Consider the following 52906-nt stretch of genomic DNA (forward strand, 5'->3'; position numbering starts at 1 on the left):
CGGTGAAGGGATGCCCGTCCGACCACTTGAGGCCCGGATGCAGCTTGAACGTGTACTCCTTGCCGTCCGCCCCGATCTCCCAGCTGTCGGCAACATTCCCAATGATCTTCTTGAACGTCGGATCCCAACGCACGAGGTTTTCGTAGCCGCAGAGCTGGTACTGGGTGGCGCCCGTGCCGTAGCCGCTCGCCTGGGTCGTCAACCGCCACTGGCCGCCGTACGTGCCCAAGCGGTCCAGCGGCTGGACGACCACCGGATCCGGCGGCAGCCGTTTCGACAGCTCCGGAAGCTTGCCTTGCTTGACCAGCTCGGCAAGCATCGGTGCCTCCTTCGGTTTCGGCCCACCGCTGCTACCGCCACCGTCGCCCGAGTTCTTGGGCTGGGTAGAGAGCACGTCACAGCCGGCGCTCACGGCCGCCGCCACCACCGCACCACCGGCACGGAGTACATCGCGCCTACTCAGATCGAAGGACACACCTGGCTCCTCTCTGCGGTAGTGCGATGAGTACTACGTTCCCACTCGACCGTCAATGCTGGTTCGGAGTTCTCCCAGCGCCACGATCATGGTTGCCACGGCCAATAGTTGCCGTCACCACGAACCGCTGTCTCGTCGCTCCGACGGTGTAGCCGCAGTTCGCACGGTCGTCGAGGTCGCGGAAGCTAGCCCGTCGCCCCACGTGAGGAAGTGAGGGTCGGAAAGTCGTCGCGAAGGGTGATACCCAGACCGGGTGCGGTGGGGGCGTTCAGGTGGCCGTCCGTGAGGATCGACGGCCCGTCGACCACCTTGTGGAAGTAGCCGATGGTCGGATCGTGCTGGACGCGTACGGTCTCGGCCATGTACGCGTTGGGGATCGAGGTGAGCAGGTGCGCGGCCGACCACAGGTTGACCGGCCCGGAGTTGCCGTGCGTGGCCAGCGGCACCCCGTGCAGTTCTGCCAGGTCGGCGACACGCTTCGTCTCGGTGATCCCGCCGCACCAGGTGATATCGCTGATCACGACGTCGACACCGCCGTGCTCGATCAGCCGGCGAAGCTGGTGCCGGGTCTGCAGCCGCTCTCCACCGGCGATCGGCACGGTGCTCTTCTCACGCAGCCGGACCCATTCCTCGGTGTTGTCCTGTGCGATCGGATCCTCGATCCACCGCACCGGCAGCCCATCCAGCGCCACGACCACCTGCGCCGCGACGTTCGGGCTCAACAGGCCGTGTGCCTCGACCATCACCTCCATGCGGTCACCGAGTGCCGCGGCGATCTTCTCGATACCGGCGACGCCCTCCGCCAACTGCTCCTTGGTGATCAAGGCTCCGCGGGACGGCACGATGAAGCGCTCGAACGGCGCTACCTTCATGCAGGTGATCCCCGCAGCCAACAGTTCCTCGGCCAACCCCACCGGGTCGCGCCGCGCTCGCTCACCATCGGAGTTGCCCGCGTACGCACCACACGTGTTGTAGATGGGTACGGATTCGCGCACCGGGCCACCGAGCAATGAGCCGATCGGTTGGCCTGCGAGCTGGCCGCGAATGTCCCACAGCGCGATGTCGAGTGCCGAGATCGCCCGCGACTCCGCGCCGGCATAGCCGTGGTACGCCGACCAGTCGAACATCTCGTGCCAGTGCAGCGTCGACCGGCGAGGGTCGGCACCGATGAGAAACCGCTCCGCGAGGTCGCGCAACACCCCGATCGTGCGCACGTCGGCGGTCTGACCGAGCCCGGTCACTCCCTCATCCGTACGCACCAGCACGAAGACGAACGGGCGGGAAAGATTCAGGTCCGGCACGACCGTCTCCACCGCGGTGATCTTCATATCCCTCTTCCTTTTGAAGCACTGGCCCGGACACTTGAAGCACTGGTCCGGACACGCTAGCCAAGCCGCTCACAGTCATGGAGCTTCCCGCCGGATCGGGCCAGCGGCGGTCGCCAACCGCCGGAACTTCTGGCCATCGAGACCTCACTCGGCCTCGTCGCCTTGCCCGGGGATCGGCCACGTCTCGAGCTGTGGCTGCTCCGCCACATGAGTGGTGTCCGTGGCCGGTTCCAGTCCTGGACAACCTGCCGGGCAGTCCTTGACCGGGTCCTTTTTTCAATGTGACGATCTTCGTTTCCGTTGGCACTCACGGACCTAACGGAGTTAGAGAAGGTGCCATCGCTGTCGGCACAGGCATGACCACCATGGTGGGTGGACTCTTTGGATGGGGTGCTAGCTACATGGGACTAGCGAACCGGCGACCGGCGAGGCGAGACGTACTGCGATTCGGCACGGCGGCGACGGCGATGCTAGCCGTTCCCGGGTGCGACCTGTTGTCCACCGATCCGGAGGGCGGAGGCGGCGGCGCGTCAAGCAAGAGCGGCGCCAAGGAGGCACCTGACCTTGCCGCGTTGGTGAAGGACGGGAAGCTGCCCCCACTCAAGCAACGGCTCCCGAAGGAACCGCTGGAGGTGCAGCCCACCGACCGGATCGGGCGGTACGGCGGGCAGTGGGACACGTTCCTCACCAGTGTCGCCGCCGACCCGCACCTGGTCGGGTGTCTGTCGTACGAGCCGTTGGTGCGATGGAATATCGAGAGCACCGGTGTTGTCCCCGGGATCGCAAAGGAATGGGACGTAAGCGAGGACACGCGCGAGTACACCTTCCATCTTCGTGCGGACATGAAGTGGTCGGATGGCGAGCCGTTCGGCGTCGACGACATCGTCTTCGCCTACGAGGATGTCCAGAAGAACAAGGACTTGTTTCCGGTATTCACGACGTGGCTCACGACCGCCAGGCAGCCGGCGACGCTGGAGAAGATCGATGACGTGACGTTCAAGTTCGTCTTCGCCGAGCCCAACGGAATCTTCCTGGAGAACATCGCCGCCAGCGGCACGGTTCTGACCTCCCTACCTCGTCACTACCTGGAGAAGTTCCACCCGAAGTACAACCCCGATGCGGAGAGTCTCGCGAAGGACGAAGGTTTCGCCAACTGGATGGAACTGTTCGGCGCACGTGGCGGCCTGGGTCCCGGCAACCTCGGCTCATGGCAGAACCCCGAGCTGCCAACCGTCTACCCCTGGAGAATCGTCCAAGGGATCGGCGAAGGCAACCGCCTCGTCGCCGAACGCAATCCGTTCTACTGGAAGACCGACCCCAACGGTGCCCAGCTGCCCTACCTCGACAAGGTCGTCATGGAGATCGTCGAGGAGCCCAACGTCTCCACCCTGCAGATCACCGAAGGGCGCTACAGCGTCATCACGCCCGGAATCGCCACCCTGCAGAGCAAGCCGGTGTTCGCACGAGGGCGGCAGGCGGGTGGATATCACTTCGTCGACATGGTCGAGGACCGAATGAACTTCGGTACCTTCGTCTTGAACCACAACCACAAAGACCCGGCGATGCGGGCAGTGTTCCAGAACAAGGACTTCAAGATCGGCCTGTCGTACGCCCTGAACCGCAAGGAGATCGTCAGCCTCATCATGAAGGGCCAGGGTGAGCCCTGGAACACCTCGCCGCGGCCGGAATCGAAATACTTCTACGAGCCGCTCGGTACGCAATACACCGAGTACGACCTGGACAAGGCCAACGAGCACCTTGACCTGGCTGGGTACAGCCAGCGAGACGACGAGGGGTTCCGGCTTCGCGACGACGGTAAGCGCTTGGGCTTCAACCTCCAGGTCCGAGTCAACTTCAACCCCGCATGGGCCGATATCGCCGAACTGGCCGGGCGTTACTGGCGCGAGGTCGGTGTCGACGCGCGCGTCGAGGTGGTGGCGGCCGAGTTGATCTTCGCCCGCATCGACGCCAACGATCACGAGGCCATCATGGATGACGGTGACGGTGGCCTGATTCCGTACCTGAATCCCGGTTGGTACCTACCCGCCGCCGGATCGTCGATGGCCATAAGGTGGGCTCAGTGGTACGACTCCGGCGGCGCGGAGGGCGAGGAGCCGCCGGCACCGCAGAAGCGCCAGATGGAGCTGTTCGACCAGGTGAAAGCCACCCTCGACGAGGCCGAGCGGGTCGAGCTGTTCACCGAGATCCTCAAGATCGCCGCCGAGGAGTTCTACGTCATCGGGACCGCACGGACGACCCAGCAGTACAACATCGTCCAGAACGACTTTCACAACGTCCCGGACCCATTCCTCGACGGGAGCAGTTATCCCGAGCCAGGGCCGACCAACCCCGAGCAATACTTCCGCGAATAGGCCAGCGCGCCGAAACCCGTGGTGGTGCACGACGCGATCCAGGCTTGACCGTTCGCCCACTCCTCGGCGTGCAAGCTGCGTGCCCGTCGTGCATCGATCAGGCAGGCGTTGACGCATCGGGGACGTCATGCTTGTATACGGGCAACGTGTCGAGGGGCGCGTCGAGACTCGCCGGAAGGCTAGAAGCCACCCCACCAGACGTTGGATCAGCGTGGGTACCTCACCGCCGCTCTGAACCACCCGTGCGAGTCCGGGTACGAGAGCGAGTAGCAGTGAGAGTCCTGCCCGACACTCCGAATCTCGACTTCCTCCGTCAGGAAGCCAAAGACCTCCTCGTCGCGCTGCGCGAGACCGATCCGACGGCCGCCCTTTCCGACGCGCAACGCGCCGTCGCCGACCAGTACGGCTTTCGGACTTGGCCGGACCTGAAGGCCGAGGTCGAGCGCCGGCGCTCGATGCCGCCGACGGCCGACCCGGGACTCGCCCGCGACCTTGCTGACGCGTTCGATCTTGGTGACGTCAAGGCGCCCATGACACCGATCTCGTACGCATTCATGGGCCGGCGGTGGCGGCTGGAGACGGAGCGGGGCGTGTGGCTGGTCGGACCCGTCTTCGACTGGATCGGGAACGACCAGGCCTCTCGCGCGACGGAGCTGCGCGAGCGAGCACGTGCTGCGGGTGTCCTCGCCCCCAAGCCCGTCCGCGCCGCTGACGGTGCGCTGGTCCGGCGCGTCGGCGGGAAGAGCTGGCGAGTCGATGAGTGGATGGAACTCGGCCCTGAGGTTCTGCAGCCAGTGCGTTCATCGGTCGCGCGGCAGGTCGGCCGGACTCTGGCGACGGTGCACGAGGTGGCGATGCCCAGCGACCAGGTGTTCACACCGTTCGCACCGGGGCATCTCACGTACCGCCACTCAGACGCGGAGTGGGATCAGCTCATCACCGGAACGTCCGCGGCGGGCAAGCCCTGGACAGACGACTTGGTTCGCCTTCGAGAAGGCACGCTGAGCGCGCTCGAGTCCGTCCCTTTCCGACCGGCCGTCGAGCCGCTGGTGGTCAGCATCGCCGACCTCAACATCGGATCGGTGCGGATGGCACCCAACGACGAGCTGGCCCTGGTCCACTGGGACTTCGCAGGCCCGCACCGACCAGAGTGGGAGCTCGCTTACGTCCTCGTGCATTGGACGGTGTCCGGTCCGGCTAATCCGGGCACCGCGCGAGCGCTCGTTGCCGGCTACCGCGACCGGGCCGGTGCTGTCCCGCCGCTCGACCTCTCCTCGTTCTGGCTCACGATCACAGCGCACCTCAACTGGACGTACGACCAGTTCTGCACGGCGCGGGGCGCCATCGGCGACGAGAAGCGAGCCTACGTTGAGGCCGAGGTACAGCAGCTGATCGCCGACCAGCTCACCGTCACCAAGATCGAGCAACTCCTCGAGGAGCTACAGCCCCTGACGTAGACGCGCCGCGATCACCGTGTGCGGGAGGAGCCCAGCGGCCGGTCGGGGCGGGGGCCGCTGGGTGCGCGCGGTCGGTATGTTGCGTGTGTGGCTTGGTCGGGCGCTGAGGCGGTTGTGGAGACGTGCGGGTGAGCGGCGTCGGATTGCTGGTTGCCGGTACGACTTCTGATGCCGGTAAGTCTGTGGTGACCACGGCGCTGTGCCGGGCGTTCGCGCGGCGCGGTCTACGGGTGGCGCCGTACAAAGCGCAGAACATGTCGAACAACTCGATGGTCACCGCGGAGGGCGCCGAGATCGGCCGGGCTCAGTGGGTGCAGGCGGTGGCGGCGGGCGCGGAGCCCGAGGCGGCGATGAACCCGGTACTCCTCAAGCCGGGCAGCGACAGAAGCAGTCACGTGGTGGTGATGGGCCGCTCGGCGGGCCGGTTGGAGGCGGGGGAGTTCGCGGTCGGGCGTCAGCACCTTGCTCGCGCGGCGTTCGATGCGTTCGATGACCTTCGCGGTCGGTACGACGTTGTGGTGTGTGAGGGCGCGGGAAGTCCTGCGGAGATCAACCTGCGCGTGGGCGATTACGTCAACCTGGGGTTGGCTCGGCATGCCGGTATGCCTGCGGTGGTGGTCGGGGACATCGATCGCGGAGGCGTGTTCGCGTCCTTCTTCGGCACGGTCGCGTTGCTGGAGGCCGCCGACCAGGCGCTGGTGGCAGGCTTCGTGGTGAACAAGTTCCGCGGTGACGTCGGTCTGCTGCGACCTGGCCTTGTCGACCTGGAGCGGATGACCGGCCGTCGGGTCTACGGCGTGCTGCCGTGGATCCGCGACCTGTGGCTGGACGCGGAAGACGCCCTGGCATTGGAGGAACGGGCGCGTCCCGGCGGCGTCGGTGGCATGGATGGGTCCGTCGGGGACACGCTGCAGGTCGCTGTGGTGCGGTTCCCGCGGATCAGCAACTTCACCGATGTCGACGCTCTTGCCGTGGAGCCTGGTCTGGCGGTGCGCTTCGTCGACGACCCACGGAGTCTCGCCGGCGCCGATGTCGTTGTGCTGCCGGGCACCCGCTCGACGCTGGCCGACCTGGAGTGGCTCCACCAACGCGGGCTGGCACGAGCGGTTGCCGACCATGCGGCAGCGGGTGGGGTCGTTCTGGGCATCTGCGGCGGTTTCCAGATGCTCGGCCGCAGTATTACTGACCCCGACGGTGTGGAGGGTCGGGCCGGCGCCGCGGTGTCCGGGCTCGGGCTGCTCGATGCCGACACGTGCTTCGAGGCCCACAAGGTGGTGCGGTTGTGTTCCGGAGAGGCACTGGGGGCGCCGGCGTCGGGTTACGAGATCCACCACGGGCGGGTCACCGTGTCCGAAGGTGAGGCGTTCCTGGGTGGAGCCCGCCGCGGCACGGTCTTCGGCACCCTGTGGCACGGGATCTTCGAGGCGGACGCGCTGCGGCGGGCCTGGCTCACCGAGGTCGCCCGCCTACGCGGAGCGGACGGGTTCAAGCCCGGCAGCGCGTCGTTCGCACAGCTGCGCGAGGAGCGGATCGACCGACTGGCGGACACCGTCGAGGAACACCTCGATGTCGATGCCCTGCTGGCCCTTGCCCGAAACGGCGCACCGGCGGGCATCCGTACCATCCGGGGTGGCATGGCGTGAGGCGAGTGCCTCCGGGTCCGCACCGTCGACGTTGCGCTCAGCCGATGGCGATCTCGCCGTGGTCGGGAAGGTCGTAGAGCTCGAGTTCGTACACCGCGTACATGCTCCACGTCGTGTAGTTGGCGTCGTTGATCTTTATCCGAAGGTGCGTCACGTTGTCGAGCTCGGGAAGGTCGGCGGCCACCGACTCCATCACGCCGTCGTCCTCATCCCGTGCCCATCGGAGCTGGACGCCCCGCGCCACCGTGGTCCAGGTCGATCCGTCGGTGGACGTCTGGACGTCGACATCGGTGATGCCCTGCAGGACTCCGGACGGCGTCTGCATGACGAGGGTGTTCATGCTCTGCGGCTGGTCCCAGGTGGTCACGATCTCGTGGGGGAACGGATGGGCGTCGGTGTAGCCCTGTTCGGCGGCGAACATCGTTCCGGAATCACCGTCGACCATCTTCTGTGGACCGTAGACCACGCCGCCCTCACCCGAGCGGGTTGCGGACGCGGTGATGGTGGAGTACGACCTCGAGACGTTGGTGCCGGGTGTGTTCACAGCGCCCTTGACGAACTCGACCGTGTAGAGCATCGAGGTCGTGCCGTCGCCCGCGGTCGTACGAATGCGAAGGGTGCTCTTGCCTACCGGCACATCGACAGTGACCGTGGTGCCATCAGTCACCTGCGTACCGTTGATCGTGAGCGAGCCCTCGGGGTCGGTCAGCGACGGCGTGACGGTGACCGAGTCCCTCTCCTCGGGAATGAGGAGTCGATAGGTCGTGAGTCGACCGTCGAAGACGTAGTCCCTGACACCAGGGATGTCGAGGCTTTCCAGCGACGCGTCGCCGTGCTGTTGGCCGGGATGCAGGTGGACGCGTAGCCCGTCGAGGCGGAGCTCCTTGCCATCGAGATTCACGACCCTGATCGTGTGCGGCACCCCGGCGGCCAGGTCGCGTGCCCGGAACACCGTGGCGTAGTCGTACCGCACGGCTTCGTACAGGTCGATGATCTCGGGTTCCCCGCCGTCGACGGATATCGACACCTTTCCCGACGTCGTGCCCTTCTCGACGATGAGGTCGATTCCGGACCCGTCGAACGTGTACGCCAGTGCGTCGTCGGCGGTTTCGCTCATGGTGACCGCACCCAGGTAGGCGTACTGCCGCTTGCGGGAGAACCAGTCTCCGTCGTAGGTGAGGGAGGTGTCGGTGTCGTCGACCAGGTACGTCGAGGGCACTTCCTGGTCGGGGTAGGGACTCGTCGGGTCGGGGAAGTCTCCGGCGTCCACACCGGCGGCCGCCTGGACCACGTAGTCGTGAAGAGTCTTGATGTACGCCGGATCGAGCGTGTACTTCCGCGGGTCCTCCGGGCTCACGGCACTGTCGGCGATCCTCCGCGCGAGTTCAGGGTCCTTTTGCTGCAGCTGGTGCAGGAGTTCGTAATCCTCCAGGCCGTCGCGGTGTGCCTCGTAGCGCAGGCTGCTCTTCACCGTCAGGTGTTCCTTGTCGGGATAGACGATGTAGGAGTCACCGTTCCAGGGGCCGACGTACCATGCGTTCCACGCCCAGTGCAGGTGCCCTTGCACGCCTTGGCGTTGGAGGTTCCAGAAGAGCAACCGTCCGGTCAGGGTCGGTTGCGACCAGAACCGGTTGAGCCACGGCGGCGTGTTGACCTCGCAGGTGTACACCCACAGGTCCTGCCCGGCTGCCTGCTGTGCCTTGTACTCCTCCTTCTTCGCCTCGAAGGCCGGGGTCAGCGGCACCCAGGTGTCGACGTGATCCTTGGTCTGCTCACCGAGCAGGATCCCGTTGGGATCGGCGTCCATCGTGCGGAACTCGGCGCCGGTCTGCGCGTTGATCTGCTTGATCTTCCTGGCGACGTAGGTCCACCAGTTCTTCTGGGCGTCCGTGATCGGTTCGTCAAGGATGTGCTGGTACCACGTGCCGCCGTCCGGTCCGGTCCAGCCCTTCTCCTGCAGATGCTGGTTCAGTGCGGTCAGATAGTTCTCGAGGTACGCATCGGTCACGGGCAGCTCGTCGGGGAGTTCGGTGTTCCACGAGGCGTCCGGCTTCTCGCTGTCGGGCATCTTGTTGAGCGTGTGGATCAGGTGCTGGTTGGCGAAGGCCGTGATGCCGTGCCGGCGGAAGGTCTCCACGTAGCGGTCGAAGAGTGACCAGTCCAGATCGTCGGGAACTCCCTCGGTGAACTCGGAGAGCTCCGTGCCAGTCGCCTGGAGGAGCAGGTCGGTGCGTATCCACACCATGGTGGTCCGGTAGTCGGCCAGTGTCTGGGCGAAGTTGTCCATGAGCGTGAACCACTTGTCGCTGTAGGTCTTTACGCCGTAGTAGTGCTGCCCCACGTCGTAGGCCTGGCTGCCCTCGCCGTTCCACCTCAGCCCGTCCCAGGTGAAGCCGTTCGTCATCGTCCAGTGGTACTGATCGATGGTGGCGTCGGAGGTGGCGGGAACCGTGACGTCGAAGACGCTGACCCGGATGGGGACGACGCGGTTTCCGCGCGTGGTCTCGACAGTGACCGTTCCCTCGTATGCTCCGGGTGTCGTACTGGTGGGCACGTAGCTCGTAACGAAGATCGGTTGGGTGGAGTTTGCGTCCACCTTGACCGTGCGGTCGTTCGAGAGCGGGTCGGGCAGTGCCGACTGGGGATAGAGCTGTCGGCCCACCCGGTCGGGGAAGAACGCGTTCGGCTGGACGGTCGCGTTGTCTTCGTACTCCTCGAAGCGATGCCGCAGATGCTTGTTGTCGATGACCTTGCCGCTGGCGGAGACGAGGTTGGAGAACCGCACCCTGCTGATCGTCAGCGGTTCGATGCTCCGCAGCGCGATCTGGGCGCTTTCGTACTCGTTCCGCGCCGAGACGACTCGGATGGCGTCTCCTGCGTTCTGCGGGAGGGTGCTGGTTCGGTAGATGGTCCTGAGCGCGTTCTCCACCCAGACGTCGAACCTTGCGCTCTTCGCCTGCGCGAGGGGGCCCAGGGGGAGCAGAAGGAGTCCCATGACGATGATCAGGGAAGGGGCTCTGGTCCGCATCGCTGTCCTTCCGGAGGCGGATCCGGCCCGAGGACCAGCCGCCGCATTCACTCAGCCGAACGACGAGATGACGAGGAGGGGTTGCGCGACAAGGGTGGGACGCATCCGGATAATAAGTCAAGGGTTCCATGAAAAAATGGTTGCTCCGGGCCTCACCCCGCCAGGACCATAGGGTGACGCCGACAGCGCCGGAGAGGAGAGGTGGATGTCACGCGCCGAGTCGGCGACGCCGCCGCTGCTGCGTCGCCTCAATGCCGGGCGGGTCCTCGACGTACTCCGCTCCGGTGGGCCGCTCAACGTCGCGGAGCTCGCCGCCGAGGCCGGCCTGTCGCGCGTGACCCTCGACGCCGTCGTCGAGGACCTCATCGGACTCGGACTCGTGGCGGAGGTCCCGAAGTCGGCGACCGATGGTGCGCGAGGACGGGGACGCCCGCCTCGGCGGCTCCGCTTCCGCGCGGAATCCGGCTACCTCCTCGGCGTGGACATCGGGGCACACCGGCTCGAGGTCGTCGTCACCGACCTGCTCGGCGCCGTCGTCGGAGGTCGAGAGCGCTCACTGGACCCGGCCATGAGCCGGCCGCAGCGCCTTCGCGCGGCGCGTCGGATCGCCGCATCGGCCATGGACGACGCCCGCGTCAGCCCGTCCGACCTTCGAGCCATCGGTGTGGGAACGCCTGGAATCGTCGACAGCCAGACCGGCACCGTGACCTACTGCAACGCCATGGCGGGCTGGTCCGGTCTCTGTCTGGCGGCCGAGTTCGGGCGCGGCTTCGACTGCGCCGTCGCCGTCGAGAACGACGCGAACCTCGCCACTCTGGGTGAGTGCTGGCAGGGCGCGGCGCACGGCGTCGACGACGTCGTACTCCTCCTGGCTGGTGATCGGATAGGTGCCGGGATCGTCATCGGCGGCGAACTCGTCCGCGGCAAGCGCGGCGGCACCGGCGAGATGACTTTCCTCGGGCTGCTCAGGAACACCGCTTCGTCTGAGTCCATAGAGGAGCTCCTCCGGGCTGTCGTCCGCACCGAGGTCGACCAGCTGATCTCGCGCCGACAGGTCCAGGGCGAGCCGGTCCGTACTCTCCTCAGAGGCCTTGCACCGCTGCACGGCGTGCAGGTCGACGACCTCGACAGGACCCTCGCCGCCGCGCAGCGCCGCCAACGGGCCGCCGTCCGCCAGGTGGAGACCGCTATGGAAAGGACCTGCGCGGTCGCCATCGTCATCACCACGCTGGTCAGCCCGGAGCTGTTCGTCATCGGCGGAAACGCCTCAGCCTCCGGGGACATCATCCTTCCGGCCATTCGTGCGGCACTGGACGGTGTCTCGGGGCCAGGGGTCGAGCCTCCTCAGGTCGCCGTCTCGACGCTCGGAGAGCGGGCCGTCGCGCTGGGCGCGATACGTAAGGCCCTCGACCTCGCGGTGCCGCACCTGCTCGATGCGCAGGGATGATCCGCGCGGCGCGGCGTTGTCGGTTCCGATGCCGCCGACCCTGATCTGCCTCGACGCATCGCTGACGCCTCGAAGAACTCGGGACGTATCGCTTTGACAGGCAAGTGACGACTTGCCTATGGTGGGTGTTGCGGCGGACGGGACGCCGGCCTGGTCGAGAGCCGCCGGGAGGGCCGCGACAAGGTCCATCGACAGATTGCGTACTGGGCGAGGCGCCTCAACGCTCTCGAACCACACCTCAAGGAGAACTCATGACCGAACCCACCGCCTACGGAACTCTGGAAACGATCGACGGTCGCTCAGCGCTGCGCTTCGAGCGCACACTCGCCCACCCGATCGAGCGCGTGTGGCGGGCCGCCAGCGTGCCAGCAGAGCTCGAGCGTTGGTTTCCGGCAGCCGTCGACTGGACGCCGGAGGTGGGCGAGACCTTCGAGGCCGCCGGCGCGACCCTTGAGGTGACCGAGGTCGATGCACCCCATCGCCTGGCTTGGGTCTACGCCGGCCAGCCGCAGAGTTTCGAGCTGACCACTCAAGAAGGTGGCTGCCGGTTGATCTTCACCCACGTCATCGACGACCCGGCGCTCGCAGCGCAGACCGCAACCGGCTGGGAGACCTACCTCTCGCGGCTCGAGCCCCATCTCGTCGGTGAGCACCTCTCTGAAGAGGCCGCACACGAGCAGTGGGCGGAAATTCACGAACGCTACGCCGAGCGCTTCGGGGTCGACCCGACGCCGGGACGGCGCTTCGCGGCGGCCCTGCGTCAAGTCACGTGACGTCCGAGTCCACCACTGCGTGGTCGGCGAGCCACGACATCAGCGGCCGCAGGTCCTCGAACGCCGCGAGCACGTGGTCGACCGCCTCCGGGGTGTGCAGCCATCCGTCACATCCGAGTGGCCGCCCGGCGGACAGTGTGCGGTGCCGTAGCAGGTCGGCACGCGGATGGTCGGCCGGATAGCCCCGCGGAACCCGTTTCATCACGTCGCCGGTGATGTCGTAGCCCCGCGTCCGCAGTGCCTCGACGATCGTCACCAGGGCGGACCCGGACGTGTCGTCGGCGACCGCCGCCCGGAAGGCCTCGCGCTCGGGACCGAAGTACCACCCGCCACCGTGGACGTGCAGCCCGTCGAGGTCGAAGATCACGCCGAGCTCGACGCCGCACTCGATCAGGACGCGCGCGGCCTGCCGCTGCCAAGGCCAGAGCATGATGCGAAAGCCCCACACCGAGAAGTCGTCGTAGGTGGCGTCTGCGTCGGCGACGTCCTGGAGGAGGGCGATCATGGGCCGGCGTACCAGCTGTTCCCGCTCCTTGCGAAGGGTCTCCCGGAAGGCCGCCGGAGGATCGCCCTCGAGCTTGAGCAGCACGTCGAACGCCTGCTCCGGCCAGCCGTTGAAGCGTCCACTCATAGCGCCACTCTGCCACCGCCCACCGACGTCCCCACCACGCTGCGGCGAGCCTGCCCACAGGCAGCGGGGGAGCGCTCGCCTAGGGTCACCGGCAGCTCGGCTCGTTATCCTCAAAGACGGTGGCCAAGACGCCGAGCAGCATGTCGGCGTCGGTTCAACTGGCGTTCCGCTGATCTCGTTGAGTCGGCCTGATGGCGGGTGCGGAGGTGGCCTCATGGGTCGTTACGTCGGAGAGGATCTGCGCCGGCATGCCCATCGCAGGGTGGCCGGTGAGCTGCGCGCCTTGGCCGACCGCATCGAAGCCGGCGACCTGCCGGAGGCCGGCACTGCTGTCGACCTGGCCCGCAAGATCGAACGGATGGTCAAGGAGCAGCGTCCGGCCAAGAATCCGGGGGAGCGGACGAAGCAGGCTCGGGCATTGGCGGGAATGTTGTCCAAGCGCACCGGTGCCAAGGTTCGCTTGTTGTACCACGCGGGCAGAGGCGGATCGACGAGGATCGGCACCTACACGGTGGAATGGGCGAATGGACCTACCTCCACGACGATCCGCCAGCTTGTCACGGAGGTCGCCGGCCAGGTGCCAGCGCTGGATGTCAAGCAGCTGTCGTACAGCCGTAGTCACGGGACGCGCGTGGAGGTGGCGTGCCTGCTACGCCATTTCGACGCGCATCCCGAGGAGGGCCGATCTGTCAGCTTGCGGCGAAGCGTAGGGCACGGCAGGGAAGGCAACGGGCTGGACCGGTTCGCTCGTGAGGTCGCGCGCGACGTCGAGTATCCGGAGCGCATCGACGAGGAGACGGCCCGCCGGGTCAAGGCGGTCTACTCACTGGACAGCCATGGACGGGTCGATGGCATCACGCCGACGACGGACGCGTGGTTGAAGCTGGGCGATCACCTCACTTCCCATGGATGGCCCGCGACCCGTGCGTGGCTGGATGAGATCGCCGCAACCGAAGGCGATGGGAAGCCAAGGTCTGATGAGACCACCCGATATCCGGAGTGACATCGCGTCCCTTGCCGCGTACCTGCCTGAACGCTCGAACATCATCCAGTTCCAACGCTGATTCGATCGCTTCACCGACCGTGAGCTCGCCGACTGGGCACCACTGCAGCATGTCTTCCACCGCCGCTACGAGGGGAAGCACCCGCCCATCGCGCTCCTGGATGAGCTACCGCAGGAGACGTCGCTCCACCACGCGATTGTCACCCATCTGCGAAGCGGCGGACGTTGGTACAACCGAACAGGATGGCTCCGTTCCTAGTGCCCATCGGGCTGGTCCGGGGCGAAGGGCCACTCCTCGAACCCGACGCAACGGCCGTCGGCGTCGAACTGCAGAATCCACAGGTCGCGCCAGCGCGCCGCGTCGTCCCCCAGGTAGGCGACCTCGATCCGCACCACCGCAGTGTTGCCGTCGACGGCGACGACGTCGCTCGTCATTGCGAACGCCTCGTCGGGGCCGTCGCGCTCGGCCTCCCACCATGCGCCGAGCCGGGCCAGTCCCACGACCGGGCGTGCCCACGGCGACGGCCGGTAGGACACGTCCGGCGAGAACAGCTCGGCAAGCGGCTCCGTACCTGGTGTGCGCCACACCCGCTCGTACCCGGCGACCCACCTTTCGACGCCTTCTCTGTCCACGCTCGCCATGCTGCCAGGCGCAGGCGCCGTCCGACGTCGTCACGAGGACGTGAGGTGCGACTGGCTGGGCGAGCTAGAGTCACGGCCGTGTTGTGCAGGACATTGCCAGCGGAGTGGGCTGGTGGACGCCGATAAGGCCGACACGGTGCCGTACGGCTTCGACGACGACGAGACGACAGTCCGACTCTTGCGGTCCGCACCGCCGAGGCAGGCGCTGGCGTGGGCAGAGCACGCTCTGAGCGGCACCGTCGAGTCGGTCGAGGTCCTGCAAGGGGGACTGTCCTCAGCGATGCACCTGCTGAGGCTCCGCCGTGGGACAGGACTCCGGACGGTGGTGCTACGCCGCTACGTCCGGCCAGAACGCCGGGCCGAGTGGCCAGACCTTGCCGATCGGGAGGCGCGCACCCTGTCCTTCGTAGAGTCCATCGCCGCGCCGACACCGCGGCTGCTTGCCGTCGACCCGACCGGAACTCGAGCCGGGACGCCTGCCCTGCTCATGACATGCCTGCCCGGCCGCGTCGAGTGGGTGCCTGAGGATGTGGATCCGTGGCTGCGCCGCATGGCGGAAGTGCTGCCTACGATTCACACCGCCACCCTTCCCGCGCCAGAGCAGTTCCCGGAGCACGTCCCCGACACTCCGAGCGGCTATGAACCACCTCATTGGACACATCGGCCCGAACTGTGGCAGCGAGCGGCCGAGGTCTTCCACCAGCCGGCGCCTGGGGACACCAGAGGGTTCATCCACGGCGATTTTCACCCCGGCAACCTGCTGTGGCACCGTGCGTCGGTCACTGGTGTGGTCGACTGGCAAGCTGCCAGCATCGGATCCCCGTCTGTTGATGTGGCGAACTGTCGCGGCAACCTCTTTCGCTACGGCCTGGATTTGGCCGACCGATTCACCAGGTACTGGGAACGCCTGACCGGCGAACGGTTCAACCCCTGGGCCGATCTTGTCGGAACCATCGGCTACCTGGACGAGCTGCGCGACGACCGGCCCTCCGACTGGCGGGAGCTCGAGGAAGCCCTCGCCCGCGCTGTCGCCGAACTCGACGGCTCCTGAACCACGAACGCCCTCGTTCCTGGGATGTAGCCCCTGCCGCCGCAGGCCCTCGAAGCGGTGCCGACAAGCTGGTCGACCTCGACCGCTGGCTCGCCGTGCACGCACGTCAGCTCATCCACGCCATGACCGTGCCACCTCAGTAGGTTCGTGCGTTCGACCCTGACTCCGGTCAAGAAGGTTCAACCGACCTTCTCGACGACCTCGCCACCGACGAAGCGTTCCTTGGCGTACGGAACCTCCCGTCCGTTGGTCAGATGGTCCCGCCGAAAGCGGCTGAGCTTCGGGAACGCGAGGACGACGGCGCCGGGAACACTGGCGACGAGCACCAACGCTCCGTACACCACGGCAGTCCTGACTCCCTGAGCGGCAGTCAACCCGGCGGCGCCGAACGCCCATGCGGCCACGCCTTCGCGCGGTCCCCAACCACCGATGTTCACCGGCAGCCCCATGGCGAGAAGGGCCAGCAAGGTCAGGGGGACGAGCTGCGACAGTGGTGCGGTCGCGCCCGCAGTGCGCGCCGCGACCAGGAACGTCGCCAGGTGGGCTGCCACGGCGACGGCGGAGGCGAGGACGACGCCGAGACAGGTGCCCTGAGTGAGGAGCCCGTCGCGGATGTCCGCCTTTGCCGTACGCAGCGCCCGGAGCCGCCGCACCAGGCTGTTTCGTGGCACGGCACGCGCCAGGAGTACGACCGCCAGACCGCCTACCAGCACCACCGCGGTCAGGGCGGGCATATGTGGTCGTAGAGGCGAGGGGAACGCGAACAACACGATGATCGCCAGGACGACCAGCACGACCTGACCGGCGGAGCGCTCCCACACCACCGCACGGACGCCGCGGCCGATGTCGCCGGCATCCCGTCCGTGGCGCACCGCGCGGTCGGCGTCTCCAAGCACTCCGCCGGGCAACAGCGTGTTCAGGAACACGGACCGGTAGCAGCGGGCCACGGCCGCGCCGATGGGCAACTGGACGCTGAGCCCCCGAGCGACCAGGCTCCATCGCCAGGCAGAGCTCACGGTGGCCACGCAGCCCAGGACGGACGCCGCCGCGACGGCGCTGCCGTCGATCAGGCGAAGTCCGTCGAGGAACGGGCCGGTCCCCAGCCGCCAGACCAGGAACCCGAGGACCGCCGCGCCGCCCAGCGTTCGGACCCACGTCCAGGACCGCCGCGTCACGGAACCGCCCGAGCAGGGTGCGGGCGTAGGACTCGCGCGGTTGCGCTGTGCAACGTTGGCCTCCTCGACAAGCGCCTGTTGTGACACACGCGCCAGGTGGGCGGCCGGTTCAATCCGAGCCGGCGAGGATGTCGCTGCGATCGACCACGACGCCGATCTGCCTCCTCGGCTGACGACTCGTGTGCATGCCTCAGCGTGGGGTTCGGCGATCGTCTCCGCCGGGGAAGTCCGGTATGAACGCTCGCGGGAGGGCGTCACCTACTCAAGAGGGGCCAGATCCCTCGTGCTCGGCGAGTGCGGCGAGTCGGTCAAGTGAGCTCTGCAGCTTGTCTGCCGTGGTCGCCCGAGCGCGTGGGAACCGGCTCTGGTCAGTCAGCCCGGTCCAGTCGTAGGTGTGGGTCACCCGCGTACGCGACGCGTCGATCGGCGTGAGCTCCCATCGCCACAGGTGGCCCGGCGGTTGCTGACCCGGCTCGGCCGGTCTCCAGGCGATGCGCTGACCCTCCACGAACTCGACCACGTGGTTCTCTCGGACCTGGCCTCTGGTGAGGGTCATGCTGAAGACATCATCGACAGCGTGGACTCGCTGCCCAGCGGCCGCCTCCGACAGGTTGTCGTTGCCATCCCAGCGAGGCTGTTGACTGGGGTCAGCGATGAACTCGAAGACGTGCCCGGCACCGGCCGAAATCTCCCGGCTGGCGCTGACGACGCGGAGATCCTCACGGTGATTGGTCATCGCCCTATCGAAACACACGACGCGTAGCCTGCCGGCGACTGTTGCCGGCCGCTTCACCGTCCCGCCGGCGGAAGGCGCAGAGCAGATCTCGATGAACCGGGTGCTCGACGCGATCTTCGGTGCGAACGGATAATCATCCGTTACACCGCGCGAGCCGGGAGGTGTGAACCATGGACGAGGCTGCTGTGGAGTGGCTGCTCGACTCCGAGGAGCCGGCGGTCCGGTTGGCGGTTCGCCGCGACCTTCTTGATGAGCCGGCCGAGGAAGACGCAGAGAGAATCCTGACCGGTCCGACGGTGACCGCGCTGCTGTCCGGTCAGCAACCGAACGGTGGGTTCGGGGGTGTCGGTGGTCCGTACGCCAAGTGGACGGGCGCGCACTGGAGGCTGGTCTCGCTGGTCGACCTCGGCGTCCCGGCCGCGGAACCCCGCATCGCAGCCGCGACCGAGCACGAGCTCGCGTGGATCGCCCGCCAGGGGCCCTACCGTGACAAGCCTGCCGAGATTGGCGGGTTGGCCCTCCTGTGCGGCTCCGTCGGCGGGAATGCACTGGCCGTCAGTTCACGCCTGGGCCTGGCCGCCGATCCACGGGCACGGAAAGTCGCCGAGACGCTGATCTCCGCTCAATGGCCAGACGGCGGGTGGAACTGCGACAGCAAGGCGTTGGGTCGCCGCTCGTCGTTCCACGAGACGCTCTCCACGGCGTGGGCGTTGCACGAGTACGCAGCGGCCACCGGTGACCAGGCCGCCAGCGCCGCCGCCGAACGCGCTGTCGAGCTCTTCCTGGAACACCGACTGCTGTACAGCCTGGGTACCGGCGTACGGCGGCGAGGCCGCGCGCACCGACGCCCGGCAGGTGAGGTCATCAACCCGCGGTGGCTGGAGCTGCGGTACCCGTCGTACTGGCACTACGACATTCTGCGGGTGCTCATCATCCTGTCCCGGATGGGCAAGCTCGGTGACCCCCGTGCCGGCGACGCTCTCGACGAGCTCGAACGCCGTCGCCTGCCGGACGGTCGTTGGGCTGCCGACGGGCGATGGTGGAACCCTGCCGGCAGCGCCACCACACCCGAGGTCATCGACTGGGGACAGCCAGGCCAACCCAACCTGATGATCACCCTCAACGCCCTGCAAGTTCTGCACGCCGCTGGCCGGGTCTCGTTCGGGTGACTTTGACGTGAGCAGCTTGGGGGCTCCGCTGCGTGGCGATGGTGGAACTATTGCTCGGCGTTCACCTGAACGTCCATGCGGCGCTCCCAGTACGTCACGCAGGCGACCTGCGACCAGTGTGTGTCGCCGTGCTCGAGGGTGTCGCCGAACACGTCGCGCAGCAGTTCGGTGAACGGCATCGCCGCTCCGACCTCGGCACCACTACGGAGTGCGTAGCCGAGATCCTTGTGGTGCAACGCCAACTGACCCCCGTCGCCGAAGTCGCGACGCATCATGCGGGCCATCGCCCCTGAGCCGGCGCTCGTGTCCCGAAGAGCCTCCACTATGCGGCCGACGTCAACGCCGGCCTTCGCGGCGTACGCGGCTGCTTCGGCGACGATCGCCGTGTTGACGCCGGAGATCATGTTCTGCACCAGCTTGGTGACATGGCCGTGCCCGTGCGGCCCCACCAGTGTGGACTTGTGTCCAACGACGTCGAAGAGGGGCTTCGCCTCGTCGTACCACTGCTGCGGCCCGCCGGCCATGATGACCATGCCGTGCGGGCTGCCCAGGGTGATCGGCGCGTCGATCATGCGTACGCCCGCGCGTTCGCACAGCTTCACCAGGCGCAGCGTACGTGCCGGGAGGCTTGTGCTCATGTCGACCAGGAGACGCCCGGGTGGCAACAGGCTCAACAGGCCACCATCCCCGGCGACGACCTCGTCGACAATGTCGGAGTTCGGCAGAGACAGCAGGACGATCTCGGAGGCCGCCACGAGCTCGGCGAGGTCGGCGGCACATGCCGCACCGTTGGCCCCCGCGCGAGACTGCGCCTTCTCCGACGGGTCGAGGACCGTGACCCGATAGCCAGCTGCGGCCAGGTCTTTCGCCATGCGGCCGCCGACGTTTCCGGCTCCGATCAGACCGACTGCTCGAGACACCATCTGCTCCCTGGAATCGGCGCTGAGGGCTATGGAATCGACCTCACCGCATCCCGGATCTCGCTTCTGCTCCCTCCAAGCGGAGGCCTAATCAGTCGAGGCCTCGAGGAAGTAGTCGATGTTCGGATCCAGCTCGATGCCGAGGACGGCGGCGACCCTGTCGCGGTTGGCCTTGGACACTTCGTAGGAACCGCCATACATCAGCTCGTCGTCGCCGTAGTCGAACAGCGGACGGAGTTCGAGGAACTTCTCCTCCGGAAACTCCTGCGAGAAAACAAGCTTGTCGTCTTTGCCGAAACCAACGATCTCACGAACGACTGCCATGCTGCCTTACCTGCTCCTATGGTTCGACCTTGCGGGTCGGATCTGCTGGTTTGGTCTGCTCACCGTCGGTGTTGTACTCGCCCTGGTGCCGGCCACGCTTGTCGTACTTCTCGAACGTGCCGTGCTGGCTGTCCCACTCGTAGATGTTGCCATCATTGTCCTTCCAGCGCTTCCGAGTACCGCCACCACCTTGGATCGGGGTCTTGCCGCGCTCCCGGGTCGCACCTGGGAATGGCGTGCTCTTCGGCGGAGGATGGTACTTCTGGCCCGGGGGAGGCTGTCCCTTGCGTGGAGGCGGGGCCTTGTTGCCCGCAGGAGGTACGGCATCCTCTGCGCGTCTGCCGATCTTGGAACCCATCGACTTGGCGGCCTTCTTGGCGCGATTCTTTCCCTTACCCAACGAGGGCCTCCAGTGCCTGGTCGATGAGCAGGTCGATGGCCAGGCCGGTGGCGTACTTGACAGCCGGGATGATCAGGAGTGAGGCGCCGAAGGTCTCCGGCGCCGCCACGATCGCCGCTGCGATGGTCTGGACGAGGATGACCAGCTGGACGATGACGAGGATCTTGAGGATGAGTACGGCCGCGGCGCAGACAAGGATGACGATGCCGACGACCGTGACTCCCTCGGCGTCTTTGCGCAACGTGTCGATCGTGTCGCCGGGCTTGGACCACGCGGCCTTGAACTGGTCGATGGCGTCGTCGTGGTTCTCGGTCCAGACCCGCTCAGCGGCCTCGTTCGCTTGCCGGGCGACGTCCTCGAGCTTGGCCTGAAAGTCCATCCAGGTCTGCCCGATCTGCATCATGCGGACCTCGTCGGCGTCGGGCCAGGTGAAGCCGAGCTCGTCCATGACGCTGATCGCCCAGCCAGGAAGCACCATGCCTTGTGCCATGTCAGTCTCCCGGCCAAGCGTCGTCGACGTGCTGCACGTTTCTCTTCTCGGCGTCTTCGTAGTTTTCCGCCATCACCTCGAGGGCCTCGGCGAACCAGTGGATGCCATCGACGACCGACTCGATCCCTTCGATCAGGACGACCTCCGCCTCGTCCAGACCAGAGCCCACGACCTGGCCGACCATCTCCGCCTCACCGGCTGCTGGCCCGACGCCGTACATATCGTTGAGGAACGCGTCGAACTCGTCGTCCAGCCGGTTGGCGGTCTTCTCCAGGTCCTTGGCGGAGCTTCGGATCTTGTCCGGATCAACCTGCTTCACCATCCTGCTACCGGTTCCGGTCCAGCCGTGCCATGGCCTCGTGGACCGCGCCGAACAACGTGCGCGCGGTCTCCAACGACTCGGCCTGTAGCTGCTCGATGTCACTCTGAGCCCGCTGTACGTCGAACCCGGACGACTGCTCGGCGGCCTTGCTGCGCAGGTCGTTCAAAGCCGCGTTGGCCGCGGCAGCCATCGCCTCGCACACCGCCTCGGAGCCGTCGCGCATCACGCGCGGATCCATCTCGAAGCGGTCGATCCGTCCAGGTGAGACGGCCACTGCGCGTACGCGGCCGTCGAGCACGGTGCCCTCACCGGACAGGATCTCGGCGCTCTCGGCGCCAGGTGTTCGCGCATCCTCGAACGCGCGTCGCGTCTGCGAGAGAAGTCCGTCGATCGCGGTCGACGACAGGTTCTCGGTCATCAGGCTCCCCGTGGACGAGAGAACTCGGTCGACTGGCGATGCTGCCACCTTCAACCCAGACCGTGCAGAAGTTATCCACAGGCCAGGATGCAAGCTGGACTGACGGAGGATGGGACGCGGAGCCAGCCGCAGGCCGCGGCCAGGTCGGCGTGAGGATGATAAGCCGCCCGGCGGCGCAGGTCATCGCGCACTTCTCTTGGTGCGCGACCCCTCTGTCGCCCTACCCGTCCGTCGTCCGTTGCACCGGCAGTTCCGGGCGCGTTGGTGGGCGGCATCGTCGCGCGGTCGTTGCACCAGCCAGATGACAGCGATCTGTGATCAAGCCTGCCTAGTGTCCCGAGGCATGGCTTCCACCAGCGCCGTGCCGGCAACTTCCCGCTTGACCGTTGTAGCGCGCGCCGCCGGCGCACTCGCGGTCCTTGCGCTCGCTCTCGTCGGCTGCGCGGCTGTCGGGACGGACGACGCCGGGCACGGAGGCTCGACCGGCGTGCAAGTCGGCGCGCAAGGGGGGTCGGCGGGTTCGTCGGCCTCCGTGAGTCCGACGCCGACCGCCACACCGACTCCCACCCGCACCTGGCCGCGTCACATCTCGCTGACCCGGGCGGACTCCTGCCGGATCCGCCGGGCCATCCCACCGAGCCGGCTCGGTTCGACTGCCGGGAAGATCGAGGACTCGCCGTCGCTGCAGTTCCCGGGGAACACGGACTGCTTCCGCCTGGGCAAATCCAGGTACACGGCCACGGGGATCGTCGATGACGACGGCATCACCTTGAGTGTCACCGCGGTCACCAATGAGAGTCTGGACTCCTTTTCTCGACGCTGCGGTGGGCATCGAGGATCGGATCGTTCGGCGGCTCAGCATCGAGGGGTTCCGCGCCGTCGTCGCCCGCAGTAACAACCCCGGGGCGTGCTACGGGCTGCTGGACGTCGCCGAGCACCAGCAGGTGTACGTGGTGCTCGGCCAGCCCTACACCGCAGACGTCGGCAAGGTGGTCGTACCCCGGAAGAAGCTCTGCGCACTTGTGCCGGCGGCACTTACCGACGCACTGCACGCCGTCTCGTGAGCGGATGGCCGTCGGCGGCGGGACCAGGACACAGTGTGGGCAGGTCCCCATGCCCCGGCCTGACTCAGCCGCGGCGGAGGACGTCGCGTAGGACCTGGGGGTAGTTGGTGATGATGCCGTCCACCTGCCAGTTGATCGCCCGGCGCATGTCCTGCCCGGCGTTGACGGTCCAGACGTGGATCTCCATGCCGTGTGCGTGAACCTGCTCGACGGTGGTCAGGTCGATCGCCCCCAGCGCTGGGTTGACCTGCTGCGCCCACGTCGCCGCGGAAGCGATGTCGGTCTCGGTCGGCTTGTTGCCGTACAGCAGCCCGACCGGCACGTCGGGAGCCAGGTCCTTGTAGGTGCGCAGCCACGAGTGGTTGAAGCACTGGACGACCACGCGGTCGGCCTTGAGGGCGCGGTTGAACGCCGGAAGCGACCGCAGCTCTTTGTCCAGGTCGGTATCGATGCCGGGGTAGAGCTCAGGTGACTTCGGCTCGAGCAGCATTCCGGCCTGCTGACCAACGGCGTTGACCCATTCGGCAAGCGTGGGCACCTGCTCGCCGGCGAACTCCGGTGCGAACCACGAACCGGCGTCGAGTTGCTTGATCTCCGCGAGGGTGAAGTCGCGGACGTTCCAGGGAGCACGGTCGGGGAAGACCTGCTCGACGTCGGTGGTGCGAGTCAGCGTCGTGTCATGCATGATCACCAACGCACCGTCCTGGGTGCGTTGGATGTCGTTCTCGATCACGTCCGACTTCTGCGCGATGGCCAACCGGACGGCGGCGAGCGTGTTCTCCGGGGCAACGCCGGACGACCCCCGATGGGCGATGACGTCGACTGGCCGCTCGGTGTCGGCGACGACGGGGGCGGCGAGGCCGAGTGCGGCCAGCAGGGCCACGAATGTGGCGAGTGCGGCGGCGCGGAGGCGCGCGGTGCGAGGCATGGTTCCCCTCCCGATGACGGACGGCCCCGGGTGGCCGACCGAACGGTCACTGACACTGACGTGCGAAAGCGAACGGCCGGTAACAGTCTGCCCAACCTGGCGTCCCTCGCTTGGCCGGTAGTGGCACGCCTTGTGGTCTGGTCGTTCATCTCGGGTCATCGGTTGCTTTCGACCGGGGCCGCGAGCTGACCAGTTTAGGTCTTGACCGGAACTCTCGTCACACCTATGTTCATGCACGAAGTGGCTGCGTGAAACACCCTGCCGGGCAAGTCGAAACTCAGGTCAGAACTGAGGTGTCCATGAATGACCTCCTCCCACCTTGGCCAACACGACAACCACCAGCAGCCGGCTTCCATGCCAGCCGCCGCGATGTGCTGCGCTACGGCATGCTCCTCGGATCAGCGGCGCTGCTGCCGCCACTCCGCCCCGGTCCTGCCGCCGCAGCGGAGTTGACGCCCACGCTCGCTGACGTACCGACCAAGACCCAGGCGACGGTCTACACCACCGAGAAGGTGGCGGCTGCCCGCCGCAACGTCGAGCAGTACGAATGGGCGAAGGCGGCCCGCGACGCCGCGGTCGCGAAGGCCGATTCCCTTGTCGCCAAGGGCGATGAGTGGCTCTGGCGGCTGGTCAGCGGGCAGGGTGTGCCGCGCAGCTATGCGGTGAACCAGGACCTCGGCTCGCCCATCACCGGCAAGGACATCTACCGGTTCGGCAACTACCCGTGGCTTGCGGACCCGCTCGACCAGCCGTGGAAGCTGATCGATCCATCGGTGCCGGAAGGCTCCGGGCAGCCGCGGATCTACCCGACCAACGACTTCGGCAAGTTCTATGCAAGCGGCCTCGACGAGCACGGCACCTTCGACCGCGCGCGTGCTGACCGAAGCCTGCTGGTCAACGAGCTGTACCCGGAGAAGGGCCCGACATGGGGAGTCGACGACGGGTTCGGCTGGATCGACGACAACGGCGCCAAGTGGACGTTCATCCCCTACTACAACCACTGGTTGGTCTGGTACAGCGCGACCGCGCTCTACGCCGAAGCAGCGTCCATCTTCAACGGCCTGCCCGCGCTCCGCGATGCGTACATCACGACCGGCGACCCGACGTACGCCCACGCGGGGCTGGTCCTGCTCGACCGGATCGCCGACGTGTACCCGTCGATGGACACCGCTCCGTACAAGCGATCGGAAGGCTACTTCCACTCCGATGGCTTGAGTGGCAAGGGGAAGGTCGTCGGCTGTATCTGGGAGACCGGCCTGTCGCAGCGGATCTGCGATGCGTACGACGCTTTCTTCCCCGCGATCGCTGACACCGACGAAGCGAACGTGGTGCCGTTCCTGTCCGAGAAGGCCCGCCAGTACGGACTCTCCGCGAAGGACACGCCGGCCGCGATCCGGGTGAACATCGAGAACGGCATCCTGCGGCAGGTGTACCCGAGCGTGCAAGTCGGGAAGATCCGTGGCAACTTCGGCATGCACCAGCGGTCGACCACGCTCGCCGGTGTGGTGCTGGACGCCCCGGCCGAGACGAAGGAGTGGATCGACTTCGTCTTCAAGACTGGTGGCGTGACGCCCGCACCCGACTATCGAGTGACAGGCGGCGACGTGTACCGCACGCTCGTAGACGTCGTGGACCGCGACGGCATGGGCAATGAGGCTTCGCCGGGATACAACCGGCTGTGGATCGGCCACATCCGTGGCATCGCCGACCTCCTGTCCGGATACTCCGGTTACCCAGCGGCCGACCTGTACCAGCACCCGAAGTTCCGGAAGATGTTCCAGGGCATGCACCCGCTGGTGATGCTGGGCGCGTACGTGCCGCAGATCGGTGACACCGGTGCCACCGGCATGCCCGGGTTGTTCGGCTCCGCGAACGAGTTCTTCTATTTCTTCGAGAAACTCGGCCTCCCCGAGTATGCCCAGATGGCCTACCTGATGGGCGGCAACAGCGCCGACCACCTCTACGGTGACCTGTTCAGCCCGGACGTTCCTGGTACCCAGCAACGGATCCGGGACGTCATCGCCGAGCACGGGATGTGGCAGCCACCCAGTGAGAACCTCACCGGGTACGGCCTCGCGATGCTCCGGGACGGATCCGGCAGCAAAGCGCGCGACATCTGGGTCTACTACGGCCGCACCACCGGGCACGGCGACCTCGACGCACTCAACCTCGGAATGCACGGCTTCGGCGTGGACCTGTTGCCGGACCTCGGATATCCGGAGTTCGCCGACACCAGCATCCGCACCCAGGAGTGGAACCAGAACACCGTCGCCCACAACACAGTGGTGGTCGACAAGAAACCGCAGGCAGGCCAATGGGTCGGTACGCCGCAAGGGTTCGCGGTCGGTGACCGGGTGCAGGTGTGCGACACGTCGGCACCCCATGCGTACGTCCAGACCAGCACCTACCGCCGCCTCACGGCGATGGTGAAGGTCGACGACGAGAACTTCTATGCCCTGGATGTCTTCCGCGTCGTCGGCGGCACGGACCACCACTTCTCGTTCCACGCCGCGGAGGGCCCCGCGACGGCCGACGGGCTCACGCTGGTCGAACAACCAATCGGCACCTACGCCGGCCCGGACGTGCCGATGCCACCGGACGACGCGCCATACCGCAAGGGTGCGAGTGGCTTCGACTGGCTGGACAACGTTTCCCGCGACACCGACCCGACCGGACCGTTCAGTGTGGACTGGAAGATCACGGACACCTGGGGGGTGCACAACCCCGACCCGAACCTCCACCTCCGGCTCACCATGCTGTCCGATGTGGACGACGTGGCGATCTGCGACGGCACCCCGCCACGCAACAAGCCGGGCAACCCGGCGAAGCTTCGATACCTCATCGCCCACCGCCACGGCACCAGCCTGGCGAGCCAGTTCGTCTCGCTGATCGAGCCCTACGTCGACCGGCGGGTGGTGCGGTCGGTGTCCACTGTGGCGGTACGGGCACTGGATGGCACGATCGCTCCGCACGAGGTGGCCGCGGTGCGGGTGGAACTGACCAACGGACGGGTCGACTACATCGTCAACGCCACCAGGGCCGACGTGATGCTGAGCGTCGAGGTCGGCAACGGCAAGGCGTTCACGTTCCGTGGCTCGTTCGGTGTCTACTCCATGCACGGCGGTGAGCCGGTGTACGCCTGGACCCACGGAGCGAGCTTCCTCGGCTCACTACCGAAGATGCAGGGACCAGCCGCCGCAACCGGCACTTTGCAGGACTTCACCCGCGACCTGTCGGTCGACAACGAGCTCGTCGTGAAGCTCGACAGCGAGCTGGCGGACAAGACCAAGCTCGACGGCAGCTACGCCTATGTCCACGTCCCCCGGTCCACACACGCGAGAATCGCGTTCCCGTGGAGCACACCTTCCAAGGCAGGCGAGTACGGGGCGTTGAGTCAGCAGATCACTGTCCAGCAGGCGGCCTCACACCAGCTGGCGCTGAAGGTGAACGACGACTTCACGGGAGCTACCGCCGGCTATCACTTCATCCAGGTGCTGATCGACGGTGAGGTCGCTGTCGAGCAGGACGTTGCCGGTGCGACCCAGTGGCGGGAGGTGACCGCCGACGTCACCGGACAGTTGGCCGGCAAGACCACCGCAGTGCTGACACTGCGTTTGATCAGCAAGAAGGGCGTTGGCAACTTCGGCGTCACCGCGATGTTCGACGACGTCGCCATCTCGGGAACGACCATCGAGAACGCAGACTTCGAAGATCCGGAGTCACCCGCCTGGCGGCCGGAGTCGAACTCGCCGAGTTTCCTCATCAACCCCAGAGCGACCGGCGAGGGCAGCAGCGGGCGCAACGCCGTCTACCGCATCCACAGCGCACGCTTCATCGACGACACCACAGTGGTGCTCGACATCGGCGACATCACCACGGTGCGCGGCTACGTCGACCCGGACGACTTCAGCAAGGGCTACCAGTACGACGTGGCGGCCGGATCGAAGGTCGACATTCCCCTCACCCGGCAATGGGAGCGGTGATCTTCGCTGGACTGCCGACAAGAAGGCATTGCCGGATGACAACGCCCATGGCTAACAACACCCGCGTCCGAGATCAGGTTGGCATGGGGAAGAGTGGGTTGGAGACTCCTGCGACAGGAAGGAGTGCGCCATGAGATTCAACAGGTTGACTCTCGGCGGTCTCGTCGGGTCCGGTGTCGCGGTCGTGGCACTCGCGGTCGGCGGCGCTGCCCCTGCGGACAACTCGGCTGCGGCGGGTACGAACGCCCAGACCACTCTGACGGCACAGAGTGCCCCGAGAAGCCCCGAACTTCTCGCGGGCCGCGACATGCAAGACATGCATGACATGCACGGCATGTTCGGTCGGATGTTGCACGGTGAGTTCGTACTTCCGAAGGCTGGTGGTGGGTACCAGACCATGGTGATCCAGCGAGGATCGGTCCAAGAGGTGAGCTCTTCCGAGATCACCTTGCGAAGCGCAGACGGCTTCCGCGACAGCTACCTCGTCGGCGAGGACACCCTGGTCAACTCGGGTCGGGAAGGCATCGGTTCGATCAGGGAAGGTGAGCAGGTGAGCGTGGTGGCCACAGCAAACGGACAGAACCCGACTGCTGTCCACGTGTCGGACGTTTCTCTCATGAAGTCCCTGCGGGAAAAGTTCCACTCGCAATGAGAGCTGACTGCGGACCCTCATATTTCGGCTGACAAACCGCGATCACGAGGCACAACGGCGCCCGCGGTGGGGACTGCTTAGCCTCTCGCCACCGCCGGCACCAATCCGGAAGCAGAACGTCCGGAAAGCATCGTAGGGTCGGCGCATGAGCGAGATCGACCCGAACGAGCCCGTGGCGTTCGCCCCCGCCGGCGATGAGGCCGAGACGCTGGTGAGCACTCTGGACCGGAACCGCCGGACCTTCGCCTGGAAGTGTGGCGGGCTCGACGCCGCAGGCATGACCGCGCGCCTGAGCCAGTCGACGATGACGCTGGGTGGCCTGGTCAAGCACATGGCGCTCATCGAGGACCACTACTTCACGGCGATGCTCGCCGGCCGAGAGATGCCCGACGTCTGGCACGCCTACGGCGGCGATGACTGGGAGTGGCGCACGGCTTCCGATGACACCCCCGAGGAGTTGATGGCACTGTGGCGCGGCGCCATCGCCCGGTCGCGCGCGGCCGTCGCCGAGGCGCTCGCAGGTGGCGGGCTCGGCACGCTCGCCACCAAGCCCACGCACTGGGGCGCGACGCTCAACCTGCGGCGGATTCTGGCGGATCTCATCGAGGAGTACGCCCGGCATACCGGACATGCCGACCTCATCCGCGAGTCCGTGGACGGGCTCGTCGGCGAGGACGCGCCGGCTGAATGCCGCGAGTGACGCACCAGATCCAGCCGTCCCTTCTAGGGAAGGTCGCCCCGGAGGCGGGCGACGAACACGTACTCTCGGCTGTCATCGGCGAATGGCTCGTGGGCGAAGCCGCCGTAGAGCGCCTCCACCTCGAGACCGGCGACGTCGAGCAGACCGAGCCACTCGTTCTTCGTTGCCCACCACAGGGAACTCGTCGCGCCATCGGCGAGGACCGTGTCGATCCGGTTGTCGCCGACCGAGTATCGGATCGTGTGGGGTACGGGCTCCTGCTGGTGCACGCCGTCGAGACGTGCGGCGATCCGGTGGTCGCAGGCAAAGGCGTTCCAGGCGAACCGGCCGTCCGGCCGTAGCGACGCGGCGACGCGCTCGAAGGTGCGGCGGCGGTCGGCCCAGGTCGGCAGATGCAGGAGCGCGCGGAACGGGCAGTAGATCAGCGCCGCCGGCTCGTCGAGGGCGAGGTCGCGCATGTCGCCCTTGCGCAGGTCGAGGTCCACGCCGGACTCGGCTGCACGGGTACGGGCTTCCTCGAGCATCGCCGGCGAGGAGTCGAGGCCGACAACTCGTCGCCCAGTCGCCTGCGCGACCGGGATCGCGACCCGGCCGTTCCCGATCGCAAGCTCGACCAGAGGCCCGTCCGCTTCGCGGGCAAGGTCAACGTAGAAGGCGACATCAGCCGTCATGCGAGCCGACCATTCCTCGTAGCGGTTCGCGAACGCCTCGTCCCAGGTCGTCGTCATCGGCTCATGCTAGAGCCGATCAATGCACCGACAATCCCGGCACCGGCAGCGACAATCCCGGCACCGGCACCCGAGTCTTCCCGCCTGGTCGATGCTTACGTCCGCAGGCGTCGTGCGTGAGGACGTACCAGGCGGGATGTGAGGTGGATCTCCCTCAGGTGCGCCGATCGGCTGTCACGTTCGGGCCGCGAATCTCGTCCTAGGGATGACGACGTTGCTCACGATGGGAGGCCACCGGTGCGCCAATTCCAGGACATCTGGCCTAGATCTCGCATGGCGGGGTTTCTCGCCACAATGCGGGCGAAGGTATTCCCGGATCACTGGTCTGTCCTGCTTGGGCAGATCAGTGTCTTCAGCTTTGTCGTCGTCGCGATCAGTGGCGTCGTATTGACGTTCTTCTACGATCCGTCGATGGAGCGGGTGACGTACGCCGGGTCGTACGGACCGCTCACCGGTGTGGACATGTCGCGGGCATTCGCGTCCACGTTGGACATCTCGTTCGAAGTCCGCGGCGGTCTGTTGGTGCGTCAGGTACATCTGTGGAGCTCACTGGTGATGACGGCCGCGATCGTCCTGCATCTGCTGTGGTTGTTCTTCGCCGGCGCGTTCCGGGGGCCCAGGCGTCGGAGCTGGCTGATCGTCGTCACGCTCCTTGTCGTGACGATGGCCGCTGGCATGACAGGCCTGGCCCTGCCTGACGACCTGCTGTCCGGCACCAGCATGGCTGTCCTCGACGGCGTGCTCACGGCAACGCCCGTCGTCGGTACGTGGCTGTCGGCGTTGCTGTTCGGCGGCGCGTTCCCCGGCGACGTCAACGCGCTCTTCTACCCCGTGCACGTGGTGGTTCTGCCCGCGGCGCTGGCGATCGCGTTCGTGGCAAAGGCAATCGTCGGACTCCGCCACAAGCCCGCGGAATACGCTGGACGGGAGCGAACGAAAGACAACCCAATTGGCACGAACCTCCGGGCGTTCGTGGCCAAGAGCGCGGGCCTGTTCCTCATCATGAGCGGTGTGATCGTGCTGATGGCCGCGACGCTCACCGTCAATCCGATCTGGCAGTACGGCCCCGCGGACCCGGCAAGTGCCACGGCCGGATCGAGCCCGAACTGGTCCCTGGCCTTCCTCGACGGCGCGCTCCGCCTCGCGCCCGGGTGGGAGTTCGTCTGGATGGGCCGGACCTGGTCCGTTGCCGTCCTGCTTCCGGTGCTTGTCTGCACGCTGTTCTTCGCGATCGTGGCGGCCTATCCGTACCTCGAGCAATGGGTGACCGGAGACAGCGAGGACCATCACCTGCTCGAACGCCCGCGCAACAACCCCACACGTACCGGTATCGGTGTGGCCGGCATCGTCTTCTACGGCGTGCTGTGGGCGGCCGCAGGCTCCAACACCATCGCCGTCGTGTTCGGCATCTCCGTCGAGGGGTTCATGCATGCCCTGCAGGTGCTGCTCGTTATCGGCCCGGTGGCGGGGTTCGACATCGCCAGGCGGATCTGCATCGGCCTGCAGCGAAGGGACCGGGCGATCGTGCTTCACGGGCGTGAGACCGGACAGCTCGTCCGGACGCGAAGCGGCGGGTACGCCGAGGTGCACCTGGCCGTCGACGCGGCCGAGCGCCAGCGTCTGGCTGACTACGAGGACCACCCGCCGGTCCCCCTCCAACGCGACGTGCATGGGCAGACAAGGTTGCCGCAGCGGCTGCAGGTGCGTCTGTCGCAGCTCTTCTATCGGGATCGGATTGCCCCGCTCGCCAAGGCAGAAATGGGCCGTGATCGGCACGATATGACCTCTACGCGCTGAGAGGTCCGGCGGGCGTCTATCGGGTGGTCACATCGCCAGGTTCGGCGCCGGGTAGGTCGGCCGGATCGAAGACCGCCAGGGGGTAGCCGCGCTGCTGCGCTGGGGGCAGTGGCGCGAGCCGGGCGCGAAACTCCTCGATCCGGTCGGTGACAACGCCCTTGGCCACCAGCTCCCGCTCCGGGTAGGCGCCAAGGTCATCGATCTCGGCGAGGAAGCGGTCCAACTCTGCGGCCATGCGGTCGCGGACATCAGTGTGGTGGGAATCGTCGGCCAGGTTGTGCACGCACTCGGGATCCGTGCGCAGGTCGTACAGTTCCTCGGCGGGCTTGCCCGGCGGCATGAAGACCGCTGCGGTGCCGCTCAGGGACCCGGCGGCATTGAGCCGGCGAAGCTCCTGCATCGTCGGCATGTTCTCCATGTACTGGTTGCGCTGGCAGTACGGGATCTGCGGGTAGAAGTTGCGTACGTAGTGGAACTGTCGATCACGGATGACGCGGACCCGGTCGAACGCCTCGTCCATCCGGTCGCGTGCGGCGAACACGTAGTCGCGCGGTGGTGCTTCGGCGGCACCGAGGAACGCCTGACCGTCGTAGTCGGCCGGGATGGGCGCGCCCGCGATCGACAGGAAGGTGGGCGCGACGTCGACCCAGGACACCAGCCGATCGCTGCTGCTGCCGGGCTCGAGGACGCCGGGCCAGCTGATCAGCAGCGGCATGTGGATCCCTGCGCTGTAGGGCCAGCGCTTCTCCCGCGGCAGGCCGCGCCCGTGGTCGGACAGGAACACCACGACTGTGTTGTCCGCAACGCCGGAGGTGTCAAGCGCGTCGAGGATCTCGCCGACCTGCCGGTCGAGCTCCGCGATGTTGTCAGCATGCCGTGCGATGTCGCCGCGCACGACCGGTGTGTCGGGGAGGTACGGCGGCACCGGCACGGCGGCCGGGTCGGTGATGCGTGCCGGGCGTGGCTTCTCGTGGTTCCAGTGCTCCAGGTGGTCCCGGCCCGGGTACTCACCCTCGTCCGGCCACATGGACGACTCGTGCGTGATCGCGATGTTGAGGTAGGCGAGCCAGGGCTGGTCCGGCATCGCGCCCGCCCGCAGCCTGTCGATCCACGGCTGATCGTCATCGCGCCAGCCGCTCGTCGGTTCGAGGTTGAAGTCGAGCTTGGTCGGCCAGCTCACGTAGTAGCCCGCGTCGCGTAGCTCGTGGGTGAACAGCCGCGGCGGGTCCGCCAGGGTGGACCGCATGTGGTGCGTGCCGATCTTCATCGGGTACTGACCGGTCACCATCGTCGACCGCGACGGAGCGCAGACGGGGTAGGTGGAGTAGGCCTCGTCGTAGCGACACCCGCGTGCGGCCAGCCCGTCGAGGTGGGGTGTGTGCACGTAGTCGGCGCCGTAGCAGCCAGCGATCCGACCGATGTCTTCACCCACGATCAACACGATGTTCGGACGGTCGGACACGCGGCGATCACCTCTCCTGATGTGGACCAAGGCTTGTCGGTGCGCGCTTCCAGCCTTGGCACTGACACTAGCCGGCCACGACAGCGGCGTGGGTGTAGGTGTCGGTGGGCATGGGGTGGTCGAGTTGCCAGGTGATGGCGATGGTCCGGTCGCCGGCCGCGGGTGTGCCCGAACGGGCACTACCGACGTTCTCACAAGTGGAAAATCAAGTCACCACTTGTGAGAACGTCGCCGCGTCGCCGGCGAGCCACGCAGGAAGATCCGCCTCCGTAGGCCACGTCGCCACAGCGGAACGAAGGATTTCCCTGGCCGCGGGGGTCAACGGCGAGTGGGGAGGACGGACGTCACCGGCCTCGATTCCCTCCGCTCGCAGCATCTCCTTGAGAACGTCGACGTTGAAGCGTCCCTGCTCCTCGGTGCGAAGGGCCTCGACCGGGGCGACGAGGTCGATCAACCGGCGAAGCCGAACCTGGTCACCGCCAGCCACCGCGGCGTGCACGGCCAAGGCGACATCAGGTCGCACGTTGGCGATGCCGGAGGTGAAGGCGGTGACGCCGAGCTCGGCGAACGCCGGCACCCGTCCCTCCGCCGAGCCGTTGATCCACGCGCAGTGCTGAGCCGCACCATCGTCGAGCATTTCCGCCAAGGTGGTCAGGTCCGGTCGTGCGTACTTCACCGCGATGACCGACGGGCTCGACGCAAGTTCCGTCAAGGCCTCCCGGCTGAGTCTCGTCGAGCGTACGTACAACACGACCGGCAGCGCGACGCGCTCACAGATCTGCTGGAAGTAGCGAGCGACACCACCGCCGTCACCGAACGGCTCGGCTGGTTCGTGGATCATGACGGCGTCGTATCCGAGATCGCGGGCGCGGGCGGCGTCATCGAGCGCGCCACCCAGGCTGCCGGCAAGTCCGGCGATCAAGGTCGCTTCCTGCCGGTCCGCCGCGACGGCCCGCAGTACGCTCATCCGCTCGTCCGACGTCAGCTGGTGAACCTCGGCGGTGTTACCCAGGGCGGTGAGCGTGCGAATACCAGCCACCTCGAGCCGACGGGTGAGGAGACGTACGGCGGGCTCGTCCACCGCGCGCGTCCCGTCGAGGTAGGGCGTCACGAGGACAGCGACCACGCCGTCCATCCTGGGGCGCGCCACCGGGCGTCGCTGCGCGGAAGCTTCAGACATGTCTCTCCTCCATCCAGGACCCGCCGCCGGTGGCGGCACATGCTACTTGTCGGTGGGGCCCGACCCGGCGTGCCGGACGGCCATCTCCAACGCCCGGCGTCGCACCTCGGTGCGTAGCTCGGGCGGGTCGAGCACCTCGAAGTCGTACGACAGGCCGGCCGCGTAGGACGCGAGTGAGGCGAGGTCGTCGGCCGCCACCCGCAGGATGGACCGCCCGTGTGGCGCTGGCTCGACGATGCGGCCGCGGAACGCACGCGCCGCCTTCTCGTGGGCCAGGTCGAGCAGGATCCGTGCCTCGTAGCGGTAGACGGCGAGCTTGGTTGACTCCAACACCAGAGCGGCGGCGTCTGGCGGGTCGGTGATCCGAGAGCGCTCCCCGGTCGGTGCCGGGCCGGTGATTCGGTCGATCCGGAACGTCCGCCATGCCTGCCGGTCGCGGTCTTGGGCAACCAGGTACCACCGCTCACCTGCCTGCACGATCTGGTACGGCTCCGCAATGCGCGCACTGATCCGGCCGGCGTGGTCGGTGTAGGAGAACCGGAGCGTTTCGGTACGTCGGCACGCCGTTGCCAGCGCGGTGAGCACGGTGGGATCGACGGCCGGCAGTGCCGGCCCGGGCAGCTGGACAGTCGCCTCCTGTAGCGCCCGCACCCGTTCGCGGAGCCGCGGCGGCAACACCTGGTCGAGCTTCGCCAGAGCTGCGACGGAAGAGTTCTCGATGCCGGCGACCGCGCTCGCCGCGGCCAGCTGAAGCCCCACGGTGGTCGCGACCGCCTCTTCGTCGTCGAGCAGCAGCGGTGGCAGGCGGCCGCCAGCGCCGAGCGTGTAACCGCCTGCCTGACCGCCGGTCGCCTGGACGGGATAGCCCAGCTCACGCAGCCGCGTCATGTCGCGGCGCAGGGTGCGGGGCGAGACGTCCAGGCGGGCCGCCAGGTCTGGCCCGGGCCACCAGGGTCGGGACGGCAACAGTGACAACAGCCGTAGCAGGCGGACGGCCGGATCCATGGCTGTCATTCTCTCCTGCTTCGCGGCCGAGATCTGACCGCGAAGCAGCCTATTGTCCGGGCATGACCGGCTCCGGTATCTGGATGCAGCAGCCGCGCATCGCCGAGACCACCCGGCTGCGGGATCTCCAGCGGCCGCAGGTGGAGGTGGCATGACGTCACCGCGCGCCGTCGCCCGTCGGCTTCCCCTGGAGCCGGGGGTCTACCGCTTCCGCGATGGGGCCGGCAAGGTGCTCTACATCGGCCGGGCCCGCTACCTGCGCCGCCGCGTGCAGTCGTACTGGACCAACCTCGGCGACCGCCCGCACCTGGCGACGATGGTGGCGCGCATCGGGCGAGTCGAGGCAGTCTGGTGCGACTCCGAGCACGAGGCGGCCTGGTTGGAACGCAACCTGCTCGAGCACTCCAAACCACGCTGGAACCGCGCCGAAGGCGGCCTGGGAGTCGTCGGATACATCCGCGTCGACTCCGGGCGGTCCCGACCAGGCCTGCGGCTCGCATACAACGCGACGACGGCCGCACCGCACTTCGGCCCCTTCCTCGGCGGCCTGCGGATCCGGCAGGCGATCTCCGCGCTCCACCGGGTGCTGCCCCTGTCGTACGCGACCGCCGCCAACGGTTCGGCACGCGAGCTCGCTCGCCAGCTCGGCATCGGCCCGAGTGACCGGGACACGCTCGCCCAGACAGCGATCGCCGTGCTCGAACGCGATCCGGCGGCGGTGACGGCGCTGCGGGCGGAGCTGGTGCGTCGCCGCGACCGCGCCGCCGAGCAGCTCAGCTTCGAGCTCGCGGCGAAGCTGCAGGACGAGATCACCGCGTTCGACTGGATCATCGCCGAGCAGAAGGTGTCGTTACTCGAGCCGGACGATACCGACGTGTACGGCTGGGCGGACGGCACTCTCGTACGGTTCACGATGCGCGCTGGCCGACTGTGCACGTGGACACAACGAGCCACCGCCGAAAGGACGGCACGTGACCGGGTGGCGGCGACTCCTGCCCGCTGGCGTGCGTTCGCGCAACGCAATGCCGAGCTCGCCGCCCGACTGCTACGGGACGAAGGACGTGGCGCTGCTGCGGCGGGAAGGGAGCAGTAGGGCGATGGGCGTGTGGCGAACGGCTCGAGGCAACGACACCGGCGTGGAGATCCACCCGGTCACGCCTGATCGCTGGGACGACCTCGTCGAGTTGTTCGAGCGCAAGGGCCCGCGCGGCGGCACGCCGATACCCGGGTCCTGCTGGTGCTCGTGCTGGCGAGAACGGCAGGGCGTACGTGCGCTGAACAAGGCAGCCTTCAAGGCCGCCGTCGACGATGGCCGCGTCCCGGGGATGATCGCCTACGCCGAGGGTCGCCCGGTTGGTTGGGTCGCGGTCGCGGTCGCGCCACGTGAGGACCACAGCGGCCTCGAGCGATCTCGCTGGTACGGGCCCTGCCCGGGAGACCGCGGCGTCTTTGCCGTGACCTGCTTCTACGTCGATCGTGCACTGCGCGGGATGGGGGTGTCGAGCGCGCTGCTCGACGCGGCGATCGAATACGCCCGTGCCTCGGGCGCCACGGCTGTCGACGCCTTTCCGAAAGTCGACGTCGCGCAGCACGCCTTGACTGACCGGCGGGCAGAGGAGAACGCCAGCTGGATGGGGCGCCGCCAGTCGTTCGAGGCACGCGGGTTCGTCACCATCCGCGCCACCGGCAAGCGGGCCGTGATGCGGCTGTCATTCCACCCCGAACCATGAGGCGAGTGTCGAGCGGCTCGCCAGCGAACGCAACCGACTCCAGGACGCGCTTTACTGACCCGCGGGCCTGGTCGATCAGAGGTAGCTGAACAACGGAGGGAAGACCAGAACCACGATCCAGGCCCACGCGGCGTAGACCGGGAGATAGCCGGTCTGCCACCGCTCGAGCGCGGTGAACGGGGTACGTCGGCGGACGAACCCCAGCACCAGCCACGCCGACCAGGCGAGATTGGCAAGCAGGATGACGTTCTCCCCGAGGGCCGCCGCCTTGTTGGGTGTGGCGCCGTACTCGGTGATGCGTCCGGTGATTTCCAGGAGCACCAGCACGTCGATGGCCAGCGCGCTGACCACGAGGGCGAACTGCAGCTTGTCGAACAGGCCGGGTGTGGCCAACGGGTCGCGGGCTGAGATCGAGTAGAGCAGCAAACCGAGCACGACGACCAGCAGAAGGTCGAACAGGATCAGCGTTTCCCGCTCGACATCGATGGTGGCGCTGGTCCACCCGAGGGCGACAAGGAACGCCACCAGCACGGCGGTGAAGAGCGGAGTGAACAGCCGCGTGAGCACGGGGGCAATGTTCTCGACCACACTCTGCTTGGCCTCGACGAGCCACCCGGCCACGACGACGGCGGCCACGACGCCGCATGGGAGAAGCCATTGGGAGATGAAGGTTTCCGGTTCGATCCCGATGGCCTGGAAGGTACCGACAACGAACGCGGTCAACACGCCACCGCCGAGGGCGATGAGAACGAAGTAGACAAAGCATTCACCGGTGAAGCGGATGAAGTCCATCCGTCGGCGTGACGATCGCCAGTCGTCGGCGACGTAGGCCAGGCCGACCACGAGCCACAGGGCGATGGGGAGATGGATGGCGGTCAGGACCACCGACTGGGAGTCCTCCGCGAGCGGATAGATGTTGGCTGCCACGGCGCCGAGCGCGAACAACGCCAGCAGTACCCCGATCAGCTGTGGCCTGACCTGGCGGCGCCAGGCCAGGAAGCCCGCGAGCCAGGGCAGCGCGAACAGGCTGAAGTTTGGTGCGTAGAACGCGCCATCCTCGTCGAAGTTCAACCCGAACAGTGCCGGCACCTTGATGGACACCACCGCGCCCGCCGCGCAGATGACCATCACCAGGAGGTCACGCCGCGACCGGGTGTTCGCCACCTCGCCGCCGGTTTCGCCGGTCAGGACCAGTTGTTTCCACAGGCGTTCCGAATGCTCCCGGGCGAACTCGCGGGACAGGTCGTCCAAGCTACCCATGCGCTTGACCGCGACCAGGAAGGCCTCGTCGGCGCGGAGGCCTACGGCGATGAGCTCATCGACGGAACCCCGGAGATGGTCTTCGAGCTCGTCGGCGTCGGACTGCCGTAGCTCTGGGCGGCGTCGTACGTAGTCACGCCACTGCGCGAACTGCGCCTCCAGCTCGTCCTGACCGCCTAGCGCTGTCATGCCCGGCCCTCCATCGGAATCGCCGTCAACTGCCGGACAAAATCGCCGCGGCCGATCCAGATCTCATCGAGCGCGTCCACGACCGTGCCCCATTGGCGCCGCTGCTCGGCGAGCTCGGCCATGCCCTTGTCGGTGACGCGGTAGTACTTGCGCCGCCGCTCCCCGGCGACAGACCGCCAGCTCGACTCCACATGACCGAGCCGCTCGAGCCGGTGCAGCAACGGGTAGACCAGTCCTTCGGTCCAGTCCAGCTCGCCACCGGACAGCTCGTTGATCCGCCTGAGAATGGCGTAGCCGTAACTCTCTCCCTCGGCGAGGATGCCGAGCACCATCGGCGTCGCCGACGCGGCGACAAGATCTTTGGTGAGCCTCACGAGTCCTCCGCCCCGCCCCTACCCCTAGAAGTACGATGCATAGTAGTTCCAGGTATCAGCCCAGCGCAATGGCCGAATCGACGGTCGATCGCCGGAGCTGAGCCAGGAGGAGTTGCGTGAAGTCGCCACTGGGATCGAGGCGGCACTCGGCCGGCGGGAGCGGCGGGCTGGTGTACCAGCGAGCCATGCGGGGGGTACCGTCGTGCGTTCCGCAGTGCGTTGTCGCCTGGCCGTTGAGTTGGCCAATCAACCTTTGCCACGGAGGCGAATGGCGATGGATCGAACCGCATTCCTGGACCAGTTGCACGCGCAGGTCGCCGCCCCACGTCCGGCGGTGATCGAGCTGATCCAACGCATGTGCGGGCAGAAGGTCGCAGGGATCGAGCGACTCATCCATGGCGATGAGAATGAGGTCTACCGCGCCGACCTCGCCGAAGGCGGCACGGTGTTTGTGCGCATAGGCCGTCCAGACACACCCGCGCTCAGTCTCTATCGGGAAGCATGGGCCATGGAACACGCCCGCCGCGCTGGCGTTCCCGTCCCCGATGTCCTGACGGTGGAGCCGATCGCCGGTAACGAAGGGGACCGGCACGCCATGGTGGTTGCCGCGGCAAGCGGCCGGCAACTCACTGGCCTGTTGCCGTCGATGCCGGCCGGTCGGCGGGCCGGCATCATGCGCGACCTCGGCCGCGTCCTGGCCAGGCTGCACGCCGTCTCGATGCGCGGCCGCGGCATGCCCGACGGCACTGGTGACTGGCCCGACGAGGCCAGCGACCAGCGTCGGTACATCACGAATGTGATCGCCGACTGCGATCACCTGGGCGAGGCTGGACTGACCGACACGGAGATCCAGGACGCTCGTGGTCTACTCCACCAGGCGCTGGAAGAACCGGTCCGTCGACCCGCACCCGTGCTCTGTCATGGTGACCTGTCGCCCGATCACATATTTGTCGACCGGGAGTACCGGGTGTGTGCGCTCATCGACTGGGGAATGTGGAGCGCCGGAGCCGCCGAGGATGATCTGGCCGAGGTCGCCATGCGCCACACAAGGGCCGACTTCGACGCGGTGCTCGAGGGACACAGCGGAGACGCGGCGCGCGATCCCGCACTACGTCAAACCATCTCGCGCGCACTGATGATGAGGACAATCGCCTACCTGCGGTGGCTGCTCACCAGTGGCCAGACAGGACACCTCGAATCCGGGGTCGTACCACTACGGCGAGCGCTCACCGACCTCACCCGCGGCAACTGACGCGACCCTCATCGTGGTGTACGCCTGAAACCTCGGGAGGTGCAGGACTTGTCCGCTCACAGTCCAAGGGCTGCGGCGGCTTCGTAGTAGGCCTCGTTGTAGCTGGGGAACTGCGCGATCCCGTCGAGCAGTACGTCGATGGGCAGTTGGTTGCGGATGGCCAGGACGGCCGTGTGGATCCATTCCCCGGCGAGGGGCGACAACGCCCACGCCCCGATCAGGATTCGTCGTTGCCGGTCGGCGATGAGGCCGAGGGTGCCGCGCGGTTCGGTCTCGAACGTCCATGGCCTGGGGATCGACTCGGCCAGGTCGATCTGCGCGGTGGCGACGTCGATTCCCTGCTGGCGGGCCGCGTCGGTCGTGAGGCCGACGGCGGCGATCTCGGGTTCGCCGAAGACGACCCGCGGTATGCCGGTGTAGTTGGCGGGGTGGGGCTTGCCGAGGATGTTGTCGGCAACGACGCGACCCTGGTACAGCGCCGTGTGGGTGAACAGCGCGACGCCGGTGATGTCCCCGACCGCCCACAAGCCGTCGCCGACCCGGCAATGCTGGTCCACCTGGAGTTCGCCACGTGCGCCGGTGCGGACGCCGACGGCATCGAGGCCGAGGTCGGCGGTGGCGACCGTCCGGCCGGAGGCAAGCACGATCATGTCGACCCGCACGCTGGTGCCGTCGTCCAGGTCGACCACGGTGTCGGACCCGTTTCGGCGGGCCGCGCGTACCTGGCAGTTCGTACGGACGTCGACGCCCTCCTTGGTCAGGTGGGCCTCGACGGCCTCACCCAGCTCCGGGACCTCGCGGCCGAGCAGGCGCGGTCCGCGCTGGACGATCGTGACCCGGCTGCCCATCCGGTGGAGGAAGGTGCCGAGTTCGACGCCGACCGCACTGCCGCCGATGAGCAACGAACGTTCGGGGATCTCCTTCAGGTTGGTGGCTTCCCGGTTCGTCCAGACTGGTACCTGGTCCAGCCCCTCGACGTCGGGCCAGGCCTGTGTGGATCCGGTACTGATGATGATGTTTTCCGCGGTCAGCACCTCTCCGTCCACCGCGACCTGGCCGGGCCCAGCCAGTCGACCTTCACCCTTGATCACGGTCGCACCATTCGCGCGGTACTCCTCGACCTGGGCGCTGTCGTCGAGGTGACGGACGATGACGTCGCGATACTCCCGCACCTTCGCCCATTCCATCGAGGGCTTGCCAACCCCGGCGACGCGGGACGCTTCGGCCCGGGCCTCGACCGGCCGGAGCAGGGTCTTGGACGGCATGCACGCCCAATAAGCGCACTCCCCGCCGATCAGCTGCTTCTCCACCACGGCGACGCGCTTACCCCCCGCGATCAGCCTGTTGGCGACGGTCTCCCCGCCTGGGCCCATTCCGATCACGATCGCATCGAACCGTTCGTTCATGACTACGGGATGCCCTTCTGGGCATCAGCCACACCTCGAAGGGCTCCTGTCGGGCGGGCTCGTCGGCTGGTCCGCGGATCGTCGACACCTGTGGACGGGTACAAGTCGAGCACGGGCCGACTCGCCGGCTCCGGCCTGGCCCAGGGGGGAGGGCGTCCCGGCAGGGACCGACGTAGTGATCCTGGGGACGAGCTGAGGACGGGGCGGACAGAGGGGGGATGGTGGAGTTCCAGCAGGTCGTGACGCTGGTGGGTATAGGCGTCGACTGCGTGGGCGTCGCCGCGATCGTGGTGGGAACGCTCGTCTCGACCGTCCTCGCGGTCGTCCAGCTCGCTCGCCACGAGGCAGGTGCGTACCGCGTCTACCGCCGTCGCATCGGGCGGTCGATCCTGCTCGGCCTGGAGTTTCTCGTCGCGGGCGACATCATCCGGACCGTCGCGGTCCAACCGACGTTCACCAGCGTCGGAGTGCTCGCCCTGATCGTGGCGATCCGTACGTTCCTCAGCTTCTCGCTCGAACTCGAGGTCACGGGGCGGTGGCCGTGGCGCAAGGCCGAGGAGGGCGTGGCGCCGGCCGCAAAGGTCGAATAGCACACGCACAACCCTTTTCTGGTTCGCAGAAGGCCGCGCATGGGTACCGACGTTTGTGCAGTGCCGATCGATCTCTTTTGGTCGTGTTCAAGGCGAGAGGTTCACACGCATGGCCTGGCTCCACCGCGGGTGCCTGCTCCTCGGCGCTGTGCTCGCGGCGTTCCTCATCGTCGTATCCACGTCGGAAGGACCTCACCAGCCCGGTGTCTCGCGGCGTAGCGATGCCATCCTCGATCCGGCGGCACGCGGCGTGATCACGTACGAGAACACCGCGAACATCGCCAGCTACCAGCAGGACGGCATCCTCACCTACCGCGGCTGGCAGTACACCGGCTGGTATCGCGACAGCGAACGCGCCGTCATCGCACGTCGTCAGCTCCCCTCCGGGCGCTGGCAGAGTACGGAGCTGGACGTCGACCTCTACCGCGACGACTCGCACAACACGATCGCCATGGCCGTGACGTCGTCCGATGGTCGCCTGCATGTCGCGTTCCCGACGCACAACGAGGGCATCCGCTACACGCGAACACGTCCAGGGGTCGCCAGCAGGCCGGGCGAGATCCCGTGGACGTCGCGAGTCTTCGAGCGCACGCGACCATCGTGGCCCGGCGCACCGGAGGCTCCGAGGACTCTCACCTATCCGCGGTTCGAGGTGGTCCGTGGCCGCATGCTGCTGACGTACCGCGACGGCATCTCGGGCAACGGCCAGCAGGTGCTGCTGCGCTACGACGACACGCCTGCCGGCACCTGGTCGTTCCTCGGCAGCTACACGTCCAGCCAGGGCACCTACCGCTCGAAATACGGGACGAGCACCACGCGCAACGCCTACCTGCACGGCTTCACCGCCGACCCGGCAACGGGTGACCTGGCCATCACGTGGACCTGGCGGGAACATCCCAGCGGCTCATGCGACGGCGCCAGTGTCGGCAACCACGACACCGGCTACGCGGTCAGCCATGACGGCGGAATGACATGGACCGGTAACCACGGCCGGGTGATCGGGCGCACCGGGACCCGGGACCTGATCGCGGTCCACGACCCGCACATCGTGCGAGGCATCCCGATCGACCGCGGTCTGATGAACCAGGAGTCCCAGGCGTTCGACCATGAGGGACGCCTCCATGTCATGACCAGCCGGGTGCGGGCGAGCGATCTCCACCCACTCGGCGGCTGTGCGCGCGACCTCTACGCCGACCGCAGGCGGTTCGCCCGCCCGTACCACGCCTGGCGTGACGATGACGGCACCTGGCACGAGACGGCGCTGCCCACCCGGCAGGGAAGTTCCGGACGGACGAAAATCGTCCTCGGGAACGACGACACCGCCTACGTGATCCTGCCCGACGCACGCATCATGGCCGCGACGGCGGCGAGCAGGTGGACCGACTGGCGGACGGTCTTCGCCGCCGGGGACGTCCGCAACGTGTCGGAGCTGATCATCGACCGCTCGCGGCTGGCCCTCGACGGCGTACTCTCGGTCGCCTATCAGGAACCACCGCGTCGCGCAGGCCTGCCGTCGGCCTTCCGGATCGCCGACTTCCACCTGGGTTCCACCGCTCCGCACCGCCCGAAGTCGCGGAACCCGGAACGGCCGCCGCTTCCTTACGAGGGGAGCCGACGCGAAACGGCAGGTATCGATTGACAGTCGATATAGAACAGCCCATACTCGATACATGGTTGCGGCGCATCGGGCGGTAGCCCCTCTCCGAGTCTTCCTCGTGTTGCTGTTCGGCGTCCTGGTCGTGTTCCAGGTCCTCTCCCTGCCTGGACAGTTCGCGCACATGGCTGCGGAGTCCCCGGACCAGGCGTACCTGAGGTGGCCGATGACCGCCGTGGCGGTGTTCTGGGTGCTGTGTGTTCAGGTCGTGATCGTGTCCACCTGGAAGTTGCTCACCATGGTCAAACACGACCGCATCTTCAGTCCGGCCTCCTTGGCCTGGGTGGATGCGATCGTGTGGGCCATCGCCGCGGCGTGGATGGTGCTTCTGGGCGTGTTTGTCTACGTCGGTCTCAACGCGGACGACCCGGGCGTACCGCTCCTGCTCCTCTTGATGGTCATAGGTGTCACTGTGCTCGGTCTCCTGATGGTGGTGATGCGTGCGCTGCTGCGGCAGGCCACCACGCTGCGGACCGACATGGAGGCGGTGATCTGATGCCCATCGTGGTGCGCATCGACGTCGAGTTGGCCAAGCGCAAGATGAGCGTCGGCGAATTCTCCGAGCAGGTCGGACTCACGCCGGCAAACGTGGCGGTACTGAAGAACGGCCGTGCCAAGGCGGTGCGCTTCAGCACCCTGGAAGCCATGTGCCGGGTGCTCGACTGCCAGCCCGGCGACCTGCTGGAGTGGGTCGAGGAGTGAACGCCGCCGTCATCGGCTGGCCGCCCCGCTGATATAACGAGGGCCGTGCCCATGGGGTCCACCCACCAGGTACTCGGGTGTCCCTTGGTAGCGGGTGCCGAACGAAGCTGTCAGGACGGTGTGCATGTCGGGGGACCGTAAGGTCGTGGGTCGGCGACACGTCAGCCGGAGACGGTTGCTCAAAGGTGCCGGCATCGCGGCGGCCGCCACGGCGGCCACGGCGGCGTGGCCACTGTACTCGGCCAGCACGAGACCCAACATCTCCACCAGGGTCACGGGAAGCGGCGCATCGGAAAAGCCAAACGTCTTGTTGATCATTACCGATGACCAACCCCTGCACACGGAGTGGGCGACACCGACTGCCGTGAGCTGGATTGCAGGTCAAGGAATTCGGTTCCGCAACGCCCACGCCACCACGCCGCTCTGTGCACCGTCTCGTGCGTCCATCTTCTCCGGTCGTTATGCGCACAACCACCGAGTGTTGGACAACGGGCATCCATCCAGGTTGGACCAGAACACCACCGTGCAGCGGCACCTTCAACAGGCCGGATACCGGACCGCGCTGTTTGGAAAGTACGTCAACTACTGGGGCGTGAAGAACCCGCCACCTCACTTCGACGAGTGGACTGTTGTGCGGCCCCGTTACGTCGACGCCCACTACAACGTCAACGGCATCGTCCAGATGATTCCCGGATACACCACCACGGTGCTGAGGGATCGACTCCTGGGATTTCTGGATCGGGCGGCGCTCGGCAGCAGCCCCTGGTTCGCGATCTTCACACCCAACGCTCCGCACCGGCCCTCCACCGCCGACGTGCCGTACGAAGGAAGCGAGGTCCCGTCCTGGAGTGGTCGGCCCTCGGTCCCGGAGAAGGACAAGCGAGACAAGCCGCCATTCGTTCGGAGTTCGCGTTACACGTTCGCCGACGGCGAGGACTTGCGTGCGCGGCAGCTACAGTCGCTGCGCTCTGTCGATGATGCGCTGCAAGCGGTCAGGGGCAAGCTGATCGAAACCGGTCAGCTCGACAACACGCTGGTGATCTACTGCTCGGATCACGGTTACCTCTGGGGCGACCACGCGCTGCTGGACAAGGCCCTTCCCTACGGCCCGGCACACCAAGTGCCGCTCTACCTGTCCTGGCCCGCTGCCGGCCTCGACTCGGGCACGGTCGACGATCGCATCGCCGCGAACATCGACCTCGCGCCGACCATCCTGGACGCCGCGCAGGTCGCCCCCACGACACCACAAGACGGCCGGTCGCTGTTGTCGAACTTTCGCCGCGAGCACATCCTGCTCGAAAGCTGGCGGTGGTCTGACGATGTTCGCGGTGGACGGCCGACCTGGGCGTCCTATCTCAGCACCACGAGGCAGTACGTCGAGTACTACGACCTTCACACCAATTCCGCCGGCGACGAGGTGGGCAGCGGAAAGCTCTTCTTCCGCGAGTACTACGACCTGACCCGCGATCCGTATCAGCTGGATAACTTGCTTCACCACGCGACCCCGGCCGGGGAACGGGCCTTGGACATCCCCACCCTGGCCAAGCAACTCGCCGCCGACCGAAGCACGTGGGGCTGAACGACCTGGTCCTTGTAGCCTGGGGCGCTGTGACGAACCGAATGCACATGCCCCACATGTCCTGGCCGCCCGTCGCCATGATCGTGCGTTTCTTCGCGGCCACCGCCCTCGGCGTAGCGCTCCTGGCCGGTTGCAGCTCCGAAGGCGCCGCCACCGAGTGCGGTCTCGACCAGTGCACGGTCACCTTCGATCGAGGCGTCGAGGGCAACGCGAGCGTCCTCGGAGTCGACGCCCGGTTCGTCGGAACAGAGGGCGACCGGGCGACCGTCGAGGTCGCCGGTGAGCGGGTCACCCTGACCGCAGGCCAGCCGGCCACCGAGGTCGGTGGTCTGTCGGTCTCCGCGGAGAGCGTGACCGACTCCCAGGTGGTCGTACGCATCAGCCGGGGGAACTGACGTCACGTCGAGCCAGCGGGTCACGCGCAGGACACGCCTTCTGATGAAGCGTTCCTGGGTGCCGCCGACGACCTGGACAGTGCTTGGCGCCAGCGCCATGACGACGGTGGGCATCCTGCCGGTGTTCCTGCTCAGCTCCCAGTCTGTGTTCGTACGCGCGGACCTCGACTTCGACGAACGCAGATTCGGCGTCGCGGTGAGCGCCTTCTTCGTGGCCGCTGCGGCATCGGTGTTGCTTGGTGGTGGACTGGTCGATCGATGGGGACGTCGGACCAGCACCGCTGTCGCAGGGCTTCTCACCGCGGCCGGTGGATTCGGGGTCGCCTGGGCGGCTCGGTCATGGCTGGTTCTCACCGTGGCGATGGTCATCCTTGGGGTCGCCAACGCGGCATGTCAGGTGACGTCGAACGTCACCATGGCCAAAGTGGTGCCAGCGCATCGGCAGGGGCTCGGATTCGGGGTGAAGCAGGCTGCCATCCCACTCGCGATCACCCTCGCGGGTCTTGCCGTTCCGACGGTCGGCGCGCTGCTCGGGTGGCGGTGGACCTTCGCGCTCACCGGCTTCGGCGGCCTGGCGATCGCTCTCGTGAGCCTGCGCCTTCCCAGCGCCACGGTCGCCGGCTCTCGCCCACTCGGTGCGCTCGATCGTCCCTCCACGGCGGCGCTGGTGACCACGATGATCGCGGTCAGCCTGGCCAGCGCTGCCGGCAACTCTCTCGGCGCTTTCGTGGCCTCCTGGGGGTTCCGGGTGGGTCTGACTCCGGACGTAGCGGGGCTGCTGATGGCGACGGGTAGCGCGGTGAACCTTGTCGTGCGGGTGGTTTCCGGGCACCTCGCCGACCGTCGGCACGGGCGCAACCTGCCGGTTGTCGCGGCCCAGATGCTCATCGGTGCGGCGGCCTTGGCGGTGTTGTCGTTCCCGTCCGAACCCACCGTGGTGGCGGCCGGCCTGATCGCGTTTGCGTTCGGATGGTCGTGGCCGGGGCTGCTGCTGTACGCCGTCGTCCGGGTCAGCAGGGACGCGCCCGGTGCTGCGAGCAGCTATCTCCAGGCAGGAGCTTTCGTCGGTGGAGCGGCAGGACCGGCACTCTTCGGCGCGGTGGTCGCCGCGAGCGGATACGAGACTGCCTGGCGGGTCGCCGCCATGCTGTTCGCCGTCGCGGCACTGCTGGTCATCGTGGCCCGAAGGATGTTCATCGCCGACCTGATCGCCCGGCCACCCGTGCACCCCATCGGCTACGGCGGGGGACGTGAGGCGCCGGCGTACACGACCTCTTCGCGGCCGATCTCTCAGGGTCAGCAGTCTGGCGCAGAAGGCCACTCTCCACCGGACACCTAGCCGTCCATCATGGTTCAGCAACCGGGGTTGCCGTTGCGCCCTTGCCAGGTGAACGGGGACGGTTATGCCGAGATCCGGAACGGTGTAGCGACCCCCGCCCTCGGACGTTTCGCACGAGTTGAGGCACGGCTTCGCATGAGGGGCGCCCTGCGCCAACGGCGTGCCCTACGCCACGCTTGGGACGGCGCACGGCGACCGATCGCAGCCGGACGATGTTATCGATGTCATTCGTAACATCACCACGTAGGATCTGGCCAAGACGGACCTCGCGGGCCAGCCGCGGAAAGGGAGCGACATGACCGAGGCCACCGAGCGCCCCGCCAGGCAGCCGAGCATGGCTGACGTGGCGCGGACCGCCGGTGTCTCGGCGCAGACGGTCTCACGCGCGCTCCGTGACTCGCCGAACGTCAGCCCTGAGACAAGGCGGCGCGTGCTGACCGCCGTGGAGCAGCTCGGCTACCGGTTCAACAACGCCGCCCGCATGCTCTCTTCGGGGCGGAGCCACACCATCGGGCTCATACTGCTGCAGTCCGGCGGATACTACGCCCGCTCGGCGGTGACCGCCGGCGTCGAGGCTGCTGCGGGAGAGGCCGGGTTCGCGGTGAGCATCGCGACCATCGCCGCTCTCGACACCGGCCTGATGGAGCGGTCCCTGTCCAAGCTCGCGGAGCAGGGCGTCGACGGCATCGTCATCGCCGTGCCGCTCATTGCCACGACGCAGAAGATGGAGGACATCACTCGGGACATCCCGACCGTCACCCTCGACGGCTCGCGGACGGCGGGCGCCCGGGTGCTCGGGATCGACCAGCAGGAGGCGGGCCGTGTCGCCACGCAACATCTGCTCGACCTGGGGCACCGCCAGGTCTGGCACATCGCCGGGCCGGACGAGTGGATCGAGGCGCGCCAACGGCGGCAGGGATGGCAGGAGTGCCTGGCCGCCGCCGGGATCGAGGCGCCGCCGCCGCTCGAGGGCGACTGGTCCCCCGACTCGGGATATCGGCTCGGGAAAATCATCGCGATGATCCCGGACGTGACCGCAGTATTCGCGGCCAGCGACGAGATGGCCTTCGGAGTGATCCGCGCCATGCGCGAGCGCGGGCGGTCGGTGCCCGACGACCTGTCCATCGTGAGCGTCGACGACATCGCATTGGCGGCGTACTGCTCGCCCCCACTGACCACCGTGCGGCAGGACTTCTACAGCTGCGGCGCGACGGCCGTCGCCCTGCTGCTCGACCGGGCAGGTGCCGGGGCTTCTGATGTTCCCGCGACGCTGACGATCCGTGCCTCTACCGCGCCACCACCCGCGCGTTGATCTGCTCGTTGCCGGTCTGTGACGATCTCTTGCGCGCGCATGTTATCGATGCCATGCTTTGCTCCGATCGGCCGAGTCATCGCGTTTCTCGACCTGGGTGGCACGGGGTTGCGGCGGACTGGCGCCCGACGTAACCGCTCCGGACGAGCTCTGTTCTTGCGTCCGCGTGGCGCTGTCCACGGAAGGAGCCCGTACCAATGGGAAGATCACTCGTTCTCGCGGGCACTACGGTCACGGCACTCGGTCTGCTCTCCGGATGCCTGACCGGCGGGGACGGCTCCACCGGCGTGCGGTGAGCACGCTGTCCCGCCGGGCCGTCGCCGCCCTGAGCGCCGGCGTGTGTGTAGCCATCGCCGCGCTCGCGGTCACCGCCATCGTGCTCGCCCGCCCGGCGGGCGAGGACGCCTCGATCGACGGGTACACCGTGACCCGCGACGAGCTGCTCTTCCACCTGCGGCGGCTCGAACCGACGGTTCAGAACGAGCTGCGCAACGAGCATCGACTGCAGGGCGCGATCGACTGGACCACGCCGGTCGGCGACGGCACCGCCCTCGACCAGCTCACCTCTCGTGCGCTCGACGAGATCTGGCGCGACAAGACCACACTCATTCTCGCCGAGGAGCGCGGGCTCGACGTCGCGATCGACCACGAGGACTTCCTTGCCCAGCTGGCCGCCGAGAACGAGCGACGTGCCGACGCCCTCGCGAGGGGCGAGGTCGTCTACGGCGTCACGGCGTTCTCGCCCGAGGAGTACTACTCACACCGGCTCACCGAGATCACGACCGCCCTGAAGGAACGACTCAGCGCTGCCGCCGGTGACCCGCTCTGGGTCGACGACGGCGATGTCCGGCGCGCGTTCGACGCGGACCGGGAGGCGTGGAGCGCCAACGCGACCACCTACAGCTACTCGAAGCTCGTCGTCCGGGTGCCCGAAGGCGACGGCGCCTCCACGGACTACGCGGCACGCCTGAACCGGCGGGTGGCCGCCGCCGGGCGACTTGCGGACGTCGCCGCCCGGGAGCCCGGTGCCATGCTCACGACCGATACGTACGACGGCGGCTTGGCAGGGGCGAACGCCCACGACCAGGACCTCATGGTGCTGCTCGGGAACCTCGCCCCGGGGGAGATATCCGCCCCGGTCATGGGCACTGGCCAGGTCACCTACTACGAGCTCGACGGCAGGTCCGTCGACGAGAGCGCAGCGCTCGCCGACTACTCCCGGCGCATCCGCCAGGCGCTCATCGAGGAGAGGTTCAAGCAGTTCCTCGAGCGCCGGATCGCCACCAGCGACATCGAGGTCGACGCCGAGGCGTTGGACGCCATCAACGCAAAGGATGTGCAGGAATGAAGCCTGTCGCTACCGCACCACCACCCCCCGGAGCGCCGACGCGCCGACGACCCTCTTCGCGGGCGCTCCGCAGGGGCCTCGTCGCCCTGCTCGCCGCGCTCCTCACCGGATCGCTCGTGACCGTCATGCCGGCGGCCGCAGCTCCAAGCGGCGTCGCCGCCGCCAAGCCGAGCTGGCCGGGCAACACGCCCAACCCGAACGGCGGCACGGACTACTTCATCGACGCGACGAACGGTTCCGACAACGCCGGCGGCACATCGCCGGAGTCCGCCTGGCGCAGCCTCGCCAAGGCGAACGCGACGACGTTCGCGCCCGGTGACCGCATCCTGCTCAAGGCCGGCGAGCAGTGGCATGACGAGCAACTGTGGCCGAAGGGCTCGGGCAGCGCAGGCCGGCCGATCACCATCTCGGCGTACGGCGATCCGCGCGCCGGCCGGCCGTACATCGCGACGAACGGCAACGTGCCGAGCCCGTTCAACGCGGACGGCACGAAGAATCCCGAGACGGTGGGTCTGACCGGCGCCATCGTCCTGCGCAACCAGCAGTACTTCGAGATCAACAACGTCGAGCTGTCCAACGACGACGACTTCGCCACCGACATCACCACAGAACGAGTCGTCCGCGACGGAATCATGGTGTCGGTCAACGCCGACCTCCTGGCCGACGGCGCGGACAACATCATGGACCACTTCCGCATCTTCGATGTCTACGTCCACAACACCGACGGCCCGAGCTTCTGGCAGCAGATGCACTACGGCGGCATCAACTTCCAGGTCTTCGGCAGCCGCAACTACCGGGAGTACGGCACCGGCGGCTACTACTTCCAGGATGTCCGGATCGAGAACAACACCTTCGAGAACGTCGAGCTGCACGCCATCCAGTTCGCGTTCAACTGGTTCGGCGACCGCACAGCCGACTCCGGACAGTACGACGAGAACGGGAAGTGGCATGAGGGCTGGGAACAGCTGTGGGTGCGCACCCGCGACCTCTACAGCCGGGACGTCTACATCGGCCACAACTACGCCGAGAGTATCGGCCAGGGTGCGATCCAGCTCGCCAACACCAAGAACATGACGGTCGAGTACAACGAGGTGAACGGGTTCCTCGAGCGCTACAACTCGGTGTCCGTCGCGCTCTATCTGTGGGCGGGCGCTGACTCGGTCATGCAGTACAACGAGGTCTACGGCGGCCCGTACAACGAGTTCGACGGCACCCCGTGGGACCTGGAGTACACGAACTTCAACGTCACGTACCAGTTCAACTACTCACACGACAACCCGGCCGGCTGGATGTCGTACATGGGCAACAGCTCCAACTCGGTCGCCCGCTACAACCTGAGCGTCAACGACAACGGCGTGCTCGTGAAGAACATGCTGTCGACGAACTACTCGCCGACGTACTTCGTGAACAACACCTTTGTCTACGACGGCGCGGAAGTGGATTACTTCCACGACGAGACGTTCCTGTCCAGGGTCTACTTCCTGAACAACATCTTCTACAACTACTCGACGACTGAGCCGACGCCGTGGTACCGCCGGGCCGACGCCCTCCGCCACGCGGTGTTCTCGAACAACGACTTCTACGAGGCGAGCGGCAGCCACTCCAGCCAGGAACCGGCGGACCCGAACGGGCTGCGGGTCGACCCGAGGTTCGTGGGCAACCCGACTTCATACCTCACCGGGGCGGGCGTGGACAGGATTCGGAAGGCCGCGGCCCAGTTCCGGCTACGTGATGAGTCCCCGCTGATCGACGCCGGCCGGTACAACGCGCACCTGGGATCCGAGGACTTCCTCGGTACGCACATCTACTACGGCGACGCCCCGGACATCGGCATCGCGGAGAGCCGGATCGGCGAGAAGGTCACCAACCCGGTGGACGACGACCCGATCGAGGAGGAGCCCGGCAACCGGGTCAACCTCGCGCTCGACAAGCCGGTCGCCGCGAGCTCGACCCACCCGGGGGCAGGCGGCACGCTCGGCGCGGAGAAGTTGACCGATGGCGACCTGACGACCCGGTGGGCGGCGTCCGACGACGCGGCCTACCCGATCACACTCGACATCGACTTCGGAGGGGACACCACGTTCGACGAGGTGTACCTGGACGAGTACACCGACGCGGGCACCAACCCGCGGGTGCAAGCGTTCGAGCTGCAGCGGTGGGACGTGGGGACGGGCGAGTGGGTGACGTTCGCGAGCCACGACGACGGCATCGGCCACGACCTCACCGTGACCGGCTTCGGCAGCGTCACGACCTCCAGACTGCGGGTGGCGCTCACCGAGCAGATCGCCACCGAGGTCTACACCCCGACCATGACCGAGATCGCCGTGTACCGAACCGGCTAGGACACGCCCTAGTACCCCGTGGTTGAGATCTTTTGACGGTTCGTTTTGGTGAGGATCTGGTCGGCGGTCTTGGTCCAGACGAAGGGGTGGCAGCGGTCGTTCCAGCCGGTGATGAATTGGCGGATCTTGGT

General features: G+C 67.1%; 49 protein-coding genes and 1 pseudogene. 27 read left to right on the forward strand and 23 right to left on the reverse strand.

Going from position 1 to position 52906, the window contains the following annotated elements; translation table 11 throughout:
- Both ABN028_RS30895 and ABN028_RS30900 read right to left on the reverse strand, forming a co-directional pair.
- On the reverse strand, positions 1 to 475 hold a 475-nt coding region (locus ABN028_RS30895), incomplete at its 3' end, for an ABC transporter substrate-binding protein (RefSeq protein ID WP_349699054.1).
- Positions 476 to 660: 185 nt separating this feature from the next.
- Entirely contained in the window at positions 661 to 1803 is a 1143-nt protein-coding gene (locus ABN028_RS30900) for a mandelate racemase/muconate lactonizing enzyme family protein (protein WP_349699055.1), read from the reverse strand.
- Between the two features lie 401 nt (positions 1804 to 2204).
- Between ABN028_RS30900 and ABN028_RS30905 the strand changes: the two genes are divergently transcribed.
- The 3 genes from ABN028_RS30905 to ABN028_RS30915 all read left to right on the forward strand — a co-directional run bounded on the left by ABN028_RS30905 (position 2205) and on the right by ABN028_RS30915 (position 7275).
- Complete coding sequence (locus tag ABN028_RS30905; RefSeq protein ID WP_349699056.1) at positions 2205 to 4175, forward strand: ABC transporter substrate-binding protein; 1971 nt, start codon at positions 2205 to 2207, stop codon at positions 4173 to 4175.
- Positions 4176 to 4447: 272 nt separating this feature from the next.
- On the forward strand, positions 4448 to 5632 hold the full coding sequence (locus ABN028_RS30910) for a phosphotransferase enzyme family protein (protein ID WP_349331318.1): 1185 nt from the start codon (positions 4448 to 4450) through the stop codon (positions 5630 to 5632).
- 128 nt (positions 5633 to 5760) lie between these two features.
- On the forward strand, positions 5761 to 7275 hold the full coding sequence (locus tag ABN028_RS30915; RefSeq protein WP_349699057.1) for a cobyric acid synthase: 1515 nt from the start codon (positions 5761 to 5763) through the stop codon (positions 7273 to 7275).
- Positions 7276 to 7312: 37 nt separating this feature from the next.
- Here the strand turns inward: ABN028_RS30915 and ABN028_RS30920 are convergent, their stop codons facing one another.
- On the reverse strand, positions 7313 to 10270 hold the full coding sequence (locus tag ABN028_RS30920; protein ID WP_349699058.1) for a glycoside hydrolase domain-containing protein: 2958 nt from the start codon (positions 10268 to 10270) through the stop codon (positions 7313 to 7315).
- A 238-nt stretch (positions 10271 to 10508) separates the two neighbouring features.
- On the opposite strand from ABN028_RS30920, the gene ABN028_RS30925 reads away from it, so the two are divergent.
- Together ABN028_RS30925 and ABN028_RS30930 are read left to right on the forward strand one after the other, a co-directional pair.
- On the forward strand, positions 10509 to 11750 hold the full coding sequence (locus ABN028_RS30925) for an ROK family transcriptional regulator (protein WP_349699059.1): 1242 nt from the start codon (positions 10509 to 10511) through the stop codon (positions 11748 to 11750).
- 251 nt (positions 11751 to 12001) lie between these two features.
- Positions 12002 to 12523 carry an SRPBCC domain-containing protein gene (locus ABN028_RS30930; protein ID WP_349699060.1) on the forward strand — a complete coding sequence of 174 codons (522 nt, stop codon included), beginning with the start codon at positions 12002 to 12004 and terminating at the stop codon, positions 12521 to 12523.
- Here ABN028_RS30930 and ABN028_RS30935 read toward each other — a convergent pair.
- Positions 12516 to 13154 (reverse strand): DUF2461 family protein, encoded by a 639-nt coding sequence (locus ABN028_RS30935; RefSeq protein WP_349699061.1) that lies wholly within the window; start codon positions 13152 to 13154, stop codon positions 12516 to 12518. The genes ABN028_RS30930 and ABN028_RS30935 overlap by 8 nt on opposite strands.
- Positions 13155 to 13368: 214 nt before the next feature.
- Here ABN028_RS30935 and ABN028_RS30940 point away from each other — a divergent pair, with 214 nt between their 5' ends.
- The gene (locus tag ABN028_RS30940; protein ID WP_349699062.1) at positions 13369 to 14157 is read left to right on the forward strand and encodes a hypothetical protein; all 789 of its coding nucleotides are present in this window, start codon (positions 13369 to 13371) and stop codon (positions 14155 to 14157) included.
- 157 nt (positions 14158 to 14314) lie between these two features.
- The gene (locus ABN028_RS35550; RefSeq protein ID WP_502877646.1) at positions 14315 to 14416 is read left to right on the forward strand and encodes a hypothetical protein; all 102 of its coding nucleotides are present in this window, start codon (positions 14315 to 14317) and stop codon (positions 14414 to 14416) included.
- On the opposite strand, the gene ABN028_RS30945 is transcribed toward ABN028_RS35550, so the two are convergent.
- The gene (locus tag ABN028_RS30945) at positions 14413 to 14790 is read right to left on the reverse strand and encodes a nuclear transport factor 2 family protein (protein WP_349331325.1); all 378 of its coding nucleotides are present in this window, start codon (positions 14788 to 14790) and stop codon (positions 14413 to 14415) included. The genes ABN028_RS35550 and ABN028_RS30945 overlap by 4 nt on opposite strands.
- A gap of 121 nt (positions 14791 to 14911) precedes the next feature.
- Between ABN028_RS30945 and ABN028_RS30950 the strand changes: the two genes are divergently transcribed.
- A complete protein-coding gene (locus ABN028_RS30950) occupies positions 14912 to 15850 on the forward strand; it encodes a phosphotransferase family protein (protein WP_349331326.1) in 939 nt (312 codons plus the stop codon).
- Between the two features lie 179 nt (positions 15851 to 16029).
- On the opposite strand, the gene ABN028_RS30955 is transcribed toward ABN028_RS30950, so the two are convergent.
- Complete coding sequence (locus ABN028_RS30955; RefSeq protein WP_349331327.1) at positions 16030 to 17025, reverse strand: lysylphosphatidylglycerol synthase transmembrane domain-containing protein; 996 nt, start codon at positions 17023 to 17025, stop codon at positions 16030 to 16032.
- A gap of 262 nt (positions 17026 to 17287) precedes the next feature.
- Positions 17288 to 17761: an SRPBCC family protein gene (locus tag ABN028_RS30960; RefSeq protein ID WP_349699063.1), complete on the reverse strand. Its 474-nt coding sequence runs from the start codon at positions 17759 to 17761 to the stop codon at positions 17288 to 17290.
- Positions 17762 to 17931: 170 nt separating this feature from the next.
- On the opposite strand from ABN028_RS30960, the gene ABN028_RS30965 reads away from it, so the two are divergent.
- Positions 17932 to 18930, forward strand: a complete 999-nt coding sequence (locus ABN028_RS30965) for a hypothetical protein (protein ID WP_349699064.1) — start codon at positions 17932 to 17934, stop codon at positions 18928 to 18930.
- Positions 18931 to 18977: 47 nt separating this feature from the next.
- On the opposite strand, the gene ABN028_RS30970 is transcribed toward ABN028_RS30965, so the two are convergent.
- From ABN028_RS30970 to ABN028_RS31000, 7 genes are all read right to left on the reverse strand, one after another.
- Positions 18978 to 19853 (reverse strand): NAD(P)-dependent oxidoreductase, encoded by an 876-nt coding sequence (locus ABN028_RS30970; protein ID WP_349699065.1) that lies wholly within the window; start codon positions 19851 to 19853, stop codon positions 18978 to 18980.
- Positions 19854 to 19937: 84 nt separating this feature from the next.
- Positions 19938 to 20174 carry a DUF7683 domain-containing protein gene (locus ABN028_RS30975; protein ID WP_349331331.1) on the reverse strand — a complete coding sequence of 79 codons (237 nt, stop codon included), beginning with the start codon at positions 20172 to 20174 and terminating at the stop codon, positions 19938 to 19940.
- A 16-nt stretch (positions 20175 to 20190) separates the two neighbouring features.
- The gene (locus ABN028_RS30980) at positions 20191 to 20574 is read right to left on the reverse strand and encodes a colicin E3/pyocin S6 family cytotoxin (RefSeq protein WP_349331332.1); all 384 of its coding nucleotides are present in this window, start codon (positions 20572 to 20574) and stop codon (positions 20191 to 20193) included.
- A complete protein-coding gene (locus tag ABN028_RS30985; protein ID WP_349331333.1) occupies positions 20567 to 21064 on the reverse strand; it encodes a WXG100-like domain-containing protein in 498 nt (165 codons plus the stop codon). The genes ABN028_RS30980 and ABN028_RS30985 overlap by 8 nt, the downstream gene beginning before the upstream one ends.
- Position 21065: 1 nt before the next feature.
- Positions 21066 to 21386: a hypothetical protein gene (locus ABN028_RS30990; RefSeq protein ID WP_349331334.1), complete on the reverse strand. Its 321-nt coding sequence runs from the start codon at positions 21384 to 21386 to the stop codon at positions 21066 to 21068.
- 4 nt (positions 21387 to 21390) lie between these two features.
- Positions 21391 to 21804, reverse strand: coding sequence for a hypothetical protein (locus ABN028_RS30995; protein WP_349331335.1), 414 nt, complete (start codon positions 21802 to 21804; stop codon positions 21391 to 21393).
- 582 nt (positions 21805 to 22386) lie between these two features.
- The gene (locus ABN028_RS31000) at positions 22387 to 22593 is read right to left on the reverse strand and encodes a hypothetical protein (RefSeq protein WP_349699066.1); all 207 of its coding nucleotides are present in this window, start codon (positions 22591 to 22593) and stop codon (positions 22387 to 22389) included.
- A gap of 2 nt (positions 22594 to 22595) precedes the next feature.
- Here ABN028_RS31000 and ABN028_RS31005 point away from each other — a divergent pair, with 2 nt between their 5' ends.
- Entirely contained in the window at positions 22596 to 22868 is a 273-nt protein-coding gene (locus ABN028_RS31005; protein WP_349699067.1) for a hypothetical protein, read from the forward strand.
- Between the two features lie 64 nt (positions 22869 to 22932).
- Here ABN028_RS31005 and ABN028_RS31010 read toward each other — a convergent pair whose 3' ends face one another.
- Complete coding sequence (locus ABN028_RS31010) at positions 22933 to 23796, reverse strand: glycerophosphodiester phosphodiesterase (RefSeq protein WP_349331337.1); 864 nt, start codon at positions 23794 to 23796, stop codon at positions 22933 to 22935.
- Positions 23797 to 24095: 299 nt separating this feature from the next.
- On the opposite strand from ABN028_RS31010, the gene ABN028_RS31015 reads away from it, so the two are divergent.
- From ABN028_RS31015 to ABN028_RS31025, 3 genes are all read left to right on the forward strand, one after another.
- The gene (locus ABN028_RS31015; RefSeq protein WP_349699068.1) at positions 24096 to 27779 is read left to right on the forward strand and encodes a heparinase II/III domain-containing protein; all 3684 of its coding nucleotides are present in this window, start codon (positions 24096 to 24098) and stop codon (positions 27777 to 27779) included.
- A 130-nt stretch (positions 27780 to 27909) separates the two neighbouring features.
- Positions 27910 to 28431 carry a hypothetical protein gene (locus ABN028_RS31020; protein ID WP_349699069.1) on the forward strand — a complete coding sequence of 174 codons (522 nt, stop codon included), beginning with the start codon at positions 27910 to 27912 and terminating at the stop codon, positions 28429 to 28431.
- A 145-nt stretch (positions 28432 to 28576) separates the two neighbouring features.
- On the forward strand, positions 28577 to 29131 hold the full coding sequence (locus ABN028_RS31025) for a DinB family protein (protein WP_349699070.1): 555 nt from the start codon (positions 28577 to 28579) through the stop codon (positions 29129 to 29131).
- A 23-nt stretch (positions 29132 to 29154) separates the two neighbouring features.
- On the opposite strand, the gene ABN028_RS31030 is transcribed toward ABN028_RS31025, so the two are convergent.
- Positions 29155 to 29859 carry a class I SAM-dependent methyltransferase gene (locus ABN028_RS31030; RefSeq protein WP_349699071.1) on the reverse strand — a complete coding sequence of 235 codons (705 nt, stop codon included), beginning with the start codon at positions 29857 to 29859 and terminating at the stop codon, positions 29155 to 29157.
- 273 nt (positions 29860 to 30132) lie between these two features.
- Between ABN028_RS31030 and qcrB the strand changes: the two genes are divergently transcribed.
- Positions 30133 to 31656, forward strand: coding sequence for a cytochrome bc1 complex cytochrome b subunit (gene qcrB, locus ABN028_RS31035; RefSeq protein WP_502879228.1), 1524 nt, complete (start codon positions 30133 to 30135; stop codon positions 31654 to 31656).
- Positions 31657 to 31672: 16 nt separating this feature from the next.
- Here qcrB and ABN028_RS31040 read toward each other — a convergent pair whose 3' ends face one another.
- The 3 genes from ABN028_RS31040 to ABN028_RS31050 all read right to left on the reverse strand — a co-directional run bounded on the left by ABN028_RS31040 (position 31673) and on the right by ABN028_RS31050 (position 35303).
- The gene (locus ABN028_RS31040; RefSeq protein ID WP_349699073.1) at positions 31673 to 33118 is read right to left on the reverse strand and encodes a sulfatase family protein; all 1446 of its coding nucleotides are present in this window, start codon (positions 33116 to 33118) and stop codon (positions 31673 to 31675) included.
- Positions 33119 to 33323: 205 nt separating this feature from the next.
- Positions 33324 to 34298, reverse strand: a complete 975-nt coding sequence (locus ABN028_RS31045) for a dihydrodipicolinate synthase family protein (protein ID WP_349699074.1) — start codon at positions 34296 to 34298, stop codon at positions 33324 to 33326.
- 42 nt (positions 34299 to 34340) lie between these two features.
- Positions 34341 to 35303 carry a helix-turn-helix transcriptional regulator gene (locus ABN028_RS31050; RefSeq protein ID WP_349699075.1) on the reverse strand — a complete coding sequence of 321 codons (963 nt, stop codon included), beginning with the start codon at positions 35301 to 35303 and terminating at the stop codon, positions 34341 to 34343.
- A 151-nt stretch (positions 35304 to 35454) separates the two neighbouring features.
- On the opposite strand from ABN028_RS31050, the gene ABN028_RS31055 reads away from it, so the two are divergent.
- Positions 35455 to 36396: a GIY-YIG nuclease family protein gene (locus ABN028_RS31055; protein ID WP_349699076.1), complete on the forward strand. Its 942-nt coding sequence runs from the start codon at positions 35455 to 35457 to the stop codon at positions 36394 to 36396.
- 4 nt (positions 36397 to 36400) lie between these two features.
- The gene (locus tag ABN028_RS31060) at positions 36401 to 37033 is read left to right on the forward strand and encodes a GNAT family N-acetyltransferase (RefSeq protein WP_349699077.1); all 633 of its coding nucleotides are present in this window, start codon (positions 36401 to 36403) and stop codon (positions 37031 to 37033) included.
- 75 nt (positions 37034 to 37108) lie between these two features.
- Here the strand turns inward: ABN028_RS31060 and ABN028_RS31065 are convergent, their stop codons facing one another.
- Both ABN028_RS31065 and ABN028_RS31070 read right to left on the reverse strand, forming a co-directional pair.
- On the reverse strand, positions 37109 to 38482 hold the full coding sequence (locus ABN028_RS31065) for a permease prefix domain 1-containing protein (protein ID WP_349699078.1): 1374 nt from the start codon (positions 38480 to 38482) through the stop codon (positions 37109 to 37111).
- The gene (locus ABN028_RS31070) at positions 38479 to 38856 is read right to left on the reverse strand and encodes a PadR family transcriptional regulator (RefSeq protein ID WP_349699079.1); all 378 of its coding nucleotides are present in this window, start codon (positions 38854 to 38856) and stop codon (positions 38479 to 38481) included. Before ABN028_RS31070 ends, ABN028_RS31065 begins: the two co-directional genes overlap by 4 nt.
- A gap of 274 nt (positions 38857 to 39130) precedes the next feature.
- On the opposite strand from ABN028_RS31070, the gene ABN028_RS31075 reads away from it, so the two are divergent.
- On the forward strand, positions 39131 to 40108 hold the full coding sequence (locus ABN028_RS31075; protein WP_349699080.1) for a phosphotransferase family protein: 978 nt from the start codon (positions 39131 to 39133) through the stop codon (positions 40106 to 40108).
- Between the two features lie 56 nt (positions 40109 to 40164).
- Here ABN028_RS31075 and ABN028_RS31080 read toward each other — a convergent pair whose 3' ends face one another.
- Positions 40165 to 41514 (reverse strand): dihydrolipoyl dehydrogenase family protein, encoded by a 1350-nt coding sequence (locus ABN028_RS31080; protein ID WP_349331351.1) that lies wholly within the window; start codon positions 41512 to 41514, stop codon positions 40165 to 40167.
- A 218-nt stretch (positions 41515 to 41732) separates the two neighbouring features.
- On the opposite strand from ABN028_RS31080, the gene ABN028_RS31085 reads away from it, so the two are divergent.
- The 10 genes from ABN028_RS31085 to ABN028_RS31130 all read left to right on the forward strand — a co-directional run bounded on the left by ABN028_RS31085 (position 41733) and on the right by ABN028_RS31130 (position 52775).
- A complete protein-coding gene (locus tag ABN028_RS31085) occupies positions 41733 to 42104 on the forward strand; it encodes a DUF1622 domain-containing protein (protein WP_349699081.1) in 372 nt (123 codons plus the stop codon).
- Between the two features lie 109 nt (positions 42105 to 42213).
- Positions 42214 to 43743 carry a BNR repeat-containing protein gene (locus ABN028_RS31090; RefSeq protein WP_349699082.1) on the forward strand — a complete coding sequence of 510 codons (1530 nt, stop codon included), beginning with the start codon at positions 42214 to 42216 and terminating at the stop codon, positions 43741 to 43743.
- 31 nt (positions 43744 to 43774) lie between these two features.
- A complete protein-coding gene (locus ABN028_RS31095; protein ID WP_349331354.1) occupies positions 43775 to 44254 on the forward strand; it encodes a DUF2975 domain-containing protein in 480 nt (159 codons plus the stop codon).
- Positions 44254 to 44460: a helix-turn-helix domain-containing protein gene (locus ABN028_RS31100; protein WP_349331355.1), complete on the forward strand. Its 207-nt coding sequence runs from the start codon at positions 44254 to 44256 to the stop codon at positions 44458 to 44460. The genes ABN028_RS31095 and ABN028_RS31100 overlap by 1 nt, the downstream gene beginning before the upstream one ends.
- Positions 44461 to 44584: 124 nt before the next feature.
- Positions 44585 to 46039, forward strand: coding sequence for a sulfatase family protein (locus ABN028_RS31105; RefSeq protein WP_349699083.1), 1455 nt, complete (start codon positions 44585 to 44587; stop codon positions 46037 to 46039).
- Between the two features lie 29 nt (positions 46040 to 46068).
- Positions 46069 to 46434 carry a hypothetical protein gene (locus ABN028_RS31110; RefSeq protein WP_349331356.1) on the forward strand — a complete coding sequence of 122 codons (366 nt, stop codon included), beginning with the start codon at positions 46069 to 46071 and terminating at the stop codon, positions 46432 to 46434.
- A gap of 43 nt (positions 46435 to 46477) precedes the next feature.
- Positions 46478 to 47773: an MFS transporter gene (locus tag ABN028_RS31115; protein WP_349331357.1), complete on the forward strand. Its 1296-nt coding sequence runs from the start codon at positions 46478 to 46480 to the stop codon at positions 47771 to 47773.
- Between the two features lie 295 nt (positions 47774 to 48068).
- A complete protein-coding gene (locus ABN028_RS31120; protein WP_502879229.1) occupies positions 48069 to 49085 on the forward strand; it encodes a LacI family DNA-binding transcriptional regulator in 1017 nt (338 codons plus the stop codon).
- A gap of 256 nt (positions 49086 to 49341) precedes the next feature.
- Positions 49342 to 50433 (forward strand): hypothetical protein, encoded by a 1092-nt coding sequence (locus ABN028_RS31125; RefSeq protein ID WP_349699084.1) that lies wholly within the window; start codon positions 49342 to 49344, stop codon positions 50431 to 50433.
- Entirely contained in the window at positions 50430 to 52775 is a 2346-nt protein-coding gene (locus ABN028_RS31130) for a discoidin domain-containing protein (protein WP_349699085.1), read from the forward strand. The genes ABN028_RS31125 and ABN028_RS31130 overlap by 4 nt, the downstream gene beginning before the upstream one ends.
- Before the next feature lie 8 nt (positions 52776 to 52783).
- Here the strand turns inward: ABN028_RS31130 and ABN028_RS35555 are convergent.
- A pseudogene (locus tag ABN028_RS35555) lies at positions 52784 to 52906 on the reverse strand (IS630 family transposase); the annotation flags it as partial.

It is taken from the genome of Actinopolymorpha sp. B17G11, from assembly GCF_040196095.1.
Taxonomy (GTDB): domain Bacteria; phylum Actinomycetota; class Actinomycetes; order Propionibacteriales; family Actinopolymorphaceae; genus Thermasporomyces.

Coding starts and splice junctions, on each gene's coding strand:
- ABN028_RS30920 (WP_349699058.1), bottom strand. CDS start 10,270: ATGGGACTCCTTCTGCTCCCCCTGGGCCCCCTCGCGCAGGCGAAGAGC.
- ABN028_RS31100 (WP_349331355.1), top strand. CDS start 44,254: ATGCCCATCGTGGTGCGCATCGACGTCGAGTTGGCCAAGCGCAAGATG.
- ABN028_RS30930 (WP_349699060.1), top strand. CDS start 12,002: ATGACCGAACCCACCGCCTACGGAACTCTGGAAACGATCGACGGTCGC.
- ABN028_RS30990 (WP_349331334.1), bottom strand. CDS start 21,386: ATGGTGAAGCAGGTTGATCCGGACAAGATCCGAAGCTCCGCCAAGGAC.
- ABN028_RS30975 (WP_349331331.1), bottom strand. CDS start 20,174: ATGGCAGTCGTTCGTGAGATCGTTGGTTTCGGCAAAGACGACAAGCTT.
- ABN028_RS31130 (WP_349699085.1), top strand. CDS start 50,430: ATGAAGCCTGTCGCTACCGCACCACCACCCCCCGGAGCGCCGACGCGC.
- ABN028_RS31050 (WP_349699075.1), bottom strand. CDS start 35,303: ATGGATCCGGCCGTCCGCCTGCTACGGCTGTTGTCACTGTTGCCGTCC.
- ABN028_RS31005 (WP_349699067.1), top strand. CDS start 22,596: ATGAGAGTCTGGACTCCTTTTCTCGACGCTGCGGTGGGCATCGAGGAT.
- ABN028_RS30935 (WP_349699061.1), bottom strand. CDS start 13,154: ATGAGTGGACGCTTCAACGGCTGGCCGGAGCAGGCGTTCGACGTGCTG.
- ABN028_RS30995 (WP_349331335.1), bottom strand. CDS start 21,804: ATGACCGAGAACCTGTCGTCGACCGCGATCGACGGACTTCTCTCGCAG.
- ABN028_RS31125 (WP_349699084.1), top strand. CDS start 49,342: ATGCCTGACCGGCGGGGACGGCTCCACCGGCGTGCGGTGAGCACGCTG.
- ABN028_RS31030 (WP_349699071.1), bottom strand. CDS start 29,859: ATGACGACGACCTGGGACGAGGCGTTCGCGAACCGCTACGAGGAATGG.
- ABN028_RS30960 (WP_349699063.1), bottom strand. CDS start 17,761: ATGACCAATCACCGTGAGGATCTCCGCGTCGTCAGCGCCAGCCGGGAG.
- ABN028_RS31065 (WP_349699078.1), bottom strand. CDS start 38,482: ATGACAGCGCTAGGCGGTCAGGACGAGCTGGAGGCGCAGTTCGCGCAG.
- ABN028_RS31075 (WP_349699080.1), top strand. CDS start 39,131: ATGGATCGAACCGCATTCCTGGACCAGTTGCACGCGCAGGTCGCCGCC.
- ABN028_RS31105 (WP_349699083.1), top strand. CDS start 44,585: ATGTCGGGGGACCGTAAGGTCGTGGGTCGGCGACACGTCAGCCGGAGA.
- ABN028_RS31025 (WP_349699070.1), top strand. CDS start 28,577: ATGAGCGAGATCGACCCGAACGAGCCCGTGGCGTTCGCCCCCGCCGGC.
- ABN028_RS31015 (WP_349699068.1), top strand. CDS start 24,096: ATGAATGACCTCCTCCCACCTTGGCCAACACGACAACCACCAGCAGCC.
- ABN028_RS31020 (WP_349699069.1), top strand. CDS start 27,910: ATGAGATTCAACAGGTTGACTCTCGGCGGTCTCGTCGGGTCCGGTGTC.
- ABN028_RS30965 (WP_349699064.1), top strand. CDS start 17,932: ATGGACGAGGCTGCTGTGGAGTGGCTGCTCGACTCCGAGGAGCCGGCG.
- ABN028_RS31045 (WP_349699074.1), bottom strand. CDS start 34,298: ATGTCTGAAGCTTCCGCGCAGCGACGCCCGGTGGCGCGCCCCAGGATG.
- ABN028_RS31095 (WP_349331354.1), top strand. CDS start 43,775: ATGGTTGCGGCGCATCGGGCGGTAGCCCCTCTCCGAGTCTTCCTCGTG.
- qcrB (WP_502879228.1), top strand. CDS start 30,133: ATGGCGGGGTTTCTCGCCACAATGCGGGCGAAGGTATTCCCGGATCAC.
- ABN028_RS31120 (WP_502879229.1), top strand. CDS start 48,069: ATGACCGAGGCCACCGAGCGCCCCGCCAGGCAGCCGAGCATGGCTGAC.
- ABN028_RS31115 (WP_349331357.1), top strand. CDS start 46,478: ATGAAGCGTTCCTGGGTGCCGCCGACGACCTGGACAGTGCTTGGCGCC.
- ABN028_RS31060 (WP_349699077.1), top strand. CDS start 36,401: ATGGGCGTGTGGCGAACGGCTCGAGGCAACGACACCGGCGTGGAGATC.
- ABN028_RS30925 (WP_349699059.1), top strand. CDS start 10,509: ATGTCACGCGCCGAGTCGGCGACGCCGCCGCTGCTGCGTCGCCTCAAT.
- ABN028_RS31010 (WP_349331337.1), bottom strand. CDS start 23,796: ATGCCTCGCACCGCGCGCCTCCGCGCCGCCGCACTCGCCACATTCGTG.
- ABN028_RS31090 (WP_349699082.1), top strand. CDS start 42,214: ATGGCCTGGCTCCACCGCGGGTGCCTGCTCCTCGGCGCTGTGCTCGCG.
- ABN028_RS30970 (WP_349699065.1), bottom strand. CDS start 19,853: ATGGTGTCTCGAGCAGTCGGTCTGATCGGAGCCGGAAACGTCGGCGGC.
- ABN028_RS31055 (WP_349699076.1), top strand. CDS start 35,455: ATGACGTCACCGCGCGCCGTCGCCCGTCGGCTTCCCCTGGAGCCGGGG.
- ABN028_RS30905 (WP_349699056.1), top strand. CDS start 2,205: ATGGGACTAGCGAACCGGCGACCGGCGAGGCGAGACGTACTGCGATTC.
- ABN028_RS30900 (WP_349699055.1), bottom strand. CDS start 1,803: ATGAAGATCACCGCGGTGGAGACGGTCGTGCCGGACCTGAATCTTTCC.
- ABN028_RS31080 (WP_349331351.1), bottom strand. CDS start 41,514: ATGAACGAACGGTTCGATGCGATCGTGATCGGAATGGGCCCAGGCGGG.
- ABN028_RS30940 (WP_349699062.1), top strand. CDS start 13,369: ATGGGTCGTTACGTCGGAGAGGATCTGCGCCGGCATGCCCATCGCAGG.
- ABN028_RS31085 (WP_349699081.1), top strand. CDS start 41,733: ATGGTGGAGTTCCAGCAGGTCGTGACGCTGGTGGGTATAGGCGTCGAC.
- ABN028_RS30985 (WP_349331333.1), bottom strand. CDS start 21,064: ATGGCACAAGGCATGGTGCTTCCTGGCTGGGCGATCAGCGTCATGGAC.